The 54,707-nt window shown below is 67.9% G+C and carries 55 protein-coding genes, 3 tRNA genes and 2 pseudogenes (2 of these 60 running past the window's edge); 29 read left to right on the forward strand and 31 right to left on the reverse strand.

What is annotated here, in order from left to right; translation table 11 throughout:
- Positions 1-141, reverse strand: the 5' portion of a protein-coding gene (locus AC07O4_RS01020) for a FecR/PupR family sigma factor regulator (RefSeq protein ID WP_095950828.1). It extends 105 nt beyond the left edge of the window; only the first 141 of its 246 coding nucleotides appear in the window; the start codon lies at positions 139-141; the stop codon falls past the left edge of the window.
- Positions 142-179: 38 nt separating this feature from the next.
- On the reverse strand, positions 180-713 hold the full coding sequence (locus tag AC07O4_RS01025) for a sigma-70 family RNA polymerase sigma factor (RefSeq protein WP_159270813.1): 534 nt from the start codon (positions 711-713) through the stop codon (positions 180-182).
- 175 nt (positions 714-888) lie between these two features.
- Between AC07O4_RS01025 and AC07O4_RS01030 the strand changes: the two genes are divergently transcribed.
- The 5 genes from AC07O4_RS01030 to AC07O4_RS01050 all read left to right on the forward strand — a co-directional run bounded on the left by AC07O4_RS01030 (position 889) and on the right by AC07O4_RS01050 (position 4,222).
- The gene (locus tag AC07O4_RS01030) at positions 889-1,737 is read left to right on the forward strand and encodes a ParB N-terminal domain-containing protein (RefSeq protein WP_495303500.1); all 849 of its coding nucleotides are present in this window, start codon (positions 889-891) and stop codon (positions 1,735-1,737) included.
- Between the two features lie 352 nt (positions 1,738-2,089).
- A complete protein-coding gene (locus AC07O4_RS01035; protein ID WP_495303501.1) occupies positions 2,090-2,806 on the forward strand; it encodes a hypothetical protein in 717 nt (238 codons plus the stop codon).
- Entirely contained in the window at positions 2,803-3,327 is a 525-nt protein-coding gene (locus tag AC07O4_RS01040; protein ID WP_062469903.1) for a GTP-binding protein, read from the forward strand. The genes AC07O4_RS01035 and AC07O4_RS01040 overlap by 4 nt, the downstream gene beginning before the upstream one ends.
- Before the next feature lie 48 nt (positions 3,328-3,375).
- On the forward strand, positions 3,376-3,759 hold the full coding sequence (locus AC07O4_RS01045; RefSeq protein ID WP_062469906.1) for a roadblock/LC7 domain-containing protein: 384 nt from the start codon (positions 3,376-3,378) through the stop codon (positions 3,757-3,759).
- 103 nt (positions 3,760-3,862) lie between these two features.
- Complete coding sequence (locus tag AC07O4_RS01050) at positions 3,863-4,222, forward strand: hypothetical protein (protein WP_070062428.1); 360 nt, start codon at positions 3,863-3,865, stop codon at positions 4,220-4,222.
- 55 nt (positions 4,223-4,277) lie between these two features.
- Here AC07O4_RS01050 and AC07O4_RS01055 read toward each other — a convergent pair whose 3' ends face one another.
- From AC07O4_RS01055 to AC07O4_RS01075, 5 genes and pseudogenes are all read right to left on the reverse strand, one after another.
- A complete protein-coding gene (locus AC07O4_RS01055) occupies positions 4,278-5,519 on the reverse strand; it encodes a dienelactone hydrolase family protein (protein WP_095746313.1) in 1,242 nt (413 codons plus the stop codon).
- A gap of 51 nt (positions 5,520-5,570) precedes the next feature.
- Positions 5,571-6,059: pseudogene (locus AC07O4_RS01060) on the reverse strand (flavin reductase family protein); the annotation flags it as partial.
- A gap of 9 nt (positions 6,060-6,068) precedes the next feature.
- Positions 6,069-7,304, reverse strand: a pseudogene (locus AC07O4_RS01065) (styrene monooxygenase/indole monooxygenase family protein); the annotation flags it as partial.
- Positions 7,305-7,317: 13 nt separating this feature from the next.
- Positions 7,318-8,565, reverse strand: coding sequence for a styrene monooxygenase/indole monooxygenase family protein (locus tag AC07O4_RS01070; RefSeq protein WP_070062425.1), 1,248 nt, complete (start codon positions 8,563-8,565; stop codon positions 7,318-7,320).
- 211 nt (positions 8,566-8,776) lie between these two features.
- On the reverse strand, positions 8,777-9,571 hold the full coding sequence (locus tag AC07O4_RS01075) for an SDR family oxidoreductase (RefSeq protein ID WP_062469920.1): 795 nt from the start codon (positions 9,569-9,571) through the stop codon (positions 8,777-8,779).
- A gap of 184 nt (positions 9,572-9,755) precedes the next feature.
- Between AC07O4_RS01075 and AC07O4_RS01080 the strand changes: the two genes are divergently transcribed.
- Positions 9,756-10,766: an AraC family transcriptional regulator gene (locus tag AC07O4_RS01080; protein ID WP_492741722.1), complete on the forward strand. Its 1,011-nt coding sequence runs from the start codon at positions 9,756-9,758 to the stop codon at positions 10,764-10,766.
- Between the two features lie 15 nt (positions 10,767-10,781).
- Here AC07O4_RS01080 and AC07O4_RS01085 read toward each other — a convergent pair whose 3' ends face one another.
- Positions 10,782-11,591, reverse strand: coding sequence for a siderophore-interacting protein (locus AC07O4_RS01085; RefSeq protein WP_495303502.1), 810 nt, complete (start codon positions 11,589-11,591; stop codon positions 10,782-10,784).
- Between the two features lie 110 nt (positions 11,592-11,701).
- Between AC07O4_RS01085 and AC07O4_RS01090 the strand changes: the two genes are divergently transcribed.
- The 5 genes from AC07O4_RS01090 to AC07O4_RS01110 all read left to right on the forward strand — a co-directional run bounded on the left by AC07O4_RS01090 (position 11,702) and on the right by AC07O4_RS01110 (position 16,354).
- Positions 11,702-12,325, forward strand: coding sequence for a TetR/AcrR family transcriptional regulator (locus AC07O4_RS01090; protein WP_495303503.1), 624 nt, complete (start codon positions 11,702-11,704; stop codon positions 12,323-12,325).
- A gap of 419 nt (positions 12,326-12,744) precedes the next feature.
- On the forward strand, positions 12,745-13,695 hold the full coding sequence (locus AC07O4_RS01095; protein WP_095746320.1) for a universal stress protein: 951 nt from the start codon (positions 12,745-12,747) through the stop codon (positions 13,693-13,695).
- Positions 13,685-14,200, forward strand: a complete 516-nt coding sequence (locus AC07O4_RS01100) for a hypothetical protein (protein WP_354343854.1) — start codon at positions 13,685-13,687, stop codon at positions 14,198-14,200. The genes AC07O4_RS01095 and AC07O4_RS01100 overlap by 11 nt, the downstream gene beginning before the upstream one ends.
- A gap of 77 nt (positions 14,201-14,277) precedes the next feature.
- The gene (locus AC07O4_RS01105) at positions 14,278-14,541 is read left to right on the forward strand and encodes a hypothetical protein (RefSeq protein WP_495303504.1); all 264 of its coding nucleotides are present in this window, start codon (positions 14,278-14,280) and stop codon (positions 14,539-14,541) included.
- A 169-nt stretch (positions 14,542-14,710) separates the two neighbouring features.
- Complete coding sequence (locus AC07O4_RS01110) at positions 14,711-16,354, forward strand: ATP-binding protein (RefSeq protein ID WP_495303505.1); 1,644 nt, start codon at positions 14,711-14,713, stop codon at positions 16,352-16,354.
- Here the strand turns inward: AC07O4_RS01110 and AC07O4_RS01115 are convergent.
- The 11 genes from AC07O4_RS01115 to folC all read right to left on the reverse strand — a co-directional run bounded on the left by AC07O4_RS01115 (position 16,351) and on the right by folC (position 25,122).
- Entirely contained in the window at positions 16,351-16,968 is a 618-nt protein-coding gene (locus AC07O4_RS01115) for a DUF4337 domain-containing protein (protein ID WP_139702098.1), read from the reverse strand. The genes AC07O4_RS01110 and AC07O4_RS01115 overlap by 4 nt on opposite strands.
- 253 nt (positions 16,969-17,221) lie before the next feature.
- Complete coding sequence (locus tag AC07O4_RS01120) at positions 17,222-17,593, reverse strand: hypothetical protein (protein ID WP_070062418.1); 372 nt, start codon at positions 17,591-17,593, stop codon at positions 17,222-17,224.
- Between the two features lie 219 nt (positions 17,594-17,812).
- Positions 17,813-17,889 (reverse strand) — tRNA-Asp (locus tag AC07O4_RS01125).
- A gap of 69 nt (positions 17,890-17,958) precedes the next feature.
- Positions 17,959-18,034, reverse strand: a tRNA-Glu gene (locus AC07O4_RS01130).
- 51 nt (positions 18,035-18,085) lie between these two features.
- Positions 18,086-18,161 (reverse strand) — tRNA-Ala (locus AC07O4_RS01135).
- Between the two features lie 36 nt (positions 18,162-18,197).
- Positions 18,198-19,586, reverse strand: a complete 1,389-nt coding sequence (gltX, locus tag AC07O4_RS01140; RefSeq protein ID WP_495303506.1) for a glutamate--tRNA ligase — start codon at positions 19,584-19,586, stop codon at positions 18,198-18,200.
- 11 nt (positions 19,587-19,597) lie between these two features.
- Positions 19,598-20,821 (reverse strand): O-succinylhomoserine sulfhydrylase, encoded by a 1,224-nt coding sequence (locus tag AC07O4_RS01145; protein WP_070062416.1) that lies wholly within the window; start codon positions 20,819-20,821, stop codon positions 19,598-19,600.
- A 21-nt stretch (positions 20,822-20,842) separates the two neighbouring features.
- On the reverse strand, positions 20,843-22,345 hold the full coding sequence (gene purF, locus AC07O4_RS01150) for an amidophosphoribosyltransferase (protein WP_495303507.1): 1,503 nt from the start codon (positions 22,343-22,345) through the stop codon (positions 20,843-20,845).
- Between the two features lie 12 nt (positions 22,346-22,357).
- Complete coding sequence (locus tag AC07O4_RS01155) at positions 22,358-22,843, reverse strand: CvpA family protein (RefSeq protein WP_070062414.1); 486 nt, start codon at positions 22,841-22,843, stop codon at positions 22,358-22,360.
- A gap of 35 nt (positions 22,844-22,878) precedes the next feature.
- The gene (locus AC07O4_RS01160; protein ID WP_495303508.1) at positions 22,879-23,742 is read right to left on the reverse strand and encodes an SPOR domain-containing protein; all 864 of its coding nucleotides are present in this window, start codon (positions 23,740-23,742) and stop codon (positions 22,879-22,881) included.
- A 72-nt stretch (positions 23,743-23,814) separates the two neighbouring features.
- Complete coding sequence (gene folC, locus AC07O4_RS01165) at positions 23,815-25,122, reverse strand: bifunctional tetrahydrofolate synthase/dihydrofolate synthase (RefSeq protein ID WP_095950847.1); 1,308 nt, start codon at positions 25,120-25,122, stop codon at positions 23,815-23,817.
- A 36-nt stretch (positions 25,123-25,158) separates the two neighbouring features.
- On the opposite strand from folC, the gene AC07O4_RS01170 reads away from it, so the two are divergent.
- The 4 genes from AC07O4_RS01170 (at position 25,159) to argG (ending at position 28,027) form a co-directional block, all read left to right on the forward strand.
- The gene (locus AC07O4_RS01170) at positions 25,159-25,512 is read left to right on the forward strand and encodes an ArsC family reductase (protein ID WP_307696008.1); all 354 of its coding nucleotides are present in this window, start codon (positions 25,159-25,161) and stop codon (positions 25,510-25,512) included.
- A gap of 58 nt (positions 25,513-25,570) precedes the next feature.
- On the forward strand, positions 25,571-26,218 hold the full coding sequence (locus tag AC07O4_RS01175) for a hypothetical protein (protein ID WP_495303509.1): 648 nt from the start codon (positions 25,571-25,573) through the stop codon (positions 26,216-26,218).
- A gap of 126 nt (positions 26,219-26,344) precedes the next feature.
- Positions 26,345-26,671 carry a pyrimidine/purine nucleoside phosphorylase gene (gene ppnP / locus AC07O4_RS01180; RefSeq protein WP_099791653.1) on the forward strand — a complete coding sequence of 109 codons (327 nt, stop codon included), beginning with the start codon at positions 26,345-26,347 and terminating at the stop codon, positions 26,669-26,671.
- Between the two features lie 15 nt (positions 26,672-26,686).
- Complete coding sequence (gene argG / locus AC07O4_RS01185; protein WP_062469963.1) at positions 26,687-28,027, forward strand: argininosuccinate synthase; 1,341 nt, start codon at positions 26,687-26,689, stop codon at positions 28,025-28,027.
- Positions 28,028-28,120: 93 nt separating this feature from the next.
- Here argG and AC07O4_RS01190 read toward each other — a convergent pair whose 3' ends face one another.
- Together AC07O4_RS01190 and murB are read right to left on the reverse strand one after the other, a co-directional pair.
- A complete protein-coding gene (locus AC07O4_RS01190) occupies positions 28,121-28,954 on the reverse strand; it encodes a glycine-rich domain-containing protein (protein ID WP_495303510.1) in 834 nt (277 codons plus the stop codon).
- A gap of 4 nt (positions 28,955-28,958) precedes the next feature.
- Positions 28,959-30,011 (reverse strand): UDP-N-acetylmuramate dehydrogenase, encoded by a 1,053-nt coding sequence (gene murB / locus AC07O4_RS01195; RefSeq protein WP_307588747.1) that lies wholly within the window; start codon positions 30,009-30,011, stop codon positions 28,959-28,961.
- 43 nt (positions 30,012-30,054) lie between these two features.
- On the opposite strand from murB, the gene AC07O4_RS01200 reads away from it, so the two are divergent.
- Entirely contained in the window at positions 30,055-30,540 is a 486-nt protein-coding gene (locus tag AC07O4_RS01200) for a YajQ family cyclic di-GMP-binding protein (RefSeq protein ID WP_095746332.1), read from the forward strand.
- A 7-nt stretch (positions 30,541-30,547) separates the two neighbouring features.
- Positions 30,548-31,192, forward strand: a complete 645-nt coding sequence (locus AC07O4_RS01205) for a retropepsin-like aspartic protease family protein (RefSeq protein WP_062469972.1) — start codon at positions 30,548-30,550, stop codon at positions 31,190-31,192.
- Between the two features lie 19 nt (positions 31,193-31,211).
- Here AC07O4_RS01205 and AC07O4_RS01210 read toward each other — a convergent pair whose 3' ends face one another.
- The 4 genes from AC07O4_RS01210 to AC07O4_RS01225 form a co-directional block, all read right to left on the reverse strand.
- Positions 31,212-31,565 (reverse strand): RidA family protein, encoded by a 354-nt coding sequence (locus tag AC07O4_RS01210; RefSeq protein ID WP_070062404.1) that lies wholly within the window; start codon positions 31,563-31,565, stop codon positions 31,212-31,214.
- Between the two features lie 7 nt (positions 31,566-31,572).
- Positions 31,573-32,208, reverse strand: coding sequence for a glycerol-3-phosphate 1-O-acyltransferase PlsY (plsY, locus tag AC07O4_RS01215; protein ID WP_062469978.1), 636 nt, complete (start codon positions 32,206-32,208; stop codon positions 31,573-31,575).
- 73 nt (positions 32,209-32,281) lie between these two features.
- Positions 32,282-32,773 (reverse strand): Cys-tRNA(Pro) deacylase, encoded by a 492-nt coding sequence (gene ybaK, locus AC07O4_RS01220; RefSeq protein ID WP_495303511.1) that lies wholly within the window; start codon positions 32,771-32,773, stop codon positions 32,282-32,284.
- 9 nt (positions 32,774-32,782) lie between these two features.
- Positions 32,783-33,844, reverse strand: a complete 1,062-nt coding sequence (locus AC07O4_RS01225; protein ID WP_495303512.1) for an aldo/keto reductase — start codon at positions 33,842-33,844, stop codon at positions 32,783-32,785.
- Positions 33,845-33,962: 118 nt separating this feature from the next.
- On the opposite strand from AC07O4_RS01225, the gene AC07O4_RS01230 reads away from it, so the two are divergent.
- Positions 33,963-34,889: an alpha/beta fold hydrolase gene (locus AC07O4_RS01230; RefSeq protein WP_495303513.1), complete on the forward strand. Its 927-nt coding sequence runs from the start codon at positions 33,963-33,965 to the stop codon at positions 34,887-34,889.
- Here the strand turns inward: AC07O4_RS01230 and AC07O4_RS01235 are convergent.
- Positions 34,886-35,587: an aspartate/glutamate racemase family protein gene (locus AC07O4_RS01235; RefSeq protein WP_495303514.1), complete on the reverse strand. Its 702-nt coding sequence runs from the start codon at positions 35,585-35,587 to the stop codon at positions 34,886-34,888. The two genes, AC07O4_RS01230 and AC07O4_RS01235, sit on opposite strands and share 4 nt — an antisense overlap.
- 132 nt (positions 35,588-35,719) lie before the next feature.
- Here AC07O4_RS01235 and AC07O4_RS01240 point away from each other — a divergent pair, with 132 nt between their 5' ends.
- The gene (locus tag AC07O4_RS01240) at positions 35,720-36,553 is read left to right on the forward strand and encodes a MetQ/NlpA family ABC transporter substrate-binding protein (protein WP_159275751.1); all 834 of its coding nucleotides are present in this window, start codon (positions 35,720-35,722) and stop codon (positions 36,551-36,553) included.
- The gene (locus tag AC07O4_RS01245) at positions 36,550-37,905 is read left to right on the forward strand and encodes an LLM class flavin-dependent oxidoreductase (RefSeq protein WP_487848167.1); all 1,356 of its coding nucleotides are present in this window, start codon (positions 36,550-36,552) and stop codon (positions 37,903-37,905) included. Before AC07O4_RS01240 ends, AC07O4_RS01245 begins: the two co-directional genes overlap by 4 nt.
- A 158-nt stretch (positions 37,906-38,063) precedes the next feature.
- Here the strand turns inward: AC07O4_RS01245 and AC07O4_RS01250 are convergent, their stop codons facing one another.
- Positions 38,064-38,966 (reverse strand): LysR family transcriptional regulator, encoded by a 903-nt coding sequence (locus AC07O4_RS01250; protein ID WP_070062397.1) that lies wholly within the window; start codon positions 38,964-38,966, stop codon positions 38,064-38,066.
- Positions 38,967-39,077: 111 nt separating this feature from the next.
- Between AC07O4_RS01250 and gcl the strand changes: the two genes are divergently transcribed.
- The 3 genes from gcl to AC07O4_RS01265 are packed head-to-tail and all read left to right on the forward strand — an operon-like array spanning position 39,078 to position 42,612.
- Positions 39,078-40,871, forward strand: coding sequence for a glyoxylate carboligase (gene gcl / locus AC07O4_RS01255; protein ID WP_062473376.1), 1,794 nt, complete (start codon positions 39,078-39,080; stop codon positions 40,869-40,871).
- Positions 40,872-40,888: 17 nt separating this feature from the next.
- Positions 40,889-41,674, forward strand: a complete 786-nt coding sequence (gene hyi, locus AC07O4_RS01260) for a hydroxypyruvate isomerase (protein WP_495303515.1) — start codon at positions 40,889-40,891, stop codon at positions 41,672-41,674.
- A 23-nt stretch (positions 41,675-41,697) separates the two neighbouring features.
- On the forward strand, positions 41,698-42,612 hold the full coding sequence (locus AC07O4_RS01265) for a 2-hydroxy-3-oxopropionate reductase (RefSeq protein WP_369629720.1): 915 nt from the start codon (positions 41,698-41,700) through the stop codon (positions 42,610-42,612).
- Between the two features lie 2 nt (positions 42,613-42,614).
- On the opposite strand, the gene AC07O4_RS01270 is transcribed toward AC07O4_RS01265, so the two are convergent.
- On the reverse strand, positions 42,615-43,955 hold the full coding sequence (locus AC07O4_RS01270) for an NAD(P)/FAD-dependent oxidoreductase (RefSeq protein WP_495264119.1): 1,341 nt from the start codon (positions 43,953-43,955) through the stop codon (positions 42,615-42,617).
- Positions 43,956-44,175: 220 nt separating this feature from the next.
- On the opposite strand from AC07O4_RS01270, the gene AC07O4_RS01275 reads away from it, so the two are divergent.
- On the forward strand, positions 44,176-46,476 hold the full coding sequence (locus AC07O4_RS01275) for an NADP-dependent malic enzyme (RefSeq protein ID WP_139702033.1): 2,301 nt from the start codon (positions 44,176-44,178) through the stop codon (positions 46,474-46,476).
- A gap of 74 nt (positions 46,477-46,550) precedes the next feature.
- On the opposite strand, the gene AC07O4_RS01280 is transcribed toward AC07O4_RS01275, so the two are convergent.
- Genes AC07O4_RS01280 through AC07O4_RS01290 form a run of 3 tightly spaced genes read right to left on the reverse strand, consistent with a single transcriptional unit; the run spans position 46,551 to position 50,110 of the window.
- Positions 46,551-47,342, reverse strand: a complete 792-nt coding sequence (locus tag AC07O4_RS01280) for an aspartate/glutamate racemase family protein (protein WP_495303516.1) — start codon at positions 47,340-47,342, stop codon at positions 46,551-46,553.
- A gap of 13 nt (positions 47,343-47,355) precedes the next feature.
- Positions 47,356-48,405, reverse strand: a complete 1,050-nt coding sequence (locus AC07O4_RS01285; protein ID WP_495303517.1) for an S-methyl thiohydantoin desulfurase domain-containing protein — start codon at positions 48,403-48,405, stop codon at positions 47,356-47,358.
- A gap of 49 nt (positions 48,406-48,454) precedes the next feature.
- The gene (locus AC07O4_RS01290; RefSeq protein WP_495303518.1) at positions 48,455-50,110 is read right to left on the reverse strand and encodes an OPT/YSL family transporter; all 1,656 of its coding nucleotides are present in this window, start codon (positions 50,108-50,110) and stop codon (positions 48,455-48,457) included.
- 159 nt (positions 50,111-50,269) lie between these two features.
- Between AC07O4_RS01290 and AC07O4_RS01295 the strand changes: the two genes are divergently transcribed.
- The 5 genes from AC07O4_RS01295 to AC07O4_RS01315 all read left to right on the forward strand — a co-directional run.
- Positions 50,270-51,049: an IclR family transcriptional regulator gene (locus tag AC07O4_RS01295; RefSeq protein ID WP_495303519.1), complete on the forward strand. Its 780-nt coding sequence runs from the start codon at positions 50,270-50,272 to the stop codon at positions 51,047-51,049.
- Positions 51,050-51,347: 298 nt separating this feature from the next.
- Positions 51,348-52,262 carry a dihydrodipicolinate synthase family protein gene (locus AC07O4_RS01300; RefSeq protein WP_062473360.1) on the forward strand — a complete coding sequence of 305 codons (915 nt, stop codon included), beginning with the start codon at positions 51,348-51,350 and terminating at the stop codon, positions 52,260-52,262.
- Between the two features lie 38 nt (positions 52,263-52,300).
- Positions 52,301-52,918 (forward strand): TRAP transporter small permease, encoded by a 618-nt coding sequence (locus AC07O4_RS01305; protein WP_493193516.1) that lies wholly within the window; start codon positions 52,301-52,303, stop codon positions 52,916-52,918.
- 1 nt (position 52,919) lies between these two features.
- The gene (locus AC07O4_RS01310; RefSeq protein ID WP_062473357.1) at positions 52,920-54,185 is read left to right on the forward strand and encodes a TRAP transporter large permease; all 1,266 of its coding nucleotides are present in this window, start codon (positions 52,920-52,922) and stop codon (positions 54,183-54,185) included.
- A 62-nt stretch (positions 54,186-54,247) separates the two neighbouring features.
- Positions 54,248-54,707, forward strand: the 5' end (the start) of a protein-coding gene (locus AC07O4_RS01315) for a TRAP transporter substrate-binding protein (protein ID WP_495303520.1). 539 nt of this gene lie beyond the right edge of the window; the window shows 460 of its 999 coding nt (coding positions 1-460); its start codon is at positions 54,248-54,250; the stop codon falls past the right edge of the window.

The raw sequence follows: 54,707 nt of genomic DNA on the forward strand, positions 1-54,707 counted from the left end.
GGCGGGATCGGCGGCGAGCCAGTGCGCGAGCTCGGCGCTCGCGACGGCATCGAGCTCGCCCTCACCGGCGTGCTGGCGGCGGACCCACGCCCAGGCGGTCTGCCAGGTGGGGTCGCTTTGCGTGTCGTTGGGGCTGCTCATCGGCGGCCATCGTAGCGCCGATGCGGTGCGTCGGAAAATCAGCCGGCTTGCACGAGGTAGCGGCAGCTTTCGAGCGCGGCGTCGGCGTCCTTGATCATGAAGTTCACGAGCGTGGCGGAGCAGCCCAGGCGCGTGGCGATCTCGCGCTGGGTCAGGCCGCCGAGGCGGTTGAGTTCGAACGCGAGGCGGGTGCGCGGCGGTAGAGCCTCGAGCACGCGGTCGATGGCCACCAGCGCCTGCCGGCCGCCGAGCACGCGGTCGGGCGCGTCGTTGCTGCTGGGCGGGCTCACGAGTTCGACGTCGTCGCAGTAGGTGCGGTAGCTGGCCTCCACGGAATGGTGGCGGTGGTAGTCGACCGCCACGTTGCGCACCACCTGGCAGCAGTAACCGAGCGGCTTGCGGACATCGCGCACCGAAGCGCCGTCGGCGAGCTTCAGGTAGGCGTCCTGCAGCACTTCGTCTGCGAGGTCAGCGGTGCGGACGATCTTTTGCGCGACGCGCTGGAGCTGGGCACGGTTCGCGATGAAGACCTCCCCCAGCGTGGGCGCGGACGGGGAAAGCGACAGATCCATGGGTACTCCTGAAGTGTTCAAGGGCAAAGATGCAAATAAGAACTATTACCATTTGATGACGCAAGAAGGCCCTGTTTTTCCCGGTGGCGCCTTCTCGTCTCTCTCCCTGTCTAGACGTTCGAGCGGCCGAAACCGAGACACCTAAAATTCCGCCCCTTACATCGCACCCGTACCCATGAACATCGTCGTCAACGAAGAACTCAAAGCCTATATCGATCCCTTGACGCCGGAGGAGTACGAAGCCCTCGAACGCAGCATCCTCACCGAAGGCTGCCGCGACGCGCTGGTGCTGTGGGGCGACGTGCTGGTGGATGGCCACAACCGCTATGGCATCTGCCAGAAGCACGGCCTGCCCTTCCAGACCGTGCAGAACACGCGCTTCAAGACGCTGCAGGACGTGCACCTGTGGATGATCGACCAGCACCTGGGCCGCCGCAGCATCTCGGACTACCTGCGCGGCGTGCTGGCGCTGCGCAAGAAGGACATCGTGGACGAGCGTCGCGCCCGCAGCAGCGCCGCCACGCCGACCACCCCGACCACGGCGGACGACCCGCCCTTCGACGTCGACGATGCGCCCGCTTCGATCTCGGCTCCCGCTTCCGACGAGGCCCTGCCGCCGCCCGTGCCGCTGAACAGCCGCGAGGCCATCGCCCGCGCCGCGCGCCTGAGCAGCAGCCAGGTCGTGATGATCGAGAAGATCCAGAAGCAGGCCGCGCCCGAGCTGGTGGCGGCCGTGAAATCGGGCGTGATCTCGATCAACACGGCCGCGGCCGTCGCTTCCCTTCCCGCCGAGGAGCAGGTGTCGGCCGCCAACGCCGGCAAGGACGAGCTCAAGCAGGCCGCCAAGCGCGTGCGCGAGGCCAAGCGCAAGCCGCGCGAAGCGGCGCCCGACACCGAAGAAGGCGCCGAACCGGCGGCGCTCGACGCCGTGCAGCAACTGCAACAGCGCGTGGCCGAACTCACGGCCGAGAACGCGGACCTGCGCCGGCAAGTGGCCGAGCTGCAGGCGCAACTGGCGCACTGACGCCCCGGCGGGCGCCCTTCTCCCCGCCCGCCGCTTTCACCGCCCCCTCCCTGAAACCTCGCGCGCCGCACTGCGGCCCGCGAGGCTTTGTCGCGTCCGCGACCCACTGAAAACAGTTGTTCGTAATCTTGTGTTTTTATTTGCAACAAGTGTTATATTTTTGACGCCACCTCCAAACAAACACTTTAGTTCTCCCCGCCAGCGTTGCGATCGGCGTCTCCGTCCAACTTCTTACAGTGAGTGCTTAAGTTGCAAAAAGAACGGCGATGCCGCCTCCAATCGGTGTTTTCGATGCGGTTGAACGCAACATCCCACAGCGGCCGGCCGATGGGCACGGTGGTGCGGAGGCTGCATGACGGCCGTTAACACCGTTCCCAAAAGTCAACGCGCCCTGCTGAGCTACAGCGTCGAAGGGCTGCCGCACCGCGAAGAAGTGCTGCTCAAGTCGCTGATCCGGCTGCTCGACCACCGCACGCACCAGAACTGGTCATGGAAGGCCGAACAGGCCGACCTGCGGGTCGTCGGCGACCAGGTCGCCCTTGTCGCCGCCTCGCCCCAACCGGCGGTGCCCACGCTGACCGTGGCCCATGCCGACCCGCAGCGCGGCCCTTTCCTGGCCCTGCCGCTGCACACCGATGCGCTGGAAGTGGCGCTCAACCGCCTCGGCGCGATGGTGGTCCACGCCCGCGGCCTGGGGCTGGCTACGACCGAGGTGCCGATCGGCGAGCACGAAGAATTCCGCATGCTGCGCTGGCCGCCCGCGGCCGTGCTCGAGGCGCCGATCCGCCTGCGGCTGGCAACGCTGATGTCCAACCGGCCGGCGTCGGTGCTGTCGCTGCAGCAGCGCTCGCCCGCCACGCGCCAGGAGTGCGCGGATTTCCTGGCCGATCTGCAACGCGCCGGCCTGCTCGAACGCGCCGCCAGCCCCGGCGTTCTTGTGGCCGCCTCGGCCCCCGACAGCGTCTTTCCCGACAGCCGCTTCCCGGCACCCGCCCGCGAAACCGTGCAGCCCGGCCTGCTCGCACGCATCAGGAACCGACTCGGCTTGCTGCCGTCAGGCCCTCAATGACCGTAGAACACAAGATCCTCTTCACCGGCACCATGGGCGCCGGCAAAACCACGGCCATCGCCGGCGTGAGCGAGATCCCGCCCGTGAGCACCGACGTGCGCAACAGCGACACCTCGGTCGCCAAGGCCACCACCACGGTCGGCCTGGACTACGGCGAACTCACGCTCGACAACGGCGAGAAGCTGCGCCTGTACGGCACGCCCGGCCAGATGCGCTTCGACTTCATGTGGCGCATCCTGGGGCGCGGCGCGCTCGGCGTGGTGATCCTGGTGGACAACAGCCGCCCCGATCCGCTGGCCGACCTGGACATCTACCTGGACGGCTTCGCCGAACTCATTGCGCAGACCGCCTGCGTGGTGGCGGTGGGCCGCATGGAAACGCACCCGAGCCCCGGCATCGACGCCTACGCCCGACGCATGGAAGCCAAGGGCGTCGTGTGCCCGGTGCTGCCGGCCAACGTCACCGATGCGCAGCAGGTCGTGCAGCTGCTGGAACTGCTCCTGCTCCAGCTCGAGGTCTGAACGCAGGACGCCCCCTCTTTTTCTCCTTTTCCTTCCATTCAGGCAGCAATGAACATCACTCCAAGAATCAGGCTTGCAGCGGAATCGGCCATCGACACCCTGATGCGGGAAATCAAGGGCGTGAAGGCCGTGGTGATCTCGACCGAAGACGGCCTGGAGCTGGCCGCGCGCGTCGAGAACACCGCGCAGGTCGCGCGCCTGTCGGCCATCGCCAGTTCACTGGCCGCGCTGGGCGCCGTGGCCGGCGAGGAAAGCCAGCTGGGCCATTGCGACAACGTGGCGATCGAGGCCACGCACGGCCACATCCTGATGCTGCAGGCGCGGCATCCCGAGATGACGCTGATCGTGAGCGTGGTCACCAGCCGCGAAGCCATCATCGGCCAGGTCCTGTACTTCGCGAAACAGGCGACGCAGCTGCTGCAGCACGCCTGACGCCGGGCTTCGGCGCACCACACCCATTCGACACCGGCAGCCGCCCATCCCCTTCGCCCGGGTGGCCGCCGACTTTCAGGGGCGAGGACTAGGAAAGATTTCGATGGCAAATATCAAGCAATCCATGGACGAACTGATGACCTGCGACGGCGCCCTGTGCGCGGCGCTGGTCGATTCGAGCAGCGGCATGATCCTGGGCCAGATCGGCTCGGGCGTCGATCTCGAGGTGGCCGCCGCCGGCAACACCGAAGTGGTCCGCGCCAAGCTGCGCACCATGCGCGACCTCGGCCTGAACGACAGCATCGAAGACATGCTGATCACGCTCGGCAAGCAGTACCACATCATCCGCCCGATGCAGAAGAAGGAAGGCCTGTTCGTCTACCTGGTGCTGGACAAGACCAAGTCGAACCTGGCGATGGCGCGCCGCAAGACGCTCGACGTCGAACAAGGCATGACGGTCTGAGACGCCCGCCGCGTCCCGCGCGGCAGCTTCGCCGCGCGGACGCCTCAGGTTCGCATCAAGCGCGCGTCAGCAGCGTGTTCGACGGCAGCGTCTCGTCGAGCAGCTTGCGCGCCGTTTCCACGCCCGCCACCGGCAGCAGCGCCGCGTCGAGCAGGCCCACCTGCACCAGCACGCTCGCCTGGTCCCAGTAGATGTGCTCGTGGTAGAGCTTGTCGCCGCGGAACTTGATGACCGCGAGCAGCGGGATCTCCACGCGCTTTCCGGTGGGCGCCACGCCGGGCAGCATCCACGGGATCTCGGTGGTGTGGGTGAAGCAGAACAGCATCTCGTCGACCACCTGCGTCGCGCCCACGGTGCGCGAGATCGGCACCAGCGAGGTGTCGGGCGGGTTGCTGTTGACGAAGTGGTTCGTATAGAACGCGTGCAGGTTCTTGTAGCCCACGCCACCGGTCATGGTCGGGATGTGGTTGACGTAGGGCTCGGCCACCATGGTGCCCATGGTGTCGTCGACGTTGCGGGTGCCGAACTCGTACTCGCAGTGCTTGTCCCACAGCGCCGCCAGGTCGTAGTTGGGGCCGATGGCCGACTTCAGCGCGGCCACGCTGCGCTCGTGCGCCATGAGCGCCGAGGCACGGTGGAAGTGCTCGCCGCCCACGCGCGCAAAGGCGTGGTCGACGCCGGGGTACACGTGCACCTCGACGTTCGGCCGGCCGCGCAGCGTCTGCACGATGCGGTCGCGCGCCTCGGGCGGGCAGAAGCCGTCGAGCTCGGCCACGTGCAGCGCCAACTTGCAGCGGATGCGGTCGGCCTCGTCGAGCGCGGCGTCGATGCCGACGCCGTAGTAGCCCACCGCCACGTCCGCGTCGGTGCGGCAGGCCGCCAGGTAGGCGAGCTTGCCGCCCAGGCAGAAGCCGAGCACGCCGACCTTGCCGCCGGGCACCTCGGGGCGCTGGCGCAGCGCGGTGATCGCGGCCTGCATGTCCTGCATGCCGAGCGCCTCGTCGAAGCCCTGGTACAGCGCGAAGGCGCGCTGCCAGTCGTCGGGTGCGTAGCCCAGCTGTACGTCGGGCTCCTGGCGCCAGAACAGGTCGGGCACGAGCACCACATAGCCTTCCTCGGCGTAGTAGTCGGCCACGTCGCGCATGGTCTTGTTGACGCCGAAGATTTCCTGCGCGAGCACCAGGCCCGGGCCGGTGCCGCCGCGCGGCAGGGCCAGGTAGGCGCCGAAGCTGCCGCTGCCGTCGGCGGCCTGGATGCGGATGTCTTGCGACGAGGAGGTGGATGCCTTGTTCTGCATGGGTGTGTGACTCCGTTCAATGCTCAAAGGTGGACGTGGGGAACCAGGGGCTCACTGTACGCACTCCGGATGGCGCGTCGTGACCTGGTAGTAGCCCGAGTGAAAAACCAGCGGCTCGCCGTCGAAGCGTTCGTAGCCTTCGACCTCGCCGATGAAGATCAGGTGGTCGCCGCCGTCGTACTGTCGCACGTTGCGGCACACGAAGCGCGCGAGCACGCCGTTGAGCAGCGGCACGCCGGCCGTGCCTTCGCAGCAGTCGACGCCGCCGAACTTGTCGGCCTGCGGTGTCGAGAACTGGCGCGACAGGTGGTGCTGCGGCGCGGCCAGCACGTTGATCGCGAAGTGGCTCGCGCCGGTGAAGTCGGCCACGCTGGGCGCCTGCCGCGCCAGGCTCCACAGCACCAGCGGCGGATCGAGCGACACCGACGAGAACGAGTTGGCCGTCATGCCCACGCGGCGCCCGTCGAGCGCGCGCGTGGTGATGACGGTGACGCCGGTGCTGAACTGGCCGAGCGCCTTGCGGAAGTCGCGCCGGTCGAAGCGATCGACCGCGGCCTCGCGCGCCTTGGCTTCGAGAAAGCGGTCGGCCTCGGCCGCATCGAACCACCAGGGCGCGAAGTTGCGCGGGTCGTCGAAACCGTTGACCACCGCGCTCGCCACGGCCGGCCTGTGCGTGGCGCTCTGCAGCAGCTTCTGCAGGTGCGGCGCGGGCGGCGTGAGCAGGCTGTGCGTCCAGTCGGTGGCCCAGCGGGCGTAGCCCTCCCAGTAGCGGTCGAAGGTCTGCTGCATCCATGCGGCGTCGAAGGGCGCGTCGCCGTGCTCGAGGATGCGCTTGAGGTAGATGTCGGCCGCCTTGGCCGCGTTGTTCGAGCCCTGCCCCGTGATCGGGTCGTTGAGCACCACCGCGTCGGCGAGCCCCAGCACCTGGCGGCCCGAGGGCAGCGTGGCCACCGGGTGGCGCACCACGGGCGTGACGCGGCCACGCAGCACGCCGTGGTCGTCGGTGAGCTCGATGTGTTCGCAGCGCTCGGCCTCCCACGGCAGGAAGGTGGCAAGAATCTGCTTGCTGCGCGCCAGGTGCTCCTGCGGTGTCTTCACGTCGTCCCAGCAATCCATGGGGCCGCCCGGCACGCCTTCGAACACCATGATTTCGCACGGACCGCTGGTGGTGAGCGCGGGGAACACGAAGTATTCGCCGACACCCGGAATGAGATTGAAGCTCACGGCCGCGAACGGTTCGCGCGGGCGCATGCCCTTCACGTAGGTGAGCGCCAGCGCGCGCTGCGGCGCGTCGAACGGCGAGCGCGCCGCGTCGCGCGGGAACAGCGCCGAGATCTCGCCCTTGCCGCTCGCAACGACCACGAGGTCATGCGTGCGCGCACAGTCTTCCAGCGTGTCGATGTCGGCGTCCTGGTGCACGAGTCGGCCGCCGCGCGCTTCGAAGAGCTGCATCCATGCCGAGATCTTCAGGCGCTGATCGACCGACTGCGCGGGGCCGTCGAGCTTCGCCTCCCACGCGATGGCGCGCTGGCCTTCGGGGCTGCGCACCGACATGCCGATGCCCTCGACCACCGGGCAGGTGTCGGTCCAGCTGTCGAGCCCCAGTTCGCGCTCGGTCTGCAGCGCGGTCTCGAACATGCACTGGCTGGACATCACCGGCCCGTCGAAGATCTCCTGCGCCGTGCGGTTCGCATACACCGTCACGGCGTACCCTTTGGCCCGCAGGCCCAGTGCGAGCTGCATGCCGGACTGGCCGGCGCCGACGATGGCCACGCGTCGTGTCATGGGCTGGCTCCGCCTACGCGGCCGCCGCGGCGGCCGCGCAGGTGTCGAGGTAGCGGTCGGCCTCCTGCGGGTCGGCGAACCACGGGAAGAAGGTGCGCGGATCGTCGAAGCCGTTGGCGATGGCGCTGGCCATCGGCGGCACGGCGCCGGCGCTGCCGAGCAGCTTGAGCACGTGCGGCGGCGGCGGTGCGAGCAGCATGTTGGTCCAGCGCGTGACCCACTGCGCGTAGCCGAACCAGTAGCGGTCGAAGGTCTGCTGCATCCACGGCGCATCGGCCGCGCCCTCGCCGCGCGCCAGGATGCTTTTCAGGTAGGTGTCGGCGCACTTGGCCGCGTTGTTCGAGCCCTGCCCCGTGATCGGGTCGTTGAGCACCACCACGTCGGCCAGGCCGAGCACCTTGCGGCCCGAAGGCAGCGTGGCGATGGGCTTGCGCACGGTGGGCGCGAAGCGGCCGGCGAGGATGCCGTTGTCGTCGGTGAGTTCGATGTCGGCGCAGCGCTCGGCCTCCCAGGGCGTGAAGGTGTCGAGAATCCACTTGCTGCGCGCCAGGTGCTCCTGCGGCGTCTTCACGTCGGCCCAGCAGTCCATCGGGCCGCCGGGCACGCCTTCGAACACCATGATCTCGCACGGGCCCGTGGTGGTGAGCGCCGGGAACACGAAGTACTCGCCCACGCCCGGAATGAGGTTGAAGCACACGGCCGAGTACGGCGTGCGCGGGCGCATGCCCTTCACGTAGGTGAGCGCGAGTGCGCGCTGCGGCTGGTCGTAGGTCGACTTGGCGGCGTCGCGCTCGAAAAGCTTGGAGATCTCGCCCTTGCCGCTGGCCACCAGCGTGAGGTCGTGGCTGCGGGTGCAGGCCTCGAGGTCGTCGATGCCCGCGTCCTTGAAGACCAGCTCGCCGCCCTTCTGCTGGAACAGCGCCATCCAGGCCGGCACCTTCACGCGCTGGTCGACCGACTGCGCGCTGGAGTTCAGCCGCGCCGCCCACTCGATGGCCTTGGCGCCTTTCTGCTCGGGGTGCGGCACGGCGAAGCCGATGCCATCGACCGTGGGGCAGTCGCTGGCCCAATGGTCGAGCCCGAGGTCGCGCTCGACCTGCAGCGCGGTGTGGAACATGCACTGGCTCGACATGACCTTGCCGTGGCGGATGTCGTCCGCCGTGCGGTTGCTGTACATGGTGACCTCGTAGCCTGCGTCCAGCAGACCGAGTCCCAGTTGCAGGCCCGACTGGCCCGCGCCGACGATGGCGATTCGCTTCATGGCTTGCTCCTTCTGTGTTGTCTCGTGGGGGTGTTGTTGTCGATGCGATTCAGAAGGTGTGAATGAATCCGACGTGGCCGAGCAGCCCGCCCAGGCGCGGCCCCTCAAGGCGCAAAGCGCAGCCATAGCTCGGGCTATGGCGAGCATTTGCAACGCCGAGGGGGCGTGTCTGGGCGGGATGAGCGGCCATGGCGGGTTCGTTCACACCTTCTCAAGGTTCCATCAGGCGGGGAATGGCTGGCACGGCCTGCTCGGGGCCCATGGCGGAGTAGCCGCCATCCACCGCGTAGTCGGCGCCGGTGACGAAGCTCGCGTGCTCGGAGCACAGGAACAGCACCACTTGCGCCACCTCGTCGGGGTCGCCGACGCGCCCGAGCAGGTGGTAGGGCGCGGCCACGCGGTCGGTGCGCGCGCGGTCGCCGCCGGTCAGCTGGTCCATCACGGCCGACCAGGTCCAGCCCGGCGAGACGCTGTTCACGCGGATGCGGTCGGGTGCGAGGTCCATCGCCATGTTGCGCGTGAGCTGCGCCATCGCGGCCTTGCTCACGGGGTAGAGCCAGCGCCCGGTCTGGGCCACGCGCGACGAGATGCTGGTGAAATTGACCACCGCCCCGCCGCCGGCCGCCACCATGTGCGGGTGCACCGCCTGCAGCATGGCCACGGCGCTGGCCACATTCACGTTGAACGAGGTGAGCCAGTCGGCGCGCGGCGACTTGAAGCCGTCGTCCACGTACGAGCACGCCAGGTTCACCAGAAAGTGCACGCCGCCGTGGCGGGCCGCGGCCTCGTCGACGCAGGCCTTCACCTGGGCGTCGTCGGTGATGTCGGTGCGCACGAAGCGCACCCCGGCGCCCAGCGCGTCGGCCAGCGGCTGGCCCTTGTCGGCGTCGATGTCGGCGATGACCACCTTCACGCCCGCGGCGTGAAAGGCGCGCACCACGCCGGCGCCTATCAATGTCGAACCACCCGTGACGATGGCGCTCTTGCCTTCGAGACCTTTGAACATGACGCTTGCTCTCCTCGGTTGAATCGCCGGTTCGGCGAATGGGCCAAAGGTAGAACGCAAGGCCTCGCCGGCCGATCCGGAAAACGCAGGCGCTGTCCCTGCCGCGCAGGTTTTTTCGGGGGTTCCAAGGGACGGCCCGAATTGTGGGCTGGAAGGCTTTTTGCTACGGTCTGCCCGCTTCCCTATGGAAACCGCCACCGCCCCACGGCTGCCGCTGCAGCGTTACCGTTTGTTCGAGAGCCACGACATGGACGAGGCGCGCGAGAGCGTGGCCCGCGTGTTCTGCCCCCACGGCCTCACGATGCTGCGCCCGCGCACCGAACTGGACGCCTGCCACCACAGCGCACGCCTGCACCGCGACGTGAGCCTCAATTACGTACAGTACGGCCCCGGCGTGCAGATCGATCCGGGCTACCTGCAGGATTTCTTCCTGTTGCAGATTCCGTTGCGCGGCGGCGCCGACATCCGCTGCGGCGGCCAGCAGGTCGACGCCACGCCGCGCGTCGCCTCGCTGCCCTCGCCCACCGAATTGCTGTCGATGCGCTGGGCCGACGACAGCCCGCACCTGATCGTGCGCATCGCGCGCGCGGCGCTGCTGTCGCGGCTCGAGGCGCTGCTGCAGGCGCCCGTGCGCCAACACCTGGTGTTCGACCTCGGCGTGCCGCTGGACAACCCCGCGCTCGCGCCGCTGGTGCACTTCATCGACTACCTGCGGCTCACGCTCGATGCCGGCAATGCGCTGCAAGGCGGCGGGCGCCTGGCCGAGCATGCCGAGGAGTACCTGATGTCGAGCCTGCTGATGTCGGCGGGCCACAACCACTCGCGCGCGCTCGCCGGTGACGCGCAGCGCCACCTGCTGCCACGCGCGGTGCGCAAGGCGCAGGAGTTCATGGCCGCGCACGCCGAGCAGCCGCTGTCGCTGGCCGACGTGTGCCGCGAGGCCGGCTGCAGCGCGCGCGCCCTGCAGATCGCGTTCCGCCAGCATGCGGGCCAGGGACCGATGGAGTTCCTGCGTGAGCTGCGGCTGGACCGGGTGCGCGCCGAGTTGCAGGCCGCGTCCACGCAGACGGGCGTGCGCGACGTGGCGGAAAAATACGGTTTCCTTCACCTGGGCCATTTCGCCGCCCAGTACCGCGCACGCTTCGGCGAGCGGCCCTCGGACACCCGCGCGCGCCACGCACCGGCGGAACACTGACCCGGCGCGTCGGGCTCAGGCCCGGTCGCGGTGGTCGGCCTCGCCGTGCTTCCAGTAACCCTTGGCGGTCAGGCGCGTGCGCGCCAGGCCCTGGTCGTTCAGGAAATGGGCGCGCAACGTGCGCACCACGCCCGACTCGCCCGCCAGCCAGATGTAACCGGGCCCCGCCGGCTGCGGCCGGTGCATCAGCTGTTGTTGAAGCGCCAGCCCCGGCTCGGCCGGATCGCCGGTGAGCCAGCAGGTGCGCAACACAGCCTGGCTGCGGATCTCCTGCACATCGGCCGCCGTGGGCACTTCGACATAGGTCTTGAGGCGGATCTCCGGCCCGAGGCTCGCGGCAATCGATTGGATCGCAGGCAGCGCGGTCGCGTCGCCGGCCAGCATCACCCAGCGCGCGTCGTCCGGGAGCGCGAAACCGCCGTCGCGCGGCCCGGCGAAGCCGATGCATTCACCCGGTTGCGTCCGTGCCGCCCAGGCCGAGGCGGGGCCTTCGTGGCCGCTGTCGCCGTGCAGCACGAAGTCCAGCTCGAGCGTGGCGGCGACGCGGTCGATGCGGCGCAGGGTGTAGGCGCGCCCTTCGCCGCCGGGCACGAACACCTTCACCCAGGCGCCGGGTTGGTCGGCCGCCGCGTGGCGCAAGAAGGCGACGACGTCCGGCCCGCCGAGGGTGATGCGGCGCATGTGCGGCGTCACGAGGCGGCACTGGAGGACATGGGCTTCCAGCCGCGTGCCCCGTTCGGGTGGGACCGCGGCGATCGGCTGCAGGAGCGGGAAGGCGGAAGGCAACGCACGCGGCGCGTGGGCCTCGGAGGCATTGGCTGTCATGGTGTGTGTATCGATTCGGATGTTGCGAACTCTTGAATGCGAGCATTTACTCGGTTCTCCTTAGAATACGAGCCTTCACTCGCATTGAAAACTCGCATTCGGAACGCCCGATGAAATCCCTTCCCCAGCCAAGAAAGGCGCCGCGCCAGGCGCGCTCGCAGCAGATGGTCGAGGTCATCCTGGAAGCCACGGCTCGCGTTCTGGGCGAGCGCGGCTATGCCGGCACCAACACCAACGTGGTGGCCGAACGCGCCGGCGTGAGCGTGGGTTCGCTCTACCAGTACTTCCCGAACAAGGACTCGCTGATCACGGCGCTGCACGAGCGGCACGCGGGTCAGATGTACGGGGTGATCGACGAGGTGCTGGCCGCCTCGCGTGCGCGCAGCCTGCGCGGGCGCGTGCAGGCCATGGTGCGCGCGCTGCTCGCGGCGCATGCGCTCTATCCGGCGCTGCATCGCGTGCTCGAAAAGGAGTTTCCCTTCTTCGACACGCCGCACGAAGAAAGCCCGGCCGACCACGACATCTTCCGGCGCGTGCGCCAGCTGCTGGACGAGCACCGCCCCGAACTCGCGCCGCGCAACCTCGACCTCGCCACCTGGGTGGTGCTGCAGATCATGGAGACGCTGGTGCATGCGGCCGTCATCGAGCCGCCCGCGCAGTTCGAGCCAGCCGCGCTCGAGGCCTCGATCGTCGATGCGCTCATGGGCTATCTCTGCGGCCCGGCCGGGCGCTAAATAGTGGGATCTCATGCGTGAACCTCCAGGAGGACAGGGACAGAAACGGAAACACGCCCCCTCCTGCGCATGACAAATGAAAAGGAAAAATGGGAAGCCCAACCGCGCGCGCCCTGCACCGCGCGGCTCCAATCTGGCAAAGGTTGTGCGGGTACTGAGCGGATTCGGCCGCATCCGGCCTAGACTCCCCCGCATGAACGCCCAGCCCTTCCTCCACACCTCGACGTCCCGCCCCGGCGGTTGCACGCCTGCGTGGGCGCGGATGACAGCGGCGGCCCAGCAGACGCCCGCACATTCCTGAGCCCGGCGGTCCGCCTCTTTCCCCCTCTCTCTTTTCAGCGCAAACCATCGACCGCCGGGCACCTGCCCCGCGCGGCTGCGCTCCCGTCATCCGGGGTCGCGTTCGACTGGAGTGCGTCATGCATCATCATCAGGTTCAGCGGGAGCACGCCCTTCCCGGAGGCGGCGTCGCATCCAGCACGCCGTCCTTTCAATCCATCCTCGCGGTCACCGACCTGACGGCGCGCGGCAACCGCGCGGTCGAACGCGCCGCCCTGCTCGCGGCCGAGCACGGCGCGCTGCTGAAGCTCGTCTACGCGCCCGCGGACCTGGCGCCGCTCGCGCACGCCGAAGCAGCGACCGCCCTCGCGGGGCTGGCCCGCGCCATGGCCTCGCGCTTCGATGTGCTGGTCAAGCAGGTCGCGGGGCCGGGCGGCGGCCTCGCGCAGATCGTGGACGAGGCACGCTACGTCGACCTCGTGGTGCTGAGCCACGAACGCGACCGCTCGCCCGCCGCCTTCTTCACCGGCCAGCCCGTGGAGCGCCTGCTGCGGCAGCTGCGCTGCCCGGTGCTCGTGACGCGGCTCGACACGCGCCTGCGCTACAGCCGCATCCTCGTGGCCGTCGACTTCACGCCCGCCTCGCGCGAGCTCGTGAGCCTGGCCCACGGGCTGGACCCCGACGCCGCGCTGGAGCTGTTCCACGCACTCAACACGATGCACGAGAGCAAGCTGCGCTACGCCGAGGTGTCCGAGCACGCCATCAAGACCTACCGCCACGACAGCATGCGGCAGGCGCGCGAGCGGCTGTTCTCGCTCACAGACTCGTCGAGCGCGCGGCGCAACCGCGTGCTGTCGGCCATCGGCCGCGGCGACCCGGCGCGGCAGGCCACGGTGCAGCAGCAGCACGCGCGCGCCGAGCTGCTGGTGGTCGGCAAGCGCCGCGCCCATCCGCTGGCCGACTTCCTGTTCGGCAGCGTGGCGCAGCGCGTGCTGTGCTGGGCCACGGGCGACGTGCTGGTCGTGCCCGCCGACCGCCGCGCCGACACCCCGTCGCTCGTCATTTCGAGGAAGCTGCAAGATGTTCGCTGAAGACCCCCTCACCAAGTACCCGCTGCGCCAGTCGCTGCTGCCCGGCGCCGAAGGCCTGGCCGTCTTCGCCCAGCGCGGGCCGGTCGACTGGCTTTCGCGGCCCGACCAGTACGTGTTCATCTGCGAAGGACGCGGCGGCCGGATCTACGCGGCGAACGAGGCCGCGCTCGAAGAAGCCCAGCAGCTGATCCGGGACGCGCACGGCGACCAGGTCGTCTCGCGCGAACCCGAGATCCACACCTTCGTCGATCCCGCGCTCGACGCGGTGGTCGAGCCGATCATGTTCCTGCGCCTGAAGAGCCCGCGCGCCTACGCCACCGTGCTGCGCGACGAGCTCGACCGGCGCCGCGCGGACGTGAAGGAAGAAGACCTGCAGCGCCACGACGTCGTGATCCGCGCCGAGGTGCGGCTGGCCGACCTCATGGGCTACGCGAAGGCGGCATTGGCGATGTCGAACGGCTCGGCGGTGATCTGGAACTGGCTGCTGCGCTACGGGATGGCCTGAGGGCTGCGGCCGGGCGCCTCTTCTCCCTCCCACAAACCCGGTAGCCGGATTTCGGCCGGCGCGGCTAGATTTGCGGCATGGCCGACAACCCGCTGTTCCTCTTCTTCACGATGACCGAGAAATTCTCGGACCACCTGAGCGCGACCGGCGCCTATCCGGAGAAATTCGTGCTGAACCTGGCGCAGTACGACACCTACCTGCGCGACGTGGCGCTCTTCAACGCGGGCCGCCAGCGCCCCCTGGACCCGGCCTTGCACATGGGCATCCGCATCGAGATCGATGCGGCCTCGCCGGGTGTGATGGTGGCCTCCGACGGCACGCAGGTCCTGCTGCTGGGGTAGCGCTGCGCCTGAACTCGCGCAATCTGGGAAGGCGCGAATCGGTCAATGACCGGACAGGGCGCCCGATCAAAACCGGCGCACCGCCAGGCAAAGGCGGCTGACGAGATCCTCCGCAGAATCGGACTCCCCTCGGAGCGACGCGCATCGCCAAGCGTCGATCGAAGTCCAAATGAACCTGAATCTGGGAACTGCTGCGTTCTTCACGGCGCTGGCGGAGTTTGTCCTTGCCGCCGGCATGCTGGCGCTGTGGGCGAAGGGACGCGCGCGCTATCTGGTGGTCTGGGGCGTCGGCTTCCTTGTGTTCGGCGTCGGCGCCTTGCTGCTCATCCTGCGGGACAGGATCCCCGACTTCTTTTCCATCCTCCTCGGGAATTTCCTCACGACACTGAGTTCGGTTCTGTTCTACGTAGGCATCTGCCTGTTCTTCGATCGGCGCCGCGCGTGGCTGCCCTGGATGGCAGGGGTACTGGCGGTGGAAGTGACCTTGCTGGCCTGCTTCTCCTATGTCACGTACGACACCTCGGCGCGTGTCTACGTGTACGGTGCGGCCCAGTCCGTGATCGCCCTGATGACCCTTCAGGCACTGTGCACGATGGGTCGTGGGCGCGGGGGAAACAGCAACCCCGAAGTGGTCGTCGTCGCCTTGCTGGCGTTGCTGGTTCATGGTGCACGCCTGGTCGGCACGCCCTTCTTTCCCGTGCCACAGGATTTTCTGGCGTCGGGCAATTTCCAGACCCTGCTGGCCTTCGGCTTGAAGTTGACCCACATCGGCTACGCGCTCGCGTTCGGCAACATGCACGCCGCCGCCTTGCATGCCGATCTGCGCGCGGCCCTTGCCCACATCGAGGCCAAGGCCCATCAGAAAGTCGAGATCCTGGGCTACATCGGCCACGACCTGCGCGCACCGCTTGCGACGATCGGCGGGTACGCGTCTCTCCTGCTCGCCGACGCGCACGACAAGCAGCGCAAGCACCTGCTGACCATCCAGCGCAGCGTCAAGTACCAGCTCCACCTGATCGACGAACTGCTGGAGTACGCCAAGGCAGAACTGCAACCGCTGACGGTCCACCCCGTCACCACCGACCTGCCACGCCTGCTGGACGACATTTCCGACTACGCCGTCGCCCTGTGCGCGCAGCGGAACAACCGCTTTCGCTATCACCCTTCCGAGCGAATGCCCCGAGAGATCGGCCTGGACGGAAAGCGCATGCAACAGGTGCTGCTGAACCTGCTGTCCAACGCCGCCAAGTTCACGCGCGACGGCGTGGTGACCTTGTCCGTCACGGCCAGGCCCGAAGGGCACGCCTGTGTCTTGAGCTTCGCGGTCAGTGACACCGGGATCGGCATCGACATGAGCCGGAACATCGACATCTTCGGCGCCTTCCAGCAGATGCACCCCGCGAGCGGCAGCACGGGATTGGGCCTGTTCATCGCACAGCGCATCGTCTCGGCCATGGGCGGAACGCTGGGCGTGGCCAGCGTGGCCGGTCAGGGTGCGACGTTCTCCTTCGCGCTGTCGGTGCCGGTCGATGCACCCGACGCGGACTGGCCCGTCGTCGCGCAGCGGGAGACAGCGCCTGGCGAGCCAGCACCGGCGCTCGCGATGCCCCGACATGCCATGCCGGGGGACCGTGCCCTGGACGAACTCGCCAGCCTGGCGCTGCAGGGCCGCGTCACGGACATCGAGCACTGGATCGAACGCCACGCCGACGAAGCCGCCTACGCGCCGTTCATGGCTCTGCTTGTCGACCTGCTGGAGCGGTTGGACTTGCGCGGGATTCACGCGCTGGTGAATCGCCCCGCCCCGTCCTAGATGTGCAGCGCGGCCAGCGCGCCGATCGCGACGCCCGCGACGGCCACGCCGTACATGGCGCGCTCCAGCCATTTCTTCCGGGTGAGCAGCGCAATGGCCGCCAGCGCGATGGAGACCTGCAGCACGGTGGTGGCCTGCGCCCAGCGGTGGTGCTGGTGCATCTGGGTCTCGGACTGCGCGTCCCAGCGGCTGGCCTCGTCCTCGAGCTTCTTGGCGGCGGCCTGGATCTCGGTCTTCTCCTGCTCGTAGCGGGTGACCTTCACCTGCCAGCCCTGACGACGGCCGTCGTCGGTGGCAGTGTCGCGTGCGAACTCCGCCAGCGCCTGCTTGGTGCTCTTCGACTGGAAGTAGTTCCACTGGTTCGAAGCCTCGGTCTTCTTGATGGCCGCGTTGTTCTTGTAGAGGCCGGCGTTGGCCTGCGTGGCCCCGCCCATGTACGCGAAGATCGCGCCCGCCGTCGCAATGGCGGCGGTGCTCACGGCGATCTTTCCGGTCGTGCTCATGCCCTTGCCTGAGGAGGCTGCATCACCGTGGCCGTGGTCGTGGCCGCCGGAGGCGGCATGTTCGAGTTCGTGATCGTGCGGACCATGCACGTGAAAGCCGTGTCCTGACATGAAGTTCTTCTTGGCGTAGTTGTTGGAAATCTTGAGGGCGCGCGAGTATGCCCGGACTTCGCGTGTTGATGGCTCGGTGAAAGTCCTGTCGGCCCTGCGGATGCGCAGGGCGCGCAGGCAACCGCCGGGAGCGCGTGGCTGCGCTCCGGAAACGTGCTGCGCTCAGGTCAACCGCGCGTGCGTGCGAGCCGGGCCTGGCAGCAGATCACTGATGCCAGGCCCGGCAGATTCGCAGGGATCGACGTTCCCGATGTCAGTCGCGATCCTCGTAGTAGCGACGGTGCTGCTCGCGCTCCCACTGCCGACGACGCCATTCACGGCGCTCTGCGCGGCGTTCCTCCCAGCGTTGCGCGCGACGCTCTTCCCAACGGGATTCAGGCTCGTAGTAGACAGGTGCCGGGGCGGAGTAGACCGGCTGTGCGGGCTGGTAGTAGGTCGGGGCGGGCCTCGAATAGACAGGCGCCGGCTCGTAGTAGACCGGTGCGGGCTCGCTCACGACCACGCCAGGCAGGTTGACGCCAATGGACCAGCTGGTGGCCGCACTGGCCGATGCGGCGGTGAACAAGGCTGCGGCAGCAACGAGACCTGCGAAACCCAGCTTGAGAGTGGCTCGGGGGAAAGTCATTTCATCTCCTGGAGGGCGAGAAATAGCCCTGATGCACAACCAACGCCTGGCCTTGCGGCGCCGCGTACATCGCCACGGTGAAGAACGTTCCCAAATGTCACGCTGCCAGCTGGTAGTGGTGGGGTTAGCCGGAATCCCTGGAACAAATGCCAATCCGCGCCCAAGCCTCGGAGCAAAACAAAAAGCCCCAGTAGCAGAACTGCTACTGGGGCTTGTGTTTGGCGGAGTGGACGGGACTCGAACCCGCGACCCCCGGCGTGACAGGCCGGTATTCTAACCAACTGAACTACCACTCCTGGTAGACAACGTTCGTTCCTTGCGGAACCGAGTGTTGACGACTCGTGCCGACTTCACCGAAGTGAAACTGGCGACCCTACGGGGATTCGAACCCCGGTAGCCACCGTGAAAGGGTGGTGTCCTAGGCCTCTAGACGATAGGGTCAAAACCTTGGACGTGCTGCGATCAGCATCTCTAACCTACTCGACACTTTGATGGTGGAGGTAAACGGGATCGAACCGATGACCTCTTGCATGCCATGCAAGCGCTCTCCCAGCTGAGCTATACCCCCGTGTGGGTGTCGAGCCTCGAATTATAGCCCGATTTTTCAGGCCTTTTTCAATCGCTCGATAACTTTTTCGCGGGAAAAAATTTCGAGCACTGAATCGAGGGACGGTGTCTGCGATGTTCCCATCACAAGCACTCGTACTGGCATCGCTAACACGGGCATTTTCAGCGCGTGTGTCGCGAGGACTTCCTTGATCATAACTGCGATTTCGGCCCTCTCCCAGGCGACCGTCATCAATTTTTCAACGAGTGTTGCGATCGCGGGCTTCACTGCATCGGTGATGTGCTGCGCGCGGTCTGCATCGCTCACTTCGATGTCCGCATAGAAGGCCGCAGCCCAACCAGCGAGCGCCACCGTGGTGTCGCAACGGTCCTTGAAGAGCGCACAGATCGCAGGCAGACGCTCGTCGGCGACGATGCCGCGCTTTTGCAACTGCGCTGCAACAAGCGGCGCGAGCTCGTCGCCGCTCTTGGCCTTGATGTACTGCGCATTCACCCATGCGAGCTTGGCCGCGTCCCACTGCGCGGGGCTCTTCGACAGGTGCGATCCGTCGAACCAGCTCACCATCTGCTCGCGCGTGAAGAGCTCATCGTCGCCGTGGCTCCAGCCCAGGCGCGCGAGGTAGTTGAGCATGGCTTCGGGCAGGTAGCCGTTGTCCTCGTAGGCCGTGACGCTCACGGCACCGCGGCGCTTCGAGAGCTTCTGTCCGTCGTCACCGAGGATCACGGGCACGTGGCCGAACTGCGGCAGCGGTGCGCCGAGCGCGCGGAAGATGTTGATCTGCCACGGCGTGTTGTTGATGTGTTCGTCGCCGCGGAACACGTGCGTGATGGCCATGTCCCAGTCGTCGACCACCACCGCGAAGTTGTAGGTGGGCACACCGTCGGGCCGCAGGATGATCAGGTCGTCGATCTCGCGGTTGTTGATGGTGATCTCGCCCTTGACGAGGTCGTTCCACGTCACATCGCCTTCGGGCGGATTGCAAAAGCGCACCACAGGCGGCACGCCTTCGGGCGCGGGCGGCAGCACCTTGCCGGGCGCCGGACGCCAGCGACGGTCGTACAGCGTCTTCTCGCCGCGCGCGCGTTGGGCTTCGCGCATCTCGTCGAGCTCGGCCGGCGTGCAGTAGCAGTGGTAGGCGGTGCCAGCCGCGAGCATCTGCGCGATGACTTCGCGGTAACGCTCGAGGCGCTGCATCTGGTAGATCGGGCCTTCGTCGTAGTCGAGGCCGAGCCAGTGCATCGACGCGAGGATCTGGTCGGTCGAGTCCTGCGTGGAGCGGGCCACGTCGGTGTCCTCGATGCGCAGCACGAACTCGCCGCCGTGGTGGCGCGCGTAGGCCCACGAATAGAGTGCGGTGCGCGCCGTGCCCAGGTGCAGGAAGCCGGTGGGAGACGGTGCGATGCGGGTGCGAACTTTGCCGGTCATGAAATGAAAAATCAGGAAGTCAGGGTGCTCAGGCCGCGCGAAAGATCGGCCGTGATGTCGTCGATGTATTCGAGGCCGACCGCGAGGCGAATCAACCCCTGGCTGATGCCCGCGGCCTGGCGCTGCACTTCGGTGAGGCGGCCGTGCGAGGTCGTGCCGGGGTGCGTGATGATGGTCTTGGTATCGCCCAGGTTGGTGGCGATGCTCACCACGCGCGTGCTGTTGATCACGTGGAAGGCGTTGGCGCGCGCGGCGTCGGGCGTGTCGCCGACCACGTCGAACGACACCACCGCCCCGCCCTGCCCCGACTGCTGGCGCATTGCGAGCTCGTGCTGTCCATGCGAGGCAAGACCCGGGTAGTACACGCGCGCAATGCCGGGCTGCTGCTCGAGCCACTGCGCCACGGCCAGCGCATTCGCGCATTGCGCCTTCATGCGAATGCCGAGCGTTTCCATGCCCTTGAGCACGACCCACGCATTGAATGGCGACAGCGCCATGCCGGCGGTGCGCACCACGGGGCCGAAGACATCGACGATGAGCTTCGACGGACCGCAGATCGCACCGGCCATCACGCGGCCCTGGCCGTCGAGGTACTTGGTGCCCGAATGAATGATCAGGTCGGCGCCCAGTTCGGCCGGGCGCTGCAGGATCGGCGTGCAGAAGCAGTTGTCGACCGCGAGCAGCGCGCCCACGCCGTGGGCCAGGTCGGCCAGTGCCTGGATGTCGCAGACTTCCGTCAGCGGGTTGGTCGGCGTTTCTGCGAAGAGCAGCTTGGTGTTGGGCTTGAGCGCAGCACGCCACTCGGCCACGTCGGTCTGCGAGACGAAGGTGGTCTCGACGCCGAACTTGGCGAACTCCTTGCCGAACAGGTTCAGCGTGGAGCCGAACACCGAGCGCGAGCAGATCACGTGGTCACCGGCCTTGAGCAGGCCCATGCACATCATGAGGATCGCGCCCATGCCGGTCGAGGCGCCGATGGCGGCCTCGGTGCCTTCGAGCGCGGCCAGGCGCTGCTCGAAGCTGGCGACCGTCGGGTTCGAGGTGCGCGAATAGGTGAAGCCGGCCTCGGTGCCGGCGAAGCGGCGGGCCGAAGTTTCGGCGTCGGGCTGCACGAAGCCGCTCGTGAGGAACAGGGCCTCCGAGTGCTCGCCGTGCTGGCTGGGCGCCAGGCCGGTGCGCAGCGCGAGGGTGTCGCGGTGCAGGCCGGGTGGCAAGGTGCGTTCGTCTTGGCTCACGTCGGCCCTCTCTTCTTTCTCTTACTCGCTGGGGTTCGGCAGGGCGAGGCGCGAAGCGTCTTCTTCGTTTTCCTCGATGCGCGGACGGTTGCCGTTCATGCGCGAGATGGCGGCGGTGTCGATGTCGCCGGTCACGTACACGCCGTCGAAGCACGAGGCATCGAAACCGGCGAGCTTCGGATTGAGCGAACCGATGGCGCGCTTCATGGCGTCGACGTCCTGGTAGATCAGCGCGTCGCAGCCGATGAGCTCGCGGATTTCCTCGACGGTGCGGTCGTGCGCCACGAGTTCGTCCTTGGTCGGCATGTCGATGCCGTAGACGTTCGGGTAACGCACCGGCGGTGCGGCGCTGGCCAGGTAGACCTTGCGCGCGCCGGCGTCGCGCGCCATCTGCACGATCTCGCGGCTGGTGGTGCCGCGCACGATGGAGTCGTCGACCAGCAGCACGTTGCGGCCCTTGAATTCGCTGCCGATCACGTTGAGCTTCTGGCGCACCGACTTCTTGCGAACCCCCTGCCCCGGCATGATGAAGGTGCGGCCCACGTAGCGGTTCTTCACGAAGCCTTCGCGGTACGGAATACCCAGGAGGTGCGCGAGCTGCGTGGCGCTCGGGCGGCTCGATTCGGGAATCGGGATGATCACGTCGATCTGGTTCGGCGGCACGGTCGAGACCACGCGCTTGGCCAGCGTTTCGCCCAGGTTCAGGCGTGCCTGGTAGACCGAGATGCCGTCGAGCACCGAGTCGGGCCGCGCGAGGTACACGAACTCGAAGATGCACGGGTTGAGCGACGCGCCCTCGGCGCACTGCATCGAGTGCACGTTGCCTTCGAGGTCGATGAACACGGCCTCGCCCGGCTCGATGTTGCGTTCGAACACGTGGCCCGAGCCTTCGAGCGCGACCGACTCGCTGGCCACCATGACGGTGCCGTCGGCGTTGCGGCCCATGCACAGCGGGCGGATGCCGTAGGGGTCGCGGAAGGCGAGCAGGCCGTGGCCGGCGATCAGCGAGACCACGGCGTACGAGCCGCGCAGGCGCTTGTAGACGTTCTTGACGGCGGCGAACACCTCGGCCGGGTGCAGCGGCACGCCGCGCGAGGAACGCTCGATTTCGTGGGCCAGCACGTTGAGCAGCACTTCGGAGTCGCTCTCGGTGTTGGTGTGGCGGTGGTCGGTGGAGAACAGCTCCGCGCGCAGGGCGTGCGCGTTGGTCAGGTTGCCGTTGTGCACCAGCACGATGCCGAAGGGCGCGTTCACGTAGAAGGGCTGCGCCTCTTCTTCGCTGTAGGCGTTGCCCGCGGTCGGGTAGCGCACCTGGCCCAGGCCCACGTTGCCCGGCAGCGCGCGCATGTTGCGGGTGCGGAACACGTCGCGCACCATGCCCTTGGCCTTGTGCATGAAGAACTTGCGTTCCAGCAAGGTCACGATGCCGGCCGCGTCCTGGCCGCGGTGCTGCAGCAGCAGCAGCGCGTCATAGAGCAGCTGGTTGACGGGTGCGTTGCTGACAACGCCGACGATTCCACACATGAACGATTCCTCTCAGGGCAGGTAGCTTGCCAACTTTTCAGGCAGCGAGGGTTTGAGGCCCTGCAATGCCGCATCGAGAACAATGGCGCTGCGCGATTCGTGCCACCAGGCACTGTCGCTCAACGCCAGCAAATGAACAACGACCGCCAGCACGAGCAGGGCCACCGCCCCCCGTGCCGCGCCGAACGCTGCTCCCAAAATCCGGTCCACCGGCCGCAGGCCGACCGCGGCGATCAGCTTGCGCGTGAGGGCTGCCGCCAGCCCCACGCCGAACGCCACCGCCACGAACACCAGCACGAAGGCCAGCGGGTAGCGCCAGGTGGCCTGCGGGTCGCCGAACGGCAGCCAGGCCGCCACGTCGGAGGCCACCCACTGGGCCACGATGAAGGCGGCCACCCAGCCGATCAGCGAAATCACTTCGAACACCAGGCCGCGCACCAGCCCGAACAGCATCGACAGCACGATGAGCGCGATGGCGATCCAGTCGAGCAGGGCCACGGCAATGAACTACAGGCAGCGGGCGACGGCGGTGCTTACAACGTGAGGATGGCTGCGGCCAAAGACAAGCCCTTGACCCGGTCCGCGGCCTTCTCGGCCTCGGCACGCGAGGCGAACGGCCCGACACGCACACGCGTGCGCTCGCCGTCGGTCGTCTTGGCGACGTGTACGTAGGTCTTGAGGCCGGCGCGCTCGAGCTTCTGGCGCACTTCGCGCGCCTTGTCGGCATCGGCGAAGGCGCCGACCTGCACGACGAAGCGGCCGTTGTCGTCGGCGGCCGGCTTGGGTGCGGCGGCGGGCGGCTTGCCTTCGAGCAGCGCGCGGGCGCGGGCGCCGTCGTCGGCGTTCGCGGCGGGCTTGGCGGGTTCCGGCTTCGGCTTGGGCTCGGGCTTCGGTTCGGGCTTTTTCGGCTCCGGTTTGGGTTCGGGCTTCGGCTCGGGTTTGGGTTCCGGCTTGGGTTCGGGCTTCTTCGGCTCCACGGCGGGCTTGGGCGCCGCCGGGGTGGCGGGCACGGTCGTGCCGGGCTCGATCACAGTGCCGTCGGCGGTCTCGGTGATCATGCCGCCGGCCGACGAGGCTGCCGCCACGCGGGAGCTGCCGTCGGACGACGTCGAAGGCGCGCTGCTCGTCGCGGGTGCCGGCGTGGCGGGCACGGGCAGCGGCTTGGCCTTATTGCGGTCGGGAATCTCGATCGGGATATCGACCGGCACGGGGCGCGGCTGGGTGTCGAACAGCAGCGGGAAGCCGATCACGCCGACCAGCACCAGCACCGCCGCACCGAGCAGCCGATGGCGCGCACGCCGGCGCATGGATTCGACACTTTCCGCCGGCACCGCCGCGGGGGCGCTGCGTCCTTCGTTGCCTTGTGGGCCGCGCGCGCGGAACTTGAAAAACGCCATGAAGTTCGATCCCTGGAGGAGTGCAGCGAGGTGGTGCCCGATGGTGCCGGATGGGTGTGGACAGCCCGACGATCAGCCGCCTGGCAGCAGGTGTTTGGCTTGCAGCCGGGGGGTGCCGTTTTCGAGGACGCCACCCACGGTGAAGAACGATCCGAAGACCACGATTCTATCAGTGGCACCTGCCTGCTCGATGGCCGCGCGCAAGGCGTCCATCGGGCTCGCGTGCACGCTGCCCGAGGCGTCTTTGCGCGTGTTCTGGGCCTGCCACGCGGCCAGCAGATCGGCCGCCTTGGCGGCGCGCGGCGTGGGCAGGTCGGTGAAGTACCAGCGGTCGATCAGCGGCCCGATGCGCGCCAGGATCGGCGCGAGGTCCTTGTCGGCCATGACGCCGAACACGCCGTGCGTGGTGGGCGAAAAACCCATCGCGTCGAGGTTCTCGGCCAGCGCCGCGACGGCGTGCGCGTTGTGCGCCACGTCGAGCACCAGCGTGGGCTCGCCCGGCACGATCTGGAAGCGGCCCGGCAGCTCGACCATCGCGAGCCCGTTGCGCACCGCCTGCGCCGTGATCGGCAGCTGCGGACGCAGCGCCTCGAGCGCCGCGAGCACGCCCGCCGCGTTGAGCAGCTGGTTGGCGCCGCGCAGCGCCGGATAGGCCAGCCCGCTGTAGCGCCGCCCTCGGCCCGACCAGCCCCACTGCTGTTTGTCGCCCGAGACGTTGAAGTCGTGCCCGAAGCGCCACAGGTCGGCGCCGATGGCGTTCGCATGGTCGATCACACTTTGCGGCGGCACCGGGTCGCTCACGATGGCGGGCTTGCCGGCGCGCAGGATGCCGGCCTTCTCGAAGCCGATGCTTTCGCGGTCGGGGCCGAGGTACTCCATGTGGTCCAGGTCGATGCTGGTGATGACCGCGCAGTCGGCGTCGATGATGTTCACCGCGTCGAGCCGGCCGCCCAGGCCGACCTCGAGGATCGCCACGTCGGGCTTCTCCTGGATCATGCAATGCAGGATGCCGAGCGTGGTGAACTCGAAGTAGGTCAGGGCCATGTCGCCGCGGGCCTTTTCCACCACCTCGAAGCTTGCTATCAGTTTGGAAGCATCGACCGCCTCGCCCTTGAGCCGCAGCCGCTCCTCGAAGCGCACCAGGTGCGGCGAGGTGAACACGGCCGTGCGGTAGCCCGCGTGCGTCAGGATCGATTCGAGCATGGCGCAGGTCGAGCCCTTGCCGTTGGTGCCCGCCACCGTGATGACGGGGCAGTCGAAACGCAGGCCCAGACGCTGCGCCATTTCTTTGGCGCGATCGAGCCCGAGTTCGATCTTGTCGGGATGAAGGTGCTCGGCGCGCGCGAGCCAGTCGTTCAGGGTTTCCATGGAGGCCGGCATTGTCGCCGACCCGCCGCTCGCGGCATCATGGCGGCCATGACAACCCTATACGGCATTCCGAACTGCGACACCGTCAAGCGCGCCCGCGCCTGGCTCGACGACCATGGCGTGGCCTACGCCTTCCACGATTTCAAGAAACAGGGCGTGCCCGAGGCCGAGCTCGACCGCTGGCTCCAGGCCCCCGGCTGGGAGGCGCTGGTCAACCGCAAGGGCACCACCTGGCGCAAGCTGGACGAGGCCACCCGCGACGCGGTGGTCGACGCCGCCTCGGCCCGCCCCGTGCTGCTGGCCAACCCCAGCCTGATCAAGCGGCCGGTGGTCGACTGGGGCCCGAAAACCGGCGTAACGACAGGTTTCGACGCGTCGAGCTGGGCTGTGAACGCCGTGTAAACACCGGAACCCCGTCCCGCCGGCGGGCCTCCAACCCCGATCTGCAGGAGAGAACACCATGAACAGACACGTTTTTCGCATCCTCACGGGGCTTTCGGCGGCCGGCCTGCTGGCCACGGGCGCCAGCGTCGTGCAGGCCCAGCAAGTGGTCCAGGCGCGCGTGATTTCCGCCACGCCGATCCGCGAAACGACCGGCAGCGACGTCAGCTACAACGTCACCTACGAATACCAGGGCCGCCAGTACACGACCCGCACCACCAGCCGGCCGGGCGCCACCATTCCGATCCAGGCCAGCGCTTACGGCGTGACCACGTCGGGCGTGACCACCGCGCCGGTCCAGCCCCAGTCGCAGTTGCAGCCCTACCCGGTCGAGGCCAACAACGGCCCGCAGTACCAGGAACAGTACCAGCCGTACCCGCAACAGGGGCAGTACCAACAAGGTGCCAACTCCCCCTGGGACAGCGTCGTACCCGAACCCGGCGTGGTGGTGTCCAACGCGCCCGCGCCGGTCTACGTGCAGCCGGCCCCGGTGTATGCCCCGCCCGTCTACGTGCAGCCCGCCTACACCTACCCGTATGCGCAGCCCTACGTCTACCCGCCGGTCGGCATCTCGCTGAACCTGGGCTATTCGCGCGGCTGGGGCGGTGGCGGCTACTACCGTGGCCATCGCGGATGGGGCGGCCATCGCCACGGCTGGCGCTACTGAGTTCCCCCACAGCGGGCCGGCTCTCCCGAGCCCCTAAAATCGAGGGCTTCTCCAACCCCGGGGGTGCTGCTGCCGCGGCGCGTCCCTCGATCCGCCGAACGCGCAGGCGCCGGCGCCATCCATCCAATGACGACGACTACCGACACCATCAACAGCGCCGCAGTGGCCACCAAGGCCAATGTGTATTTCGACGGCAAGTGCGTGAGCCACAACCTCACGCTGGCGGACGGCACCAAGAAATCGGTCGGCGTGATCCTGCCGTCCACCCTCACCTTCAACACCGGCGCGCCTGAAATCATGGAAGGCGCCGGCGGCAGCTGCGAATACCAGCTCGCAGGCACCAGCGAATGGATCGCCTCGGGTCCCGGCCAGAAGTTCAGCATCCCCGGCAACTCCAGCTTCCAGATCCGCGTGAGCGGCGAGCCCTACAGCTACATCTGCCACTTCGGTTGAAACGGAACCCCTGACATGTCGACCATTCTCCAAAACGTTCCCGCCGGCCAGAAGGTCGGCATTGCCTTCTCGGGCGGCCTGGACACCAGCGCGGCGCTGCACTGGATGAAGCTCAAGGGCGCTGTCCCCTACGCCTACACCGCCAACCTCGGCCAGCCCGACGAGCCCGACTACGACGAGATCCCGCGCAAGGCGATGCTCTACGGCGCCGAGAACGCTCGCCTGATCGACTGCCGCGCACAGCTGGCCAACGAAGGCATCGCCGCCCTGCAGGCTGGCGCCTTCCACGTGACCACCGCCGGCGTCACCTACTTCAACACCACGCCGCTGGGCCGCGCGGTGACCGGCACCATGCTGGTGTCGGCCATGAAGGAAGACGACGTCCACATCTGGGGCGACGGCAGCACCTACAAGGGCAACGACATCGAGCGCTTCTACCGCTACGGCCTGCTGACCAACCCCGCGCTGAAGATCTACAAGCCCTGGCTCGACCAGGTCTTCATCGACGAGCTGGGCGGCCGCGCCGAAATGTCGGCGTTCATGCAGAAGGCCGGCTTCGCCTACAAGATGTCGTCCGAGAAGGCCTACTCGACCGACTCGAACATGCTGGGCGCCACGCACGAGGCCAAAGACCTCGAGCACCTGAACAGCGGCATGCAGATCGTGCAGCCCATCATGGGCGTGGCCTTCTGGAAGGACGAAGTCGAAGTCAAGCGCGAAACCGTCTCGGTGCGCTTCGAGGAAGGCGTGCCCGTCGCGCTGAACGGCGTGCGCTACACGAACCTGGTCGAGCTGATCCTCGAAGCCAACCGCATCGGCGGTCGGCACGGCCTGGGCATGAGCGACCAGATCGAGAACCGCATCATCGAGGCCAAGAGCCGCGGCATCTACGAGGCCCCCGGCCTGGCGCTGCTGTTCATCGCCTACGAGCGCCTGGTCACCGGCATCCACAACGAAGACACCATCGAGCAGTACCGCGACAACGGCCGCCGCCTGGGCCGCCTGCTGTACCAGGGCCGCTGGTTCGACCCGCAGGCCATCATGCTGCGCGAAACGGCGCAGCGCTGGGTGGCGCGCGCCATCACCGGCGAAGTGACGGTCGAGCTGCGCCGCGGCAACGACTACTCGATCCTGAACACCGAGTCGGCCAACCTCACGTACAAGCCCGAGCGCCTGAGCATGGAAAAGGTCGAAGGCGCGTTCACGCCGCTGGACCGCATCGGCCAGCTCACGATGCGCAACCTGGACATCGTCGACACGCGCGAAAAGCTCGCCATCTACACGCAGGTCGGCCTGCTGTCGTCGGGCGAAGGCGCCTCGCTGCCGAAGCTGGCGAACGACGGCGACGCGAGCTGATCGATCGTTCCCCCTGCCCTTGCCACGCGCGAGGGCTGCAATGACAAACGGGCCCTCGCGGCCCGTTTTTCTTTGGGAGGTGCGCCAGCAGCGTCAGTCGCCGCCTCCTCCGCACCCGCCACCGCATCCACCGCCCCCATCGGACGCGCCACCGCCGTCGCTGGAGCCGCCATCGCCGCTCCCGCTCGCCTCGCTGCCGCCGAAGCCTCCGGCATCGCCCGAGCTGCCGCCGTCGGACGACGAATCGCCGAAGCTCGAGCCGCAGTGCGCGTCGGTGCCCGTTGCGCGCTCGATCGCCCGGCAATCGGGGATGTAGTGAAAGCCGTCCGCAATCGCAAACTTGATGTCCAGCGCAAACAGCAGCGGCAGTCGCGCCGGATTACGCGGGTCGATGCTTTCTTCCTTGCAGGCCCAGTACCAGGTGCGGCGCAGGCCGTCGTTGCGCCGCGCGTCCTGGCCCAGTACCTCGGCCGGGCTGTGGTGCAGCAGGCGCCCGAAGGCCGCCTGGCACCAGGTCTGGTAGCCCTGCGTGTGCAGGATGAACTCGTGCCAGGCCGTGTCGACCACCCGCGAGGGCATGGCGACGAACTTGAGGTTGCTGCGCAGGTACGCCATGAAGAACTGCCGCAGCCCGCGCAGCACCAACTCGGCGTCGCGTCGGCTCAGTTGCGGGTGCGCCGCGCGGAGCTTGCCGATCAGGAACGGCGGCAGCCGGGCCTCGCGGATGAACTGGCGGCGCAGGCTGAGTTCGATCTGGCTCAGGAGCCCCGCGAATAAGAGGGCCGCGAGGATCAGCAGCACCGACCCCCACCAGCCCGCCCGCACCAGGAACACCGAGGCGATGCCCGCCACGATGACGACAAGCTGCGCCCAGCCCAGCACGGCGATGCGCCGGCGGTAGTTCAGGTGCAGGAAGTCGAGATCCACCGCGTCAGACCACCACCGGCTCCGGCTCCAATCGGATGCCGAAGCGCTCGTACACGCTGGTCTGGATCGCCTTGGCCAGCGTCATCACCTCGCCGCCGGTCACCGGGTTGGCCGAGCCGCCGCGGTTGACCAGCACCAGCGCCTGCTTTTCGTACACGCCGGCGTTGCCGACCGACTTGCCCTTCCAGCCGCAGGCGTCGATGAGCCAGCCGGCCGCGAGCTTGATGCTGCCGTCGTCCATGGGGTAATGCACGATCTTGGGGTCGCGCGCGATGATGTCGGCGCACTGCTCGGGCGTGACCGTCGGGTTCTTGAAGAAGCTGCCGGCGTTGCCCAGCACGCGCCAGTCGGGCAGCTTGGCGCGGCGGATGGCGCAGATCCACTCGAAGATGTCCACCGCGCTGGGCGTGAAATTGCCGGTTTCTTCCATCTTGCGCTCGAGGTCGAGGTAGCCGACCACGGGCTTCCAGGGCTTGGGCAGCCGGAAGCGCACCCGCGTGATGACCGCCCGGCCCGCCAGGCCGAAATCGTTCGGGCCGCTGCGCACGTGCTTGAAGACCGAGTCGCGGTAGCCGAAGGCGCACTGCGCCGCGTCGAGCGTGAAGGCGCGGCCGGTTTCGAGGTCGAAGGCGTCGAGCGAATCGAAGCGGTCCTGCAGCTCGACGCCATAGGCGCCGATGTTCTGCACCGGCGCGCCGCCCACGGTGCCGGGAATGAGCGCCAGGTTTTCCAGCCCCGGATAGCCGCTGCGCACCATCCACTCGACGGTGTCGTGCCAGGTTTCGCCGGCGCCGGCCTCGACGATCCAGGCGCGCGGCGTCTCTTCGACCAGCCGCCGACCCTTGATCTCGACCTTCAGCACCAGCGGCTTGACGTCGCCCGTGAGCACGATGTTGCTGCCGCCGCCGAGCACGAAACGGGGTTCGTCGCGCCAGGCCGGATCGGCGTGCAGCGCGGCCAGGTCGGCCTCGCTGGTGATGCGCGCCAGGTGCTGCGCGCGCGCGACGATGCCGAAGCTGTTGTAGGGCTGCAGCGGGACATTGGACTCCACGATCATGGGAGAATTGTCGCATTCAGTCCCCGTGCGTCCAGGAGAGCCTATGCCGTCTTTCGATACCGTCTGCGAGCCCAATCTGCCCGAAGTGAAGAATGCGGTCGAAAACACCGCCAAGGAAATCGGCACGCGCTTCGATTTCAAGGGCACCGCCGCCGCCGTCGAGCTCAAGGACAAGGAGATCACCATGATCGGCGATGCCGAGTTCCAGCTCGTGCAGGTCGAGGACATCCTTCGCAACAAGCTCACCAAGCGCAACGTCGACGTGCGTTTTCTCGACAAGGGCGACGTCCAGAAGATGGGCGGCGACAAGGTCAAGCAGGTCATCAAGATCAAGAACGGCATCGAGAGCGAGCAGGCCAAGAAGATCACCCGCATCGTCAAGGACAGCAAGCTCAAGGTGCAGGCCGCGATCCAGGGCGATGCCGTGCGCATCACCGGCGCCAAGCGCGACGACCTGCAGGCCGCCATGGCCCTCATCAAGAAGGACGTGCCCGACATGCCGCTGTCCTTCAACAACTTCCGCGACTGACCCGCGCATGAAGGCGCTCCTCGTCGCGGCGCTGTGGGCGGCCGCGGCCATGGCGGCGCACGCCGCCGACTCGGTCACGCTGACCGGCTCCATCGGCAGCCGCGCCATCCTCATCGTGAACGGCGCGCCGCCCAAGACGGTGGCGGTCGGGGAGACCTTCCAGGGCGTCAAGCTGGTGTCGCTGCAGGCCGACCAGGCGGTGGTCGAATCGGCGGGCAAGCGCTTTTCGCTGCGCATGGATTCGCCCGTGAGCATCGGCCGGGGCGGTATTGCCGGCAGCGGCGGCAACCGCATCGTGCTGCAGGCCGACAGCCGGGGCCACTACATGACGCAGGGCCAGATCAACGGCCGCGCCGTCACCTTCATGCTCGACACCGGCGCAACCACCATCGCGCTGTCGGCGGTCGATGCCCAGCGCATCGGGCTCGATTACAGCAAGGGGCAGCTGGTGCAGATGCGCACGGCCAACGGCAACGCTGCGGGCTACAGGCTGCGGTTGCAGAGCGTGCGCGTGGGCGACGTCGAGGTCTACGACATCGACGCCATCGTCTCGCAGCAACCCATGCCCTTCGTGCTGCTGGGCAACAGCTTTCTCAATCGCTTCTCGATGCGGCGCGACGCCGACGAGATGATTCTCGAGAAGCGGTACTGAGACCGCTCCCGTTCTGGTCTCAGGCCTGTGCGGCCGTGACGACGATCTCGATCTTGTAGGCCGCATTGGCCATCTTGGCCTCCACGGTCGCGCGCGGCGGCGTGTTGCCGGCCGGAATCCATGCGTCCCACACCTCGTTCATGGCGCCGATGTCGCCGATGTCAGCCAGGAAGATCTGCGTCATGAGGATGCGCGACTTGTCGCTGCCGGCCTCGGCCAGCAGGCGGTCGACCATGCCGAGCACCTGGGCGGTCTGGCCGCGGATGTCCTGCGTGGTGTCGTCGGGCACCTGGCCCGCGAGGTAGATGGTGCCGTTGTGCACCGCGGTCTCGGACAGACGCGGGCCGACGTGGAAGCGGGTGATGGATGCCATGGTGAGTTCAAGCCTTTTTCTTCGAGCCGAGTTTCGACTCCGTGCCGGCCGCGAGCCGGCGGATGTTTTCGCGGTGCCGCCAGATCAGCAGCAGACTCATGATGATGATCGCAATCAGCACCGTGCGGTCGAGTGGCCACGCAATGTTTCCACCCAGCAGGTAGTAGGCCGGCGCAAAGAACGCCGCCACCAGCGACGACAGCGACGAATAGCGGAAGAAGATCGCGATGATCAGCCAGGTCGCGCCCGTGGCCAGCCCCAGCCAGGGCGCGATGCCCACCAGCACGCCGGCGGCCGTGGCCACGCCCTTGCCGCCCTGGAAACCGAAGAACACCGGGTACAGGTGGCCCAGGAAGGCCGCCAGGCCCGCCAGCGCCGCCACGCCCTCGCCCAGCCCCCACTGCGCGCCGAACTGGCGGATCAGGAACACCGGCAGCCAGCCCTTCGCCGCATCGAGCAGCAAGGTGGCCAGCGCGGCGCCCTTGTTGCCCGAGCGCAGCACGTTGGTGGCACCGGGGTTGCCGCTGCCGTAGCTGCGCGGATCGGCCATGCCGAGCGACTTGCTCACGATGACCGCAAACGACAGCGAACCGATCAGGTACGACGCCACGATGGCAAGGAGGGAAGGCAGATCGAAACTCAAGGCGGTCTCCGGGGAACGGATTGTTGTTGTGCGCCGCCGGCCTGCATGCCCGGCGGGAAAAAGCAAACGCCGGCTATTCTGCCAGCGCGCACTGCACGGGCTTTGCGCCCAGCAGCGTCACGCACACCTGCGGATCGATACCAACCAGGTAGCCGCGCCGCCCGCCGTTGATCGCGATCGTCGGCAGTTCGAGCACGCTCGACTCGATGTAGACCGGCATCTCGCGCCGCGTGCCGAAGGGCGAGGTGCCGCCCACCATGTAGCCGCTGTGGCGCTGCGCCACCTCGGGCTTGCAGGGCTCGACCGACTTGGCGCCGATCTGCCGCGCGAGGTTCTTGGTCGACACCGTGCGGTTGCCGTGCATCAGCACGATCAGTGGCCTGGCGTCCTGGTCCTGCATCACCAGCGTCTTGACCACGGTGAACGGGTCGAAGCCCAGCACCTGCGCGCTGTGCTGGGCGCCGCCGTGCTCCTGGTACTCATAGGGGTGCTCGGTGAAGGCGACCTTGTTCGCCCGCAGCAGCTGGGTGGCGGGCGTCTCGGAAACGTGGGCTTTCTTGCTCACTTGCTCAGGTCAGGCGGCGGGGTCGCGGATGTCCAGGCGGATCTTGTCGATCTCGGCCAGCACCTCGGCCGACAGCGTCGTGCCGTAGGCGTCCAGGTCTTCGTCGAGCTGCGCCACCGAGGTCACGCCGATGATCGTGCTCGCCACCTGCCACTTGGTGTAGCAGAAGGCCAGCGCGAGCTGCGTCGGGCTCAGGCCGTGGTCGCGTGCGAGCTGGTTGTAGCGCCGCGCCGCGCGCAGCGCGTCGGGCTTGCCCCAGCGCTGCTTGCGCACCGATTCGTAGCTCGAGATGCGCGCGCCCTTGGGCGCGTCGGGGCCTTCGATGCCACTCTGGTCGTACTTGCCCGTCAGCAGGCCGAAGGCCAGCGGCGAGTACGCCAGCAGCGACACGCCGAGCCGGTGCATGGTCTCGTCGAGCGCGTTCTCGTGCGCGCGGCTCACCAGGTTGTAGACGTTCTGCACCGACACCACGCGCGGCAGCCCGTGCTGCTCGGCCAGCCGCACGAACTCGTGCACGCCGTAGGGCGTCTCGTTCGACAGGCCGATGGTGCGCACCTTGCCCGCCTTCACCAGCTTGCCCAGCGCTTCGAGCTGCTCGTGGATCGGCGTCTGCGAGGTTTCCTTCTCGGGGTTGTAGTGGATGTTGCCGAACACCGGCACGTGGCGCTCGGGCCAGTGGATCTGGTACAGGTCGATCACGTCGGTCTGCAGGCGGCGCAGGCTGCCGTGGCACGAGGCCTCGATGTCGGCCGCCGTCATGCCCGTGCCTTCGCGCACCCAGGGCATGCCGCGCGAGGGGCCGGCCACCTTGGTCGCCAGCGTGATCTTCTGGCGCGTGCCGGGGTTGGCCGCAAACCAGTTGCCGATGATGGTTTCGGTCGCGCCGCAGGTTTCCTTGCTTGCCGGCACCGCGTACATCTCGGCCGTGTCGATGAAGTCGACGCCGCGCTCGAGTGAACGGTTCAGGACGGCGTGGGCGGTGGGCTCGTCGACCTGCTCGCCGAAAGTCATGGTGCCGAGGCAGATCGGGGTGACGTGGAGGTCGCTCTGACCGAGTGGAATCTTTTTCATGCGCGGAATGCTAGCGCGCCCGCGCGGCAGGCGTTGCCCCGGCCCCGAGAAACCGAGCGCCGCCCTGTCCTGTGGCGGACTGCGCGCGGCGCGGCCTCTCCGTATCATCGAGCGCCATATGTACCAAGCCCTCCGCCCCTCGCGCAGCGAATTCGTGCCCGTGCGCAACCTGAACTACCACGTCCGCCTCTGGGGGCAACCGTCGAGCGAGCGCCCACCGCTGGTGCTGGTGCATGGCTGGATGGACGTGGCGGCCTCCTGGCAGTTCGTGGTCGATGCGCTGAAGGACGACCGCTTCATCATCGCCCCCGACTGGCGCGGCTTCGGCCTCACCGACGGCGGCGGCGTCGACAACTACTGGCTGCCCGACTACCTGGCCGACCTCGAATGGCTGCTCGACCACTACGCCGGCGAAGGCGACGATGCCCGCCCGGTCGACCTCGTGGGCCACAGCATGGGCGGCAACGTCGCCATGCACTACGCGGGCGTGCGCCCGGCGCGCATCCGTCGCCTCATCAACCTCGAAGGCTTCGGCATGCCCGCGCGCCAGCCCGCCGAGGCGTCCGCGCGCTACGGCCAGTGGATCGACGAGCTCAAGGGCCTGCACCGCGGCGAGAAGGCGCTCGCAGGCTATTCGGTGGTGGACGGCGTGGCACGCCGCCTCATGAAGACCAACCCGCGCCTCACGCAGGACAAGGCCGACTGGCTGGCCGGCCACTGGTCGGCGCCGCAGGCCCAGGCCGACGGCAGCACGCGCTGGCAGATCCTCGGCGAGGCCGCGCACAAGATCGTCAACGCCAACATCTTCCGCGTCGACGAAACACTGGCGCTCTATGCGCGCATCACCGCGCCGACGCTGATGGTCGAAGCCTCGGACGACAGCCTGCACGGTTGGTGGAAGGCGCGCTACACGCTCGCCGAATTCCACGAGCGGCTGAAGTCCGTGCCCTCGGTGCGCATCGAGCAGCTCGACGACGCGGGCCACATGCTGCACCACGACCAGCCGCAGCGCGTGGCGCAGCTGATCGAAGGCTTCCTGGCCTAGTTTTGCTTCTGCGTGGCGCGGCGCAAGGCCGCGCGCGCCAGCAGCCGCGTCGAGTCGAGCGTCGGCAGCGGCGAGTTCGCATCGCTCATGATCAGCGGGATCTCGGTACAGCCGAGCACGACCGCGTCACAGCCCTCCTCGTCCTTCAGGCGCTGCATCACGCGCTGGAAGGTGGCCACGGCCTCGGGCTTGAAGATGCCGCAGACCAGCTCGTCCATGATGATCCGGCCGATCTCGGCGCGCTCGTCGACGGTGGGACGAACATATTCAAGACCGCGCGCCGAGAGCTTCTCGGGATACACCTCGCTGTCGGTCAGCCAGCGCGTGCCCGTGATGCCGATGCGGCGAAAGCCCCGGCGCACGGCCTCGTCGGCCACCACCTCGGCGATGTGCAGCCAGGGCCGTGGCGAATGCGGCGCCACGTGGTCGAAGGCCTGGTGGATCGTGTTGTCGGGGCAGATCAGGAAATCCGCGCCCGCCGCGGCGAGCTTGCGCGCGGAGCCGAGCATCAGCGCGCCCACGCCCGCCAGGTCGCCCGCGTCCAGGCAGCGCGTGTACTCCGCGAGCGAGGGCGTGTGCATCGACACCTCGGGGTGCGCATGCGGGCCGAGCAGCGCCGCACCCTCGATGCAGATGGTCTTGTAGCAAAGGGCCGCGCCTTCGGCGGAGCAGCCGACGATTCCGATGTGCAGGGTCATGGGGCGCATCCTACAAAAGCCGGCGCGGTTTATCCGGCCTGCGGATATGCAAGCGCGCAAATCTTCGTTCGCGGCGCGCAGCGTGCGTCCTAGAGTGCCCGACTCCCCTTGCCGTCTCCCGGAGTTGTCGCCATGCCTTCCCTTTCGCGCGCCCCCTCGTGGCTGCGCCGCCTTGCCCCGCTGTCCGGCGGACTCGCCCTGAGCCTGCTGCTGCTCGCGCCCGCCCACGCGGACGACCTGCGCGTCGGCTTCATGCCGGGCCCCTACCGCGACGCCTTCACCCACGGCATCGAGCCCCAGTTGAAGAAGCTGGGCTACAGCATCAAGTACGTCGAGTTCAGCCAGGGCGTGCAGCCCAACGACGCCGTGGAGCGCGGCCAGATCGACGCCAACATCTTCCAGCACTCGCTGTACCTGAACGCCACCAACAAGCAGCAGGGCTTCGACCTCGTACCCGTGGTGCATGTGCCGACGCCGCCCATGGGCCTGTATTCGCGCCGCCACAAGACGCTCGACGCCGTGCCCGACGGCGCCACCGTCACGCTGCCGGCCGACCCGGTGAATGCGGCGCGCGCGCTCAACATCCTCGCGGCCATCGGGTGGGTCACGCTCAAGCCGGGCGTGAGTCCGCTGAGCGTGTCGGAGCGCGACATCGCGAGCAACCCCAAGCGACTGAAGATCGTGCCGCTGGACGCCGCGCAGGCGCCGCGCTCGCTGGCCGATGCCGACCTCGCGGCCGTGCAGGGCAACTTCGCCGTGGCCTCGGGCCTGAAGCTCACCGAGGCGCTGAAGCTCGAAGACATGACGCTGCCCTACGTCAACGTGGTGGCGGTGAAGCGCAGCAACGAACACGCGAAATTCGCGAAGGACATCGCCACCGCCTACCAGTCGCCCGAATTCCAGAAGTTCTTCAAGGCCAACCCCGTGTGGGCGGGCTACCGGCTGCCGGACTATTTCAGCCAATGAGCAACAACAATACCACCGCGCCACGCCGGCAGCTGCACCTCAACGTCAACATCCTGCATTCGGGCTTCGTGCCCTCGGCCTGGCGCCTGCCCGAGAGCGACCCGTGGGCGTTCGCCGACATCCAGCACTACATCCGCACCGCGCAGATCGCCGAGGCCGCCAAGCTCGACGCCGTGTTCCTGGCCGACAACGCGGCCATCGTCGACCAGATCCACTTCCGCCCGATCACCGCGCTGGAGCCCACCATCCTGCTGGCCTGCGTGGCCGCCGCGACCACGCACATCGGCCTCATCGCCACCGCCTCCACCAGCTACAACGAGCCCTACAACCTCGCGCGCCGCTTCGCCACGCTCGACCACGTGAGCGCCGGCCGTGCCGGCTGGAACATGGTGACCACGGCCGACCTGCCCTCGGCGCGCAACTTCGGCCTGGACACCACACCCGACCACGCCAAGCGCTACGCCCGGGCCTCGGAGTTCGCCGACATCGTCAAGGCGCTGTGGGACAGCTGGGAAGACGACGCCTTCGTCGGCGACAAGGCCGCCGGCCGCTTCATCGACCCTGCCAAGGTGCATGCCCTCGCGCACCGCGGCGAGCACTTCGCGGTGCAGGGCCCGCTCAACCTGCCGCGCCCCCCGCAAGGCCACCCGGTGCTGGTGCAGGCCGGCGCCTCGGCCGACGGGCGCGAGCTCGCTTCGCGCCATGCCGAAGCCGTGTTCTCCGCCTCGCAATCCTTCGAAGAATCGCAGGCCTACGCACGCGCCCTCAAGACCCGCGCCGCCGAGCTGGGCCGCGGCCCCGATGCGGTGAAGGTGCTGGCCGGCCTCACCACCATCGTCGGCGCCACCGAAGCGCAGGCGCTTCGCCGCCGCGACGCACTGGTCGACCTGATCCCGTGGGACTACAGCCTCACGCGCCTGGCCGGTACGCTGGGCATCACGCCCGACCGCCTGAAGCTCGACGAGCGCCTGCCCGACGACCTGCCGCTGCCCGGCAATGGCAACGGCAACCACACCTTCTTCAACGCCGTGGTCGCGGCCGGGCGCACGCACGGCTACACGGTGCGCCAGCTGATCCGCGAACTCGCGGGCGGCGGCGGGCACCGCGTGATCGTCGGCACGCCCGAGCAGATCGCCGACGACATCGAGCGCTGGTTCAAGGGCGGTGCAGCGGACGGTTTCAACCTGATGCCCGACGCGCTGCCGCATGGGCTGCAGGACTTCGTGGAGGGCGTGGTGCCGATCCTGCAGAAGCGAGGCATCTTTCGCACCGAGTACGAGGGACGCACGTTACGCGACCACCTGGGATTGGCCCGGCCTGCAGGGCGGGCGGCACAGCGGCTCGCAGCCTGAAGCCGGCCTTTCACGCAGGGCGAACACCCACAGCGTGCCCTGTGCGCAGGGCATTGGGTGCTCCCCGCAGCGAAATCAAGGAGGAGGGGCGCAGCCCCGGGGGACATTCGCGGAGGGGAGTACCCGATGTCCTGTGCACGCGCCCTGAACAAACCCCGTCAGGCGTCCCACCACCCCTCATCAAACCGCCCCTGCAGAAACGCCACGAACCCCGACACCTTCCCAGGCACCAACTTCGGTGAGGGAAAGACCGCGTGAATCTCCTGCTCCGGCAGCGCATGGTCCCCCAGCACGGCGTTCACCTTGCCCGCAGCCAGCGATTCACTCGCCACATAGCGCGGCATCAACGCGATCCCCAACCCATCACGCGCCGCAGCCAGCACCGCCGACAGGTTGTTCGACCGGAAGCGCCCCGACACCGGCACCGTCACCGGATCGCCCTTGGGCGTGTGCATGCGCCAGAACTCGTCGCCCACCACGCTGCTGTAGATCAGCGCCACGTGCGCGCTCAGGTCCTGCGCGCGCTTGGGCGTGCCGTGCTTCTTCAGGTAGGCCGGCGACGCCACCATGACCCACGGATTCGCGCCGAGGTAGCGCGCGCCCAGTGACGAATCGGCCAGCTTGCCCATGCGGATCGCCACGTCGATGCCCTGCGCAATGAGGTCCACGTAGCGGTCCTCGAAGCTCAGGTCGAGCTGCACCTGCGGATGCCGGCGCATGTACTCCAGCGCCAGCGGCACCACCACGCGCCGCCCGAAGGCCACCGACGTGCCGACGCGCAAGAGGCCCTGCGCCTGGTTCTGGCGGAGCTGCACGATGCTGTCGGCCTCCTCGGCGTCGCGCACGATGGTCTTGCACTTCTCGTAGTACAGCGCGCCCGGCTCCGTGAGGCTCACGCCGCGCGTGTTGCGGTTGAGCAGCCGCACCTTCAGGCGCGCCTCCGTGGCCGCGACCTGCTTGGTCACGGTGGGTTGCGTGGTGTTGAACTCGCGCGCCGCTTTCGAGAAGCTGCCGGTCTCGACGACCCGCACGAACATTTCCATAGCCAGTAGACGATCCATGGCCGGATGGTAGCCAGTTATTCCATGGCGGAATAGGTTTTATGGCCCCCAGCCGTCTTCTTGGAATGCGCCCCGCTTCCTACAGTGAGGCCACCTCAAGGAGACTTTCAAATGGCAAAGATGACAGCGGTCCAGGCCGCAGTTCTGGTGATGGAAAAAGAAGGCGTCACGCAGGCCTTCGGCGTGCCGGGCGCAGCAATCAACCCGCTGTACTCGGCCCTGCGCCAGCGCGGCAGCATCTCGCACATCCTCGCGCGCCACGTCGAGGGCGCCTCGCACATGGCCGAGGGCTACACCCGCGCAGTGGCCGGCAACATCGGCGTGTGCATCGGCACCTCGGGCCCGGCGGGCACCGACATGATCACGGGCCTGTACTCGGCCTGGGCCGACTCCATTCCCATTCTCTGCATCACCGGCCAGGCACCGCGCGCACGCCTGTACAAGGAAGACTTCCAGGCGGTCGACATCGAGTCGATCTCCAAGCCCGTCACCAAGTGGTCGGTCACCGTGCGTGAACCCGGCCAGGTGCCACAGGTGTTCCAGCAGGCCTTCCACCTCATGCGCTCGGGCCGGCCCGGCCCCGTGCTCATCGACCTGCCCTTCGACGTGCAGATGGCGCAGATCGAGTTCGACATCGACGCCTACGAGCCCCTGAAGCCCTACAAGCCGGCCGCCACGCGCGCCCAGATCGAGAAGGCCATCGGCATGATGCAGGCGGCCGAGCGCCCGCTGATCGTGGCCGGCGGCGGCATCATCAACGCCGACGCGTCCGACCTGCTCGTGCGCTTTGCCGAAGCCACCGGCGTGCCGGTGATCCCCACGCTCATGGGCTGGGGCGCCATTCCCGACGACCACCCGCTCATGGCCGGCATGTGCGGCCTGCAGACCAGCCACCGCTACGGCAACGCCACCGTGCTGGCGTCGGACTTCGTGCTGGGCATCGGCAACCGCTGGGCCAACCGCCACACCGGCTCGGTCGACGTCTACACCAAGGGCCGCACCTTCGTGCACGTGGACATCGAGCCCACGCAGATCGGCCGCGTGTTCACGCCCGACTTCGGCATCGTCTCCGACGCCAAGGCCGCGCTCGAACTCTTCGTCGAAGTGGCCGAGGAAATGAAGGCCGCCGGCAAGCTCACCGACCGTGGCGCCTGGGCCGGCGAATGCCGAGAGCGCAAGAAGACCTTGCTGCGCAAGACCAACTTCGACACCGTGCCGATGAAGCCGCAGCGCGTGTACCAGTGCATGAACAACCACCTCGAACGCGACACCTGCTACGTGAGCACCATCGGCCTGTCGCAGATCGCGGCCGCGCAGTTCCTGCACGTGTACAACCCGCGCCACTGGATCAACTGCGGCCAGGCCGGCCCGCTGGGCTGGACCATTCCCGCCGCGCTGGGCGTGCGCGCCGCCGACCCGACGCGCAAGATCGTCGCGCTCTCGGGCGACTACGACTTCCAGTTCATGATCGAAGAGCTGGCCGTGGGCGCGCAGTTCAAGCTGCCCTACCTGCACATCGTGGTCAACAACTCCTACCTCGGCCTGATCCGCCAGTCGCAGCGCGGCTTCGAGATGGACTACTGCGTGCAGCTGGCCTTCGACAACATCAACGCACCGGCCGACGCCGGCATCGAAGGCAGCTACGGCGTCGATCACCTCAAGGTGGTCGAGGGCCTGGGCTGCAAGGCGATCCGCGTGCACAAGCAGGAAGAGATGGCACCCGCCATCGCCCGCGCCGAAGCGCTCATGGCCGAGTTCCAGGTGCCGGTCGTCATCGAGGTGATGCTCGAGCGCGTGACCAACATCGCGATGGGCACCGAGATCGACGCCATCAACGAATTCGAACCGCTGGCCGAAAGCACGGCCGACGCACCCACGGCCCTCGCAGTGGCGATGCTGGATTGATCGAGGAGACAAGAGACATGCCCAAGTTCGCAGCCAATCTCACGATGCTCTTCACCGAGCTGCCGTTCATGCAGCGCTTCGAGGCGGCCGCCAAGGCCGGCTTCGAGGCGGTGGAGTACCTCTTCCCCTACCCCTTCGACAAGAAGGAACTCGCGGCGGCCCTGCGCGCCAACGGCCTGCAGCAGGTGCTGCACAACCTGCCGGCCGGCGACTGGGACAAGGGCGAGCGCGGCATCGCCTGCCACCCGGACCGCACCGGCGAGTTCCGCGAAGGCATCGCGCAGGCCATCGACTACGCCACGGCGCTGGGCTGCCCGCAGCTCAACTGCCTGGTCGGCAAGGTGCCGGCGGGCGTGAGCACCGACGCCGCCCACAAGACCGTGGTCGAGAACCTGCGCCTCGCAGCGCGCGAACTCGAAGCCGCGGGCCTGCGCCTGCTGATCGAGCCGATCAACACCTTCGACATCCCCGGCTTCTTCCTCACGCGCACCGACCAGGCGCTGGCGTTGATCGACGAAGTGGGCTCGGACAACCTGCGCGTGCAGTACGACATCTACCACGCGCAGCGCATGGAAGGCGAGCTGGGCAACACGCTCACCAAGCAGCTGGCGCGCATCGGCCACATCCAGCTGGCCGACAACCCGGGCCGCGGCGAGCCGGGCACGGGCGAGATCAACTACCCGTGGCTGTTCCAGCACATCGATGCGCTGGGCTACGACGGCTGGATCGGCTGCGAATACAAGCCCCGCGCCACCACCGTCGAAGGCCTCGGCTGGCGCGAAGCCCTCACGAAGAAGCAATGAACGTTCACGAAGGAAACAGAGACATGACCACTGCAGCAGCACAAAAAATCGGATTCATCGGCCTGGGCATCATGGGCGCCCCCATGGCGGGCCACCTGCTCGACGCAGGCCACGAACTCTTCGTGAACACGCACGGCAACACGCCGGAGCCCTTCGTCTCGAAGGCCACCATCTGCGGCTCGGCCGCCGAAGTGGCGCGCAAGGCCGACATCGTCTTCATCATGGTGCCCGACACCCCGGACGTGGAGAAGGTGCTGTTCGGCGCGCCGGGCGCGGAAGGCGTGGCCGACGGCCTGAAGGGTTCGCAGGGCAAGATCGTGGTGGACTGCAGCTCCATCGACCCGATCGCCACCAAGGAGTTCGCGCGCCGCATCGTGGCGCTGGGCGCCGGCTACATCGACGCACCGGTCTCGGGCGGCGAAGTGGGCGCCAAGGCCGCGAGCCTGACGATCATGTGCGGCGGCGACGAAGGCACCTTCGGCCGCGTGAAGCCGCTGCTGGACAAGATGGGCAAGAACGTGACGCTGGTGGGCGGCGCGGGCGACGGCCAGGTCTGCAAGGTGGCCAACCAGATCATCGTGGCGCTGAACATCGCCGCCGTGAGCGAAGCCCTGGTGTTCGCCTCGAAGGCCGGCGCCGACCCGGCCAAGGTGCGCCAGGCGTTGATGGGCGGCTTTGCCAGCTCGCGCATTCTGGAAGTGCACGGCGAACGCATGATCAAGCGCACCTTCGCGCCGGGCTTCCGCATCGCGCTGCACCAGAAGGACCTGAACCTGGCGATGCAAAGCGCCCGTTCGCTGGGCGTGGCGCTGCCGCAGACCGCGAACGCAGCGCAGCTGATGAACGCCTGCGCGGCGATGGGCTACGGCCAGCTGGACCACTCGGCGCTGGTGAAGGCTTTGGAAGCCCTCGCCCAGCACACGGTCACTCCAGACTGAAACTAGGTCTTTGCAGTCTCGAGAGACTCTTTCAGATTGCGTCGGCGCCATGCCCAGGTCTTCACGGCCTGCGGCAGGATGCCGATGCACGACGCGTAGTACGTCACCTTGAAGCCCCAGAAGCGCGGCCCGATGGGCGTGTTGCGGAACAGGTCGCCGGCCAGGATGGACAACAGCGCCTCCTGCATGCGCCAGATGTTGCGCGGCGCCATGAACAGGCGGCGGATGGCGGGCGAGGTGATGCGGTAGATGAACCACGAGAACATCTTCGGCCCGTGCTTCATCACCTTCTCGTAATGGCGGAAGGCCTTCTCGGCCTCCTTCGCCTCGCCCTTGAGCCAGTGGTCGGCGCAGGTCGCGGCCTCGAAGCCGCTGTTCATCGCCAGGTACACGCCCGAGGAGAACATCGGGTCGACGAAGGCGTAGGCGTCGCCCACCATCATGAAGCGGTCGCCGCGGCAGAACTTGGAGTCGTAGGCGTAGTTGCCGGTGGTGGTGGCGCCTTCCATCAGCGTGGCGTTCTTCAGCCGCGCAGCCAGCTTGGGCGCCAGCGCGATGGTCTGCATCAGGAAGTCCTCGAGCGAAGCGCCCTGGCGCCGCTTGAAGTAGGCCGGCGAGGCCACGGCGCCCACGCTCACGGTGCCGTCCTTCAGCGGGATGTACCAGAACCAGCCGTGGTCGAACCAGAAGAGCGAAATGTTGCCCTCGAAGCGGCCCGGCCTGCGCTCGGCGTTGGCGAAGTGGCCGTACAGCGCCGCGCTCGCATGCTTGCGGTTGCGCTGCTTGGCGTCGAACTGGTTCGACAGCAGCGTGTCGCGCCCGCTGGCGTCGATCACGAAGCGCGGGCGCCATTCGGTCTCGGTGCCGTCGTCGGCCTTGACCTTCACCAGCGCCCGGTTGTCAGGCGTTCCCTTGCCGGCGTCCATGTCAACGCCGGTGACGCGCCGGCCCTCGAAGGTGCGCGCGCCGCGCTTGCCGGCGTGGCGGAACAGCAGCTCGTCGAATTCCGAACGGCGCACGTGCACGGCATAGGGAAAACTCTTGTCCATCGCCTGGCCGAAGTCGAAGTGGCTGCTGTGGTCGTGCCAGGGCGAGACGAACTCGGCGCCGTGCTTGCGCAGGCCGATGGCCTCGACCTCGGTGCGCACGCCGAGCCGGTCGAACAGCGGCATGTTCATCGGCAGCAAGGATTCGCCGATGTGAAAGCGCGGATGTTGCGCCTTCTCGAGCAGCACCACGTCGTGGCCCTTGTCTGCGAGCAAGGCAGCCACCGTGGAGCCCGAAGGGCCTCCGCCGATGACCACGACGTCCGGCTCGGTGCCGGTGAAAGGTCCGGGTGTCATTCGATGTCCCTCCGTGTTGTTCTGTGGTTGTGGACGTTGGTTCGCCGCACCGCCCGTGCGGCACGGATTTGCCCCCCGGAAACGGGGGTGTTGAAGTTTAGCGAGTCGGCAGACCCTCTCGATCAGGCGGAAGATAGAGGGTCTCGTCGTTCCCCCCGAGAGAAGAGGCCGCGCTTTTGCGGTAGCCTCATTGCCCGCCAGAACCTAGGAGACTTTTCAAATGGCTGCATCCCTGTCCCCCGCTGAAGAAGCACTTCGAGAAGCAGCGCGCGAATACCACCGCTCGCCCGTCAAGGGCAAGATCTCGATCACCCCCACCAAGCCCCTGCTGAACCAGCGCGACCTGTCGCTGGCTTACTCGCCGGGCGTGGCCTACCCCTGCCTCGACATTGCGGAAGATCCCGCGCTCGCGGCCGAATACACCGCCCGCGGCAACCTCGTGGGCGTCATCACCAACGGCACCGCCGTGCTGGGCCTGGGCAACATCGGCCCGCTGGCCTCCAAGCCCGTGATGGAAGGCAAAGGCTGCCTGTTCAAGAAATTCGCCGGCATCGACGTGTTCGACATCGAGCTGGCCGAGAACGACCCCGACAAGCTGGTCGACATCATCGCGGCGCTGGAACCCACGCTGGGCGGCATCAACCTCGAGGACATCAAGGCGCCCGAGTGCTTCTACATCGAGAAGAAGCTGCGCGAGCGCATGAACATCCCCGTGTTCCACGACGACCAGCACGGCACGGCCATCATCTCGGCCGCGGCGCTGCTCAACGGCCTGGAACTGGTCGGCAAGAAGATCGAAGACGTCAAGATCGCCGTCTCGGGCGCCGGCGCCGCCGCCATCGCCTGCCTGGACGTGATGGTCGGCCTGGGCGCCAAGCCCGCCAACATCTACGCCTGCGACTCCAAGGGCCTGATCTACATGGGCCGCGCAGGCGGCTTCGACGAATCGAAGGCCCGCTACGCCCAGAAGGACACCGGCGCGCGCACCCTGGCCGACGTGGTGAAGGACGCCGACGTGTTCCTGGGCTGCTCGGCCCCCGGCGTCATGAGCGCCGAGATGGTCAAGACCATGGGCACGCAGCCGATCATCCTGGCGCTGGCCAACCCCGAGCCCGAGATCCGCCCCGAGCTGGCCAAGGCCGTGCGCCCCGACTGCATCATCGCCACGGGCCGTTCGGACTACCCGAACCAGGTCAACAACGTGCTGTGCTTCCCGTACATCTTCCGCGGCGCGCTCGACTGCGGCGCGAGCAAGATCACGGAAGAAATGAAGCTGGCCTGCGTGCGCGAGATCGCCGACCTCACCAAGGCCGACATCAGCGAAGAAGTGGCCACCGCCTACGCCGGCCAGGAGCTGGCCTTCGGCCCCGACTACATCATTCCCAAGCCCTTCGACTCGCGCCTGATCCTGCGCATCGCGCCGGCCGTGGCCAAGGCGGCCGCCGCCTCGGGCGTGGCCTCGCGCCCGATCGAGGACATGGAGGCCTACCGCCAGCACCTGACGCGCTTCGTCTACCAGACCGGCATGTTCATGCGCCCGGTGTTCAGCGCCGCCAAGATCTCCACCACCAAGCGCGTGGCCTACGCCGAGGGCGAAGACGAGCGCGTGCTGCGCGCCGCGCAGTGGGCGGTCGACGAAGGCCTGGCCCAGCCCATCCTGGTGGGCCGCCCCGCCGTGATCGAGGCGCGCATCCAGAAGGCCGGCCTGCACATCCGCCCCGGCACCGACTTCGAGATCGTGAACCCCGAAGACGATCCGCGCTTTCGCACCTACTGGGAGAGCTTCCACAAGCTCATGGGCCGCCGCGGCGTCACGCCCGAGGCCGCCAAGACCATGGTGCGCCGCTCGAACACCACCATCGCCGCGCTGATGCTGCACCTGGGCGACGCCGACGCGATGATCTGCGGCCTGGTCGGGCGCTTCGACGTGCACCTGGAGCACATCCGCAACCTGATCGGCCTGAAGCGCGGCGCGCCCGGCTTCGCCACGCTGAACGCGCTCACGCTCGAAAAGCGCACGGTGTTCATCACCGACACCAACGTGAACGAAGACCCGAGCGCCGAACTGCTGGCCAGCATCGCCGTGATGGCCGCCGAAGAGGTCCGCCGCTTCGGCCTGCCGCCGAAGGTGGCCTTCCTGTCGCACTCGAACTACGGCACCTCCAGCCGCGGCTCGGCGCGCAAGATGCGCCTGGCGCGCGACCTGTTCTCGCAGATGGCACCCGACATCGAGTGCGACGGCGAGATGCACGGCGACGCCGCGCTGTCCGACGAGATCCGCCGCACCGCCCTGCCCGAGACCACGCTCACCGGCGAGGCCAACCTGCTGGTGTGCCCGAACCTCGACTCGGCGCACATCCTCTACAACGTGCTGAAGATGACGGGCGCGAACGGCATCACGGTGGGCCCGATCCTGCTGGGCGCCGCCAGCTCGGCCCACGTGCTGACGCCTTCGGCGACGGTGCGCCGCATCATCAACATGACGGCGCTGGCCGTGGCGAAGGTGAAGGCCCAGGACTGACGCCGACGTTTCTTCCATGAAACACAACGCCCCGTCGCGGTCTCCGCGGCGGGGCGTTTCTCATGGGACGGTGCTCAGACGCGCACGGGCGACACCACCGGCACGTCGGCCGGGTCGAACACGTTCCAGGCCAGCAGCTCCCGGTCTTCGGGCGGTGGCTCGCAGCCGCCGACGCGGCTGGGCTTCCAATCGAAACGCTGTTTCGTATCGGCCAGCGCCTCGGCACGCTTGAAGGCGGCCAGCGCCGAATCGATGACGGGCACGCCCAGCGCGTCCTGCAGCTGGCGGTAGAAGCCGAACTCGAGCGTGCAGCCCAGGATGAGCGCTTCGGCGCCGTCCTCGTCGATGGCGCGGCGGCCCTGCGCGATCATGCGGCGCACGGTCTCGTCGCGGTCGCGCTGGAAGTCTTCCACGCCGAGTTCCAGCGCGCGGAACGAGGCGATCAGGTGTGCATGGCCGTACTCGCGCACGCGCGCCTCGATGCGCGGCACCCACTTGCGGCGCCCCACGATCACCGACACCTTCTGCGCCAGGTTGGACGCGACCTCGAACGAGGCCTGGCAGGGCGCGACCACCACGGTCTGGCCCGATATCTCGCGCGCCTCGACCAGCACCGGGTCGTAGAAGCAGCCGACCACCACGGCGTCGAAGCCCTGCTGCGCGGTGTCGCGCACGGCGCGCACGATGTCGGCGCCCAGCAGCGCCTCGTAGCTCTGGTACTCGACGTGGTGCTGCACCGAGGCGTTGCGCAGCGACACCACCTCGACCTCGGTGCCGGGGTTCTTCACCTCGGCGAACTCCTGCGCGAAGCGCGCGTTGTAGGTGTCGTTGCCGACGGCCCGGATCCAGCGGATGCGCAGTGTCATGGCGTGTCTCCGTTCAGGCCGGCGCGAAGGCTTCGCCCAGCGACTTCTCGAGCGGGCGGTACAGCTCGGGCATGAACATGGTGCGCGACAGCAGCAGCCGCGCGCGCGGCGCCACCAGCACGCGCAGCCGCGCGCCCTGCCGCACATGGGCCGACACCACGGGCTGGCCGTTGTCCGAGAAGGTCATGATCAGGTCGGGAAAGCGCGCGATGCGCTCGCCGCCCTGCGCCAGCAGCATGTACTCGTTGATGAAGCGCAGCGTGGTGCCGGCCGCGTCGTCGAGCTCGACCACGCCGACGTCCAGCCCTTCCTGCTGCTCGCAGCGGTAGGTGCGCACCGTGCCCTCGGCGACGAGGCGGCCGTCGAGCGAACGGGCCACGGCATCGACGCCGCCGTCCAGGAAGGCCTGGCCCAGCGCGATGGCGTGGCTGATGGCGCCCGGCGCGCCGTGCTGGCGCGCGTAGCCCACGGTCACGGGGTTGCGCGCCACGGCCACCAGGCCGCCCGCCTCCACCGAGGCGCGGCGCACCACGGCCGAGGTCTGCTCGAGCCGGCCCGACACCACGCCTTCGACATAGCGGTGCGGCTCGCCGCCCGCGTAGGCCTGCACCGAGAGGTAGTCGGGCTCGGTGTGCAGGCCCAGCGCGCCCATCACGCTCGAGGGGTGGGCACGGCCGTTGCACGCGAGGTCGATCACGGGCAGGCCGGTCATGGCGGCATGGAACCAGCCGTTGACCGTGGTCTCGGCGCCGTTCTCGTTGGCATGCAGCGCGACCAGCTTCTGGCCCGCCGGCAGCTCGCGCCGCAGCAGCTCCAGCGTGCGCAGCAGGTGCGCCGGCTGCACGTGCGGGTCGGGCGCGGCCGGCGCACCCACGAGGGCCATGGTGGCGGTGAGCGCGGCGTCGTCGAACTCGTCGACGCTCCACAGCTGCGGCGTGCCGACCTGCAGGGCCAGCCGCGCGGCGCGTTCGCCGGCCGCGATGAGCCCGCCGCCCCCGCCGCCGAGGATGGCGCCGCCCCAGATGGCCGCGCGGACGTCGTCACTGGTCAGATTGCGTTTCATGGATTCGATTCCTGTGTGTGTGAGATGAAAGAAAAAAGGAGATGAAGAACTACTTGCGCAGGCTCTTCACCGCGCCCGAGAAGAAGCTGTAGAGCGCGTCGCCCGCGATCACGCCGCCGGCGAACACCTCGAGCCGTTCGCGCGCGGCGGCGCCGAGCACGCCGTGCACCGCGAGCCGGCAGGCGATGCCGGCCGCGACCATCCAGCCGGCCATCGGGCTGGCGATGAGCAGGCCGGTGGCGAACAGCACGCCCAGCTGCTGGCGCGGCCCGCCCGCCAGCTGCAGCAGCGCGCCGGGCACGGCCCACAGCGCCAGGTTGCGCGCGGTCTCGCCCGAGATGCCGGCTTTGATCGCGGCCACGTAGGCGGCGTTGATCGGCGCGGTCTGGTGGTTGGCGAAGAACAGCGGGTACGCGCAGGCCACCACCACGATCGCCACGCCGAAGCCGACCATGCCGGCGATCATCTGTTCGCGCCGGCCTTCGAGTTCGAAGGCCGAGCCCGAGGCCTCGCCGCGCAGCAGGTGGCCGGCCTTGAGGTCGTAGCCCATGTCGGCAAAGGCCGGGCCGGTGGCAGCCGAGAAGCCGGCCAGCACCACCAGCGCCTCGGGCGGAAAGCCGATCAGGATGCCCAGCAGCAAAGAGATCAGCGCCACCGCGAAGGCCGGGAACCAGCCCGAGTGCATGGCCGCGATGCCCACGATGAGTTCGTGCACGAAGGCCGCGAAGGTGCCGTACACGATGAACAAGGCCAGCATGCCCGGCGACATGCCGGTGTAGATGCCGGTGCCCGCGCACAGCAGCACCATGATCGCGAGGTAGCCCGCGCCGCCCAGCTTGAGCGAGCGGCCGAGCACGCTGGCGCCGCGGGCCTCGGCCAGCGCTTCCTTCGTCGTGGCGCTGCTGTCGACCACTCGTCCGTGCTTCTTGAGCACCACGCGCGCCACCTGCACCAGCGCCACGAGGCCGGCGCCGATCATCATCCCGTGCGGCACGTAGCGCGTGCCGATGTCGAAGCCGAACAGCGGCGCCGAATAGCCGCGCACCAGCAGCCCGATGCCGAAGGCGGTCATGGCGCCCAGCCCGCCGATCAGCGCCACGCCGAAGGCCGACATCGGCAGCTTGAACACCGCGCCCGCCACGCCGGTGGCCAGCCCGCCCAGCAGCAGCCAGGCCTGCTTGCCGCCGCCGTCGCCCGCCTTGATGGCCTCGGCCGCGGCGATGCCCAGCGGCCACGGGTTCTTGGCCGGGAAAGCGGGCGTGTCGAACATGCGGTACAGCAGCCAGGCGTCGAGCAGCATCGCCAGGCTCACGCCGATGAGCATCGGCACCACCATCTGCGGCAGGCCGAACAGGAAGGGAATGCCGATCGGCAGGAACAGGCTGTTGGCCGCGCCGAAGGTGGCCGACGAGATGCTCGTCTGCGCCAGGTTCTGCGCATGCACCGAGCGAAAGCCCCGGAACATGGCCAGCGGCACGCGCGCCAAGGTCATGGCCGCGAGCGCGCCGATCAGCGAGGTGCTCGGCGTGATGCCCAGGCTGGCCAGCATCTGGATGCCGACGATGGCGCCGAACACGCTCAGCACCACCGTGAGGATCAGGTTGGCGGGCGCGAGCGCCTTGGGATGCAGCGCGGCCGGCGGCAACGCGGTGTGCCCGGCGCCCTTGTCTTCCAGCGGCGCGACGGCGGTCACTTCATGGTGCATGGTCATTCCTTGTTAGTTCCATATTTTGGAACCATGTCCAATAAACTTGAACTGAATGATAAAACCGTACTTTCGGCTGTCAAGCGGGCGTTCACCCGGGTCGGCCGAAAGACGCACCGGCGCCGAACCTATGATTCCCACCCCAACCTACCGAACACGATGAGCACCCTTGCCAACGCCATGGACGTCCTGAAGCTGATCGCGCGGCTGCGCCGCGACATCACGGTGACGGACGTCGTGACCGAGCTGGGCCTGCCCAAGAGCTCGGCCTCGCGCACGCTGAGCATGATGGCCGGCTACGGCTTCCTGGACCGCGACGCAGCCACGCGCGCCTACCGCCCGGGCGGCGTGATCATGGAAGCCTCGTACCACTTCCGCGCCTCGCGCAACACGGCCTCGCTGGTCGAGGAGGCGCTCGACGCGCTGGTGCGCGAGACCGGCTGCACGGGCTACATCAACGTGCTCGACGGCGCCGACACGCTCGTGATCCAGATGCGCACCGGCGCCGGCGCGCTGCAGATCTACACGCCGCCGGGCAGCCGCGCCCCCGCCTATTCCAGCGCCATGGGCCGCGCGCTGCTGGCCCGCCTGAGCGACGACGAAGTGGGCGCCCTGATCGGCACCAAGCTCGACCAGGGCCGCGGCCACGCACCGAAGACACGCAAGGACCTGCTCGCGCGCCTGGCCGTGATCCGCGACACGGGCTGGGCCCTGTCGCGCGGCGAGTACGTGACCAACGTGGCGGGCATCTCGTCGGCGGTGCTCGACCCCGCCACGCGCCAGACCTATGCCTTCGGCATCGCGCTGCCCGCGGAGCAACTGTCGGAAGCACTGGTGGAGCGCTTCGGCGCCACCGTGCGCGACGCCGCCAGCAGCGTGGGCAAGCGCGTGGGCGATCCGTACTGGCTGGGCTTCGGGGCGACCGCCGCGCTGACGTAGCCGCACCAACTCCGGCGCAAGCCGCACGCCCCGCCGCGTTCACCGCTGCGGGGCTTTTTTTCGCCTGCCGCATCGTGAGGCGCCTCCGTGCGCAGGGTGCGCCAAGGCGGTGCTTCCGGGGGCCCAAACGCCCTTTCCAGAAGCCTCCAACCACCATTTCGGCTGGCATGCAATCTGCTAATACCCTGAGCAGATATTTCTCATATCTTACTAATATATTTAAAAACCAAGCCTTCAAGCCCTGGTTTCGACCGCTGTCCGCAGCGCCCTTTTCTTCTTTTTTTCGAGGTACACGTCCATGAGCAATCCCCGCTGGCAAGGCATCTTTCCCGCCATCACCACCAAGTTCCACGCCGACGAAAGCATCGACGCCGAGGGCACGGCCCGCCACATCGACTTCCAGATCCGCAACGGCATCCATGGCCTCGTCACCTGCGGCTCGCTCGGCGAAGCCAGCACGCTGACGCTGGAAGAAAAACTGCAGGTCGCGAAGATCGCCCTGGAAGCCGCCGACGGCCGCATCCCCGTGCTGGCCAACGTGTCGGAGACCAGCACCCGCGAAGCCCTGCGCTACGTGGATGGCGCCAACAAGCTGGGCGTGGCCGGCTACATGGTCATGCCCTCGGTGATCTACGTGGCCGACGCACGCGAAGCGATGCTCAACGTGCGCACCATCGCCAACGCGGCCCAGAAACCCATCATGGTCTACAACAACCCGGTGGCCTACCGCGTGGACCTCAAGCCCCAGCACATGGTCGAGCTGGCCGACTGCGAGTGGATCGCCGCCATCAAGGAAAGCACCGACGACATCCGCCGCATCACCGACCTGCGCAACACGGTGGGCGACCGCTACCAGCTGTTCCTGGGCGTGGACGACCTGGCCTACGAAGGCCTGGCGCTGGGCTGCGACGGCCTGCTGGCCGGTGTCGGCTGCGCCTTCCCGCGCGAGACGGTGGCGCTGTACGACCTGATGAAGGCCGGCAAGTTTGCGGAAGCACTCAAGCTCTACCAGTGGATGACGCCGATGCTGCATCTGGACGTGTCGACCAAGCTGGTGCAGAACCTCAAGCTCATCGACCTGCTGGTCGGCGTGGGCACCGAGCACATGCGCCGCCCGCGCCTGCCGCTCATCGGCGAAGAGCGCGCCTTCATCGAGAAGGTCGTCGCCAAGGCGCTGGCCACGCGGCCCGCGCAGTACCAGTCGGTCATGTAATCGCCGCGCGCACGACGCACCGCAAGGCCCAGAACACCATGCAAGAAAACGCCTTGAAAGAAAGCGGCGGCCTGTCCCGCCGCGTGCTCGACGCGTCGGACCTCGTCCTGCGCTGCGAGCGCCACCTGCTCAGCAGCCTCATGGGGCTGCTCATCGTGCTGGTGCTGCTGAACGTGGTCACGCGCTACGGCGGCTTTCCGCTCTACTGGGTGGACGAGGCCTCGGTGTACTGCGTGGTCTGGCTCACCTTCATCGGTGCGTCGGCGATGACGCGGCTGCGGCTGGACTTTGCGGTGACCCTGCTCACCGACAAGCTCGGCACCCGGGCCGCGCGCATCGCCAAGGCCAGTGCCTCGGGCGGCGTGCTGCTGCTCGGGTTGGCCCTGCTCGCGATGTGCTGGTTGTGGATGGACCCGGCCGGCATCGTGCGCCACGGCTTCGACGCGAAGGAGTTCGCGGCCGAGAGCTTCAACTTTCTCTACACCGAGCGCACGCAGACGCTCGACTGGCCGACGTGGGTGGTGCAGCTGATCCTGCCGATCTTCGCGCTCACCCTCAGCGTGCATGCGCTGGCCAACCTCCTCGAAGACCTCGGCCTGCAGCCCAAGCGCACGCACGACGAGTTCCATGTCGCCAACGCGGACGCCGTGAACTGAAATGCTGACCTCTGCCTTCTTCCTGCTGATCATGCTGGTCGGCGTGCCGATCGGTGCCTGCCTGTGCCTGTCGGGCATCGTCTACATCCTCAACTCGGGCGACACGGTGCTGTTCCAGTCGTTCCCGGTGCAGATGTTCGGCGGCGTCGACAGCTACAGCCTCATTGCGATTCCGCTGTTCATCCTGATCGGCGAGATCATGAACGGCGGCGGCATCACGCGGCGCCTCGTCGACCTCGCGCTGGCCTTCATCGGCTCGGTGAAAGGCGGCCTGGCCTACGTGAACATCCTGGCGAACATGCTGGTGTCGTCGATCATCGGCTCGGCCACCGCGCAGGTGGCGATCATGAGCCAGATCATGGTGCCCGAGATGGAGAAGCAGGGCTACGACAAGACCTTCGCGGCCGGCATCACGGTGTACGGCGGCATGCTCGGCCCGATCATTCCGCCCTCGGTGATGTTCGTGGTGTACAGCGTGCTCGCGCAGGTGGCGGTGGGCGACATGCTCATCGCCGGGATCATCCCCGGCGTGATCCTCACGGTGCTGTTCTTCATCGTCATCGCCGGCATGGGCGTGATCTACAACTACCCGCGCACCGAGAAGCGCACCGCCCGCCAGCGGCTGCACACGATCCTCACGGCCTGCCCGACGCTGCTCATTCCGATCGTGATCGTCGGCTCGATCCTCGGCGGGCTGGCCAACCCCACCGAATCGGCGGCGGTGGGCGCGGTGGCCGCGGTGCTGGTGGGCCGCTACGTGACCAAGGAATTCCGCTTCGCGATGATTCCGCAGATCCTGCTGAAGTCGGCGATCTACTCGGCGGTGGTGCTGTTCCTGGTGGCGGCCGCTGCGGTGTTCTCGTGGCTGCTGATCTACGGCAAGGTGCCGCAGGCCACGGCCGCATGGATACAGACCGTGGCGAAGGACCCGATCGCCTTCCTGCTGCTGGTGAACGTGATCCTGCTGGTGATCGGCACCGTGATCGACGGCATTCCCGGGCTGATCATGACCGTGCCGATCCTGCTGCCCATCGCGACCGAGATCTACGGCATCGACCCGCGCCACTTCGGCGTGGTGGTGGTCATCAACCTCGTGCTCGGACTGATGACGCCGCCAGTGGGGCTGAGCTTCTTCGTGGCCTCGGCGGTGACCGGCGCCAAGCCCGGAAAGATGTTCATCGTCACGCTGCCCTTCTTCCTGATCTGCTGCGTGGCGCTGGTGCTGCTGTCGCTGTTCCCGAGTCTTTCGCTGGCGCTCATCAAGTAAGCGCTGAACCGATCTCTCTCTCTCGCTTCCCTTCACCTCACCTCACCCCACAGGAGCTTCGCATGGCCCTCTCCCGCCGCCAGTTCGTCCAGGCCGCCGCCGGCACCGCCGCCGCGTCGACCGCCCTCTTCGGCACCGTGTCGCGTGCCGCCGCCGCCAAGGAATTCCGCCTGGGCCTCATCACACCTGCGGGCCACTCGTGGAACCGCGCCGCAGTGAGTTTTGGCGAGGCACTGAAGAAGGCCACCGACGGCCGCCTGAGCGCCACGGTGTTCCACTCGGGCCAGCTCGGCAACGAGTCGGCCATGATGCAGCAGCTGCAATCGGGCGCGCTCGACATGGGCTGGATTCAAGCCGCCGAGCTCGGCTCGCGCGTGGCGAGCGTGGCGGCCATCAACGCGCCCTACCTCGTGCGCTCGACCACGAACGTCGCCTCGCTCGTGCGCACGCCCGCGGCGCTCAAGCTGCTCGACGTGCTGCCGCGCGAGACCGGCACCATCGGCCTGGGCTGGGGCATCACCG

Source organism: Variovorax sp. GW821-FHT09D04 (assembly GCF_059416405.1).

What these genes read in the sequence shown, in the direction of transcription:
- AC07O4_RS01235 (WP_495303514.1), bottom strand. Translation starts at nt 35,587, where the DNA reads ATGACCCTGCACATCGGAATCGTCGGCTGCTCCGCCGAAGGCGCGGCC.
- AC07O4_RS01200 (WP_095746332.1), top strand. Translation starts at nt 30,055, where the DNA reads ATGCCGTCTTTCGATACCGTCTGCGAGCCCAATCTGCCCGAAGTGAAG.
- AC07O4_RS01110 (WP_495303505.1), top strand. Translation starts at nt 14,711, where the DNA reads ATGAACCTGAATCTGGGAACTGCTGCGTTCTTCACGGCGCTGGCGGAG.
- AC07O4_RS01305 (WP_493193516.1), top strand. Translation starts at nt 52,301, where the DNA reads ATGCAAGAAAACGCCTTGAAAGAAAGCGGCGGCCTGTCCCGCCGCGTG.
- AC07O4_RS01055 (WP_095746313.1), bottom strand. Translation starts at nt 5,519, where the DNA reads ATGCAGAACAAGGCATCCACCTCCTCGTCGCAAGACATCCGCATCCAG.
- AC07O4_RS01030 (WP_495303500.1), top strand. Translation starts at nt 889, where the DNA reads ATGAACATCGTCGTCAACGAAGAACTCAAAGCCTATATCGATCCCTTG.
- AC07O4_RS01210 (WP_070062404.1), bottom strand. Translation starts at nt 31,565, where the DNA reads ATGGCATCCATCACCCGCTTCCACGTCGGCCCGCGTCTGTCCGAGACC.
- AC07O4_RS01085 (WP_495303502.1), bottom strand. Translation starts at nt 11,591, where the DNA reads ATGACAGCCAATGCCTCCGAGGCCCACGCGCCGCGTGCGTTGCCTTCC.
- AC07O4_RS01250 (WP_070062397.1), bottom strand. Translation starts at nt 38,966, where the DNA reads ATGGATCGTCTACTGGCTATGGAAATGTTCGTGCGGGTCGTCGAGACC.
- ppnP (WP_099791653.1), top strand. Translation starts at nt 26,345, where the DNA reads ATGACGACGACTACCGACACCATCAACAGCGCCGCAGTGGCCACCAAG.
- purF (WP_495303507.1), bottom strand. Translation starts at nt 22,345, where the DNA reads ATGTGTGGAATCGTCGGCGTTGTCAGCAACGCACCCGTCAACCAGCTG.
- AC07O4_RS01025 (WP_159270813.1), bottom strand. Translation starts at nt 713, where the DNA reads ATGGATCTGTCGCTTTCCCCGTCCGCGCCCACGCTGGGGGAGGTCTTC.
- AC07O4_RS01225 (WP_495303512.1), bottom strand. Translation starts at nt 33,844, where the DNA reads ATGAAAAAGATTCCACTCGGTCAGAGCGACCTCCACGTCACCCCGATC.
- AC07O4_RS01120 (WP_070062418.1), bottom strand. Translation starts at nt 17,593, where the DNA reads ATGACTTTCCCCCGAGCCACTCTCAAGCTGGGTTTCGCAGGTCTCGTT.
- AC07O4_RS01170 (WP_307696008.1), top strand. Translation starts at nt 25,159, where the DNA reads ATGACAACCCTATACGGCATTCCGAACTGCGACACCGTCAAGCGCGCC.
- hyi (WP_495303515.1), top strand. Translation starts at nt 40,889, where the DNA reads ATGCCCAAGTTCGCAGCCAATCTCACGATGCTCTTCACCGAGCTGCCG.
- AC07O4_RS01270 (WP_495264119.1), bottom strand. Translation starts at nt 43,955, where the DNA reads ATGACACCCGGACCTTTCACCGGCACCGAGCCGGACGTCGTGGTCATC.
- AC07O4_RS01080 (WP_492741722.1), top strand. Translation starts at nt 9,756, where the DNA reads ATGGAAACCGCCACCGCCCCACGGCTGCCGCTGCAGCGTTACCGTTTG.
- AC07O4_RS01035 (WP_495303501.1), top strand. Translation starts at nt 2,090, where the DNA reads ATGACGGCCGTTAACACCGTTCCCAAAAGTCAACGCGCCCTGCTGAGC.
- AC07O4_RS01175 (WP_495303509.1), top strand. Translation starts at nt 25,571, where the DNA reads ATGAACAGACACGTTTTTCGCATCCTCACGGGGCTTTCGGCGGCCGGC.
- AC07O4_RS01090 (WP_495303503.1), top strand. Translation starts at nt 11,702, where the DNA reads ATGAAATCCCTTCCCCAGCCAAGAAAGGCGCCGCGCCAGGCGCGCTCG.
- AC07O4_RS01230 (WP_495303513.1), top strand. Translation starts at nt 33,963, where the DNA reads ATGTACCAAGCCCTCCGCCCCTCGCGCAGCGAATTCGTGCCCGTGCGC.
- gcl (WP_062473376.1), top strand. Translation starts at nt 39,078, where the DNA reads ATGGCAAAGATGACAGCGGTCCAGGCCGCAGTTCTGGTGATGGAAAAA.
- AC07O4_RS01050 (WP_070062428.1), top strand. Translation starts at nt 3,863, where the DNA reads ATGGCAAATATCAAGCAATCCATGGACGAACTGATGACCTGCGACGGC.
- folC (WP_095950847.1), bottom strand. Translation starts at nt 25,122, where the DNA reads ATGCCGGCCTCCATGGAAACCCTGAACGACTGGCTCGCGCGCGCCGAG.
- AC07O4_RS01160 (WP_495303508.1), bottom strand. Translation starts at nt 23,742, where the DNA reads ATGGCGTTTTTCAAGTTCCGCGCGCGCGGCCCACAAGGCAACGAAGGA.
- AC07O4_RS01075 (WP_062469920.1), bottom strand. Translation starts at nt 9,571, where the DNA reads ATGTTCAAAGGTCTCGAAGGCAAGAGCGCCATCGTCACGGGTGGTTCG.
- murB (WP_307588747.1), bottom strand. Translation starts at nt 30,011, where the DNA reads ATGATCGTGGAGTCCAATGTCCCGCTGCAGCCCTACAACAGCTTCGGC.
- AC07O4_RS01115 (WP_139702098.1), bottom strand. Translation starts at nt 16,968, where the DNA reads ATGTCAGGACACGGCTTTCACGTGCATGGTCCGCACGATCACGAACTC.
- AC07O4_RS01040 (WP_062469903.1), top strand. Translation starts at nt 2,803, where the DNA reads ATGACCGTAGAACACAAGATCCTCTTCACCGGCACCATGGGCGCCGGC.
- AC07O4_RS01295 (WP_495303519.1), top strand. Translation starts at nt 50,270, where the DNA reads ATGAGCACCCTTGCCAACGCCATGGACGTCCTGAAGCTGATCGCGCGG.
- AC07O4_RS01265 (WP_369629720.1), top strand. Translation starts at nt 41,698, where the DNA reads ATGACCACTGCAGCAGCACAAAAAATCGGATTCATCGGCCTGGGCATC.
- AC07O4_RS01070 (WP_070062425.1), bottom strand. Translation starts at nt 8,565, where the DNA reads ATGAAGCGAATCGCCATCGTCGGCGCGGGCCAGTCGGGCCTGCAACTG.
- AC07O4_RS01095 (WP_095746320.1), top strand. Translation starts at nt 12,745, where the DNA reads ATGCATCATCATCAGGTTCAGCGGGAGCACGCCCTTCCCGGAGGCGGC.
- AC07O4_RS01205 (WP_062469972.1), top strand. Translation starts at nt 30,548, where the DNA reads ATGAAGGCGCTCCTCGTCGCGGCGCTGTGGGCGGCCGCGGCCATGGCG.
- argG (WP_062469963.1), top strand. Translation starts at nt 26,687, where the DNA reads ATGTCGACCATTCTCCAAAACGTTCCCGCCGGCCAGAAGGTCGGCATT.
- AC07O4_RS01240 (WP_159275751.1), top strand. Translation starts at nt 35,720, where the DNA reads ATGCCTTCCCTTTCGCGCGCCCCCTCGTGGCTGCGCCGCCTTGCCCCG.
- AC07O4_RS01280 (WP_495303516.1), bottom strand. Translation starts at nt 47,342, where the DNA reads ATGACACTGCGCATCCGCTGGATCCGGGCCGTCGGCAACGACACCTAC.
- AC07O4_RS01245 (WP_487848167.1), top strand. Translation starts at nt 36,550, where the DNA reads ATGAGCAACAACAATACCACCGCGCCACGCCGGCAGCTGCACCTCAAC.
- AC07O4_RS01275 (WP_139702033.1), top strand. Translation starts at nt 44,176, where the DNA reads ATGGCTGCATCCCTGTCCCCCGCTGAAGAAGCACTTCGAGAAGCAGCG.
- gltX (WP_495303506.1), bottom strand. Translation starts at nt 19,586, where the DNA reads ATGACCGGCAAAGTTCGCACCCGCATCGCACCGTCTCCCACCGGCTTC.
- AC07O4_RS01300 (WP_062473360.1), top strand. Translation starts at nt 51,348, where the DNA reads ATGAGCAATCCCCGCTGGCAAGGCATCTTTCCCGCCATCACCACCAAG.
- AC07O4_RS01105 (WP_495303504.1), top strand. Translation starts at nt 14,278, where the DNA reads ATGGCCGACAACCCGCTGTTCCTCTTCTTCACGATGACCGAGAAATTC.
- AC07O4_RS01310 (WP_062473357.1), top strand. Translation starts at nt 52,920, where the DNA reads ATGCTGACCTCTGCCTTCTTCCTGCTGATCATGCTGGTCGGCGTGCCG.
- AC07O4_RS01100 (WP_354343854.1), top strand. Translation starts at nt 13,685, where the DNA reads ATGTTCGCTGAAGACCCCCTCACCAAGTACCCGCTGCGCCAGTCGCTG.
- AC07O4_RS01290 (WP_495303518.1), bottom strand. Translation starts at nt 50,110, where the DNA reads ATGCACCATGAAGTGACCGCCGTCGCGCCGCTGGAAGACAAGGGCGCC.
- AC07O4_RS01045 (WP_062469906.1), top strand. Translation starts at nt 3,376, where the DNA reads ATGAACATCACTCCAAGAATCAGGCTTGCAGCGGAATCGGCCATCGAC.
- AC07O4_RS01285 (WP_495303517.1), bottom strand. Translation starts at nt 48,405, where the DNA reads ATGAAACGCAATCTGACCAGTGACGACGTCCGCGCGGCCATCTGGGGC.